Origin of the sequence: Pseudahrensia aquimaris, assembly GCF_042676045.1 — a bacterium.
GTDB classification, from domain to species: Bacteria; Pseudomonadota; Alphaproteobacteria; order Rhizobiales; family Rhizobiaceae; genus Pseudahrensia; species Pseudahrensia aquimaris.
The window spans coordinates 57,672-114,631 of the sequence record NZ_JBHTJV010000012.1 but is presented as its reverse complement, the minus strand read 5'-3'; the positions used below and the strand labels follow the sequence as shown (position 1 = coordinate 114,631).

Here is a 56,960-nt window from a genome sequence, read left to right as displayed (position 1 = left end):
CCGAATTAAAGATTGCGTCTCCGCTTTCTCTGCGCATGGCACCGCTGATCAGCGTGGTATTTGGGCCAATCGTGTTGCGGATTGCACCCAGCGCCTGCTGTTGTTCCGACAAGATGAAAGGGAAGGCGCTTTCTGGCCAGATGATATGAGTAAAAGCGTTAGCGCCGTTGGCCTGTGGCCCTGCATTAGTGTTCGACAATTCAAGATAGGAACGGAAAATCGGCCCCGCGTTTTCCGGTTTCCATTTTTCGCGCTGGTCTATATTAGGTTGCACGAGCCGCAGTTTGACGTTGGCCACCACATCATCGGTTGCCCTCGAAAGCGCCCAAGCGCCGTACCCAGCATGAGCAACCAGCAGCACGAGTGCAGAAGCAAGAACGGCTCGCACACGCCTTTTGCGCACGCCATCACCCGGCGCAAAGATTGCCGGAGATGCCGTGATGAACAGGGTGACAAGGGTCATGCCATAAGCGCCGACCAGCCCAACGCTCTGCATCATAAGGGGCGATGGCATCAGCGCATAACCCGGTAAGTTCCAGGGGAAACCCGTCCAAACATGGCCACGCGCAAGCTCTGCAAGCGTTATTGCGCAGGCAAATGCCAAAAGCCTTGACCAGCCGTCGCGCCATGCCAAACGCGAAAATGCCGCCCCAACACCCCAAAAAAGCGCTAGCAGTATTGGCAGTCCGATAACGGCAACCGGCAGCAAAAACGCAAACTCATCTGCCTCAACCAAAAACGCCTGACCAATCCACCAAAGGCCGGCGAGAAAATAGCCAAACCCGAAATTAAAGCCTGTGCGAAAAGCGGGCCAGAACCTCCGCAGCCCCCGCGACGCACTCGGTGCAACCGCACCATCCAGCAGCCAGACAAAAATCGGCATCGTGAAAAATAGGATGGGCCAGAGGTGAAAGGGCGCCAAAGCCAAAGCCGATGCAGCCCCGGCTGCGACGGCCAACAGGTTGGCCCGCCAGCCTTCCATCACGATAATTTTTTCAGCAATTGCGGTGGGTGTAAGCACGCGCGGCTTTCTAATTTGGGGAGGTTGGGCGTAAAGCGGCGAATCAATTTTGCGTTCCGCGCAGACTATTCGTCTTAAACGCCGAAAGGAATCACTTGCAGGCAACTGTCCCCATGCCGTGCATCATGCGTGGTTTGAGAAACTTGAACTAAAGAGAGGCTAAGAGCGGTCAGTCTCGCCGTGGCAAAACCCGGTCCGGCGGGCGATGACCGTCGAAGAATGTGCGGATGTTGATGATGACTTTATCACCCATCTCGTTGCGCCCTTCGACTGTCGCAGAGCCCATATGGGGCAGCATCAGCACTTTGCCTTTCTCTGCTAAGGCGCGGAAGCGCGGAGAGACGGCCGGTTCGTGTTCAAACACATCCAGTGCTGCACCTGCGATCGCGCCAGTCTCTAGCGCATCTATCAGCGCCGCTTCCTGAATGATTTCGCCACGCGCTGCGTTCACGACATAAGCGCCGCGCTGCAACAGCTTGATGCGGCGTTCGTGTAAAAGGTGGAAAGTTGCTGGCGTATAAGGGCAGTTGATGGAAATGATGTCCATGCGCGCCAACATTTGGTCGAGGCTGTCCCAATAGGTTGCTTCCAACTCTTCTTCGAGTTCGGGATGAACGGGTTTTGGGTTGTGATAATGAATGGCCAGCCCAAAGGCGCGTGCGCGGCGGGCGACTGCGGAGCCGATGCGGCCCATTCCTATAATGCCAAGGCGTTTGCCGTAGATGCGGTTGCCGAGCATCCAGCTCGGCGCCCAACCTTCCCAGCCTTCGTCGCTCATCATCACCCGCGCGCCTTCTACCAGACGGCGCGGCACTGCTAGCATCATCGCCATAATCATATCAGCGGTGTCTTCGGTCAAAACCTTGGGCGTGTTGGTGACCGTAATGCCGCGATCCATCGCGGCTTTGATATCAATGTTGTCGGTGCCATTGCCAAAATTGGCAATCAGCTTCAGCCGCTCGCCAGCCTTGGAGATGAGATCGGCGTCGATGGCGTCGGTAACGGTCGGCACCAGAACGTCTGCCTCCGCCATCGCTTGCGCCAGCTGCTCGCGGTTCATCTTGGTGTCGTCGATGTTCAACTTGGTATCGAACAACTCCATCATCCGCGTCTCTGCCGCGTCTGGGAGTTTTCTCGTCACAATGACGCGAGGTTTGGAAGTTGGCATGCCCGTTCAACTGCCTTGTCTCCGGCGCGCCCCGCCGGGTTCTGATCGCATGCCCATAAAGTCACACGCCCAAAAGGACAGTGAGATTAAGAGCCTGTTTACCATGTCTCTTGAGCGCACTTTAACCGAAAACGGCGAGGTTTGGTGAACCATGGCGCTCCGCCTGTTCAGCCGCCCGTTTTTATCATGCGCGCTGTTAAAGGCAATGGCTCCAATTGCATCGTTGATACTGACGTCGATGTGAGGGTGAAGATACTCTTTTTAAGCAGGGACGATACCGCAAGTGATCCGGGAAATCAGACAGCCATTCTTTTCTAACCGCTTTTTCAAAACCCTTGCCATGGGCATGCTCGCAATTGTGACGCTCGCGGCCGCGCCGAACGTATCGCTGGCCGACGAAAGCGATGGCATAAAAAAGGGCAGGGTGACCGGCCTGCCGATCCCTCGCTTTGTGAGCTTGAAGGCGCCGGCCGTGAACTTACGTGTCGGCCCTGGCCGCGCCTATTCAATCAACTGGCTCTATAAGCGTTCGGGTCTGCCCGTTGAGGTCATTCAGGAATTTGACCGTTGGCGGCGTGTGCGCGATGCGGAAGGCACAACCGGATGGGTTCTGCACTCGCTTCTATCTTCGCGCCGCACGGCCATCGTTGCGCCTTGGGATCGTGAGATCGCCGAAGATGGCACGGTAACAAGCGCACAATTGCTTGACGCAAAATACCGCGCCCGAGGCGATGCTGCGACAGTCGCAAAAGTGCAGGCTGGATTGTTGGTTGATTTGAAGGAGTGCCACAACGGCTGGTGCGAAATCGAAGCGAGCAACACAAGCGCCTACCTTCCCCAAGCTAAATTATGGGGAACTTATCCCGGTGAGTTGATCGACGGCTAAAGGGCGGTCGTTCAGCGCTTCTCGCGCAGCCGCACGATTACATCGACACGCTCAATCTCCATACCTTCCGGCGCAACAGGCAGATCGCTGACGGTGATCTGTGACGCAGGCACATCCACCACGCGGTTTTCTTTTTCGATAAAGAAGTGATGGTGATCGGAAGTGTTGGTGTCGAAGTATGTTTTTGATGAATCGATAGCGACAGCCCGCAACAGGCCAGCTTCGTTGAACTGATGCAGAGTGTTGTAAACCGTAGCCAGCGAAACGTGGACATTGGCGTCCACAGCCTCTTCGTGCAGCGCCTCGGCTGAAACGTGCCTATCGCCTTTTGAAAAAAGCAGTTGGGCGAGAGAGAGCCGCTGGCGTGTCGGACGCAAACCAGCTTTGCGCAACTTGCCCGTAAGGCAAATTGGCTCATGTGTTTCGGTCGTTTTTTCAGTGCCAGACATGGTTCACAGGCTTCCCTTGGTCGTCTCGCACAGAATATAGGGCAGCGCTTGTGACCCGGCAAGCGACAATGCGAAGCACTCTTAACAAGCCGCCCCCTTCGTCAACCAGCGTTTGACCCCATCACCTTGCCACTGTTAAAGCACGGTTCGGACGCACTTGGTATGGCGGCCGAAGACTTGCACGACAACTCACTTGCGCGCCCGCGCATCACTTTATATCCGCGTGGGCCGACTCATTTCAGGGGCATGAATATTCAAATGGCCGAACAGAAATCCAGCTACGACTACGAGGAAATTCTCACCTGCTCGCGCGGCGAGATGTTTGGCCCCGGCAACGCCCAATTGCCCCTGCCGCCTATGTTGATGTTCGACAAGATCACAGCCATTTCCGAAACGGGTGGTGCGAAGGACAAGGGCCATATCCGCGCCCAGTTCACAATTCATCCGGACCTATGGTTCTTCCCATGTCATTTCCAGGGCGATCCGGTTATGCCCGGTTGCTTGGGCCTCGACGCCCTTTGGCAATTGACGGGCTTCTATCTTGGTTGGCTCGGTGAACCGGGCAAAGGCCGCGCCATTTCAACCGGTGAGGTGAAATTTACCGGAATGGTGACGCCTGAAACCAAACTCGTGGAATATGAAATTGATTTCAAACGCGTCATGCGCGGCAAGTTGGTGCTCGGTATAGCTGATGGCATTGTAAGGGCTGATGGCGAACAGGTATTTCAGGCAAGCGACCTGCGCGTCGCCCTCTTCACGTCCTGATTGCGCTTTAAGCGCAAATTCAAATTACAGATTTTCTTCCAGGAAAGAGATTTCAGATGAAAAGAGTTGTGGTCACGGGCATGGGGATCGTTTCCTCCATCGGGAACAACAGCAATGAGGTGCTCGCTTCACTGCGCGAGGCGAAGTCTGGCATTAAGGCCGCCCCTCAGTTTGCCGAGCACAATTTTCGCTCGCAGGTCGGCGGCGTACCAGATCTTGATCCGTTTGAAATTCTCGACCGCCGCACGGCGCGCTTTATGTCCCAAGGAACCGCATGGAACTATATCGCCATGGAACAGGCGATCCGCGATGCCGGTCTTGAAGACACGGAAGTCGACAACCCACGCACGGGCATCATTATGGGTTCGGGCGGCCCTTCCACGCGCACAATCGTGGAAGCCGCTCAAAAGACAATCGACACCGGCTCTCCCAAACGCATTGGGCCGCTCGCCGTCCCCAAGGCGATGTCTTCGACAGCGTCCGCTGTGCTCGCGACGCAGTTCAAAATCAAAGGCGTCAACTACTCCATTTCGTCAGCGTGCGCGACGTCCAACCACTGCATCGGCAACGCCTATGAGACGATCCAAGTCGGTAAGCAGGACATTATCTTTGCTGGTGGTTCGGAAGACTTCGATTGGACAATGTCCAACCTGTTTGACGCAATGGGGGCCATGTCGTCGAAATACAACGACACGCCCGCAACAGCTTCACGCGCCTTCTCGGTAGACCGCGACGGCTTTGTCATCGCTGGCGGCGCAGGCGTTCTGGTCCTGGAAGAGCTGGAACACGCCAAGGCCCGTGGTGCGAAAATCTATGGCGAGATCGTCGGCTACGGCGCAACGTCGGACGGCTACGATCAAGTTGCACCATCAGGCGAAGGCGCGATCCGCTGCATGCAACAGGCGCTGGCGACCGTTGACGGCGAAGTGGACTATATCAACCCGCACGCGACCTCCACCGGCGTGGGCGATGCGAAGGAAATCGAGGGGCTTCGCGCCGTGTTTGGTGAGAAGTGCCCGCCATTCTCTGCCACTAAATCGCTAACAGGCCACTCGCTCGGTGCGACTGGAGTGCAGGAGGCAATCTACTCATTGCTGATGATGCAAAACAATTTCATCTGCGAAAGCGCTCACATAACCGAAATTGATCCAGACTTTGCCGACATGCCTATCGTGCGCGAACGCATCGACAACGCGAAAATCGACACCGTCCTTTCAAATTCCTTCGGGTTTGGCGGCACCAACGCATCGCTGGTTTTCCAGCGTCACGCGTAGGAACGGGAGCTGCACCAATGAGCGAATTGAAATCAAATCTGATGGCCGGAAAGCGCGGCCTCATCATGGGCGTAGCCAACGATCATTCCATCGCATGGGGTATAGCCAGAACACTGGCCGCCCACGGCGCAGAACTCGCATTCACCTATCAAGGTGACGCGTTTGGCAAACGCGTGAAGCCGCTGGCTGAAAGCGTTGGCGCCAAACACTTGCTACCCTGCGATGTGGAAGACATAGCCTCTGTTGATGCGGTGTTCGATACTCTGCGCGACGATTGGGGCAGCATCGACTTTTTCGTCCACGCCATCGGCTTTTCAGACCGTAGCGAATTGAAAGGCAAATACGCAGACACAAGCCGCGAGAATTTTTCCCGCACCATGTTGATCTCGTGCTTTTCCTTCACTGAAACGGCCAAACGCGCCGCCGAACTGATGACCAACGGCGGCTCTATGATCACGCTCACCTATGGCGGCTCAACCCGCGTCATGCCGAACTACAACGTCATGGGCGTGGCCAAAGCGGCATTGGAAGCATCCGTGCGCTATCTGGCCACCGATTACGGTCCGGACAACATTCGCGTCAATGCGATTTCCGCTGGCCCTGTCCGCACATTGGCGGGCGCTGGCGTGGCCGATGCGCGTCAGATGTACAATTACCAAAAGCGCAACGCACCGTTGCGCCGCACCGTCTCGCTGGACGAGATCGGTGGCGCGGCGCTCTACATGTTGTCTGACCTTGGGTCAGGTGTGACCGGCGATGTGCATTTCGTGGATTCCGGCTATTCGACCATTTCCATGCCGCGCTTAGAGGAATTGCGCGTGTTGGAAGCGGACCCGTCGATTAGCTAGATACCGCTCATCAGCATATATTTCAGCTCGGTGAATTCATCGATGCCGTGGCGCGAACCTTCGCGCCCGGTGCCGGATTCTTTCACACCGCCAAACGGCGCGACTTCGGTTGATAGAATACCCGAGTTGATGGACACCATGCCGTATTCCAGCGCTTCAGCGACCCGCCAGATCCGGCCGATGTCTCGGGAATAGAAATAGGATGCGAGGCCGAACTCGGTCGCATTCGCCATTTCCACGGCGTCTTCGTCTTTTTCAAACTTGTAGAGCGGTGCTACTGGGCCAAAAATTTCGTCGCGTGTGACGGCCATTGCGGTGGTTACGTCCGTCAAAACAGTCGGCTGGAAGAACCGGCCGCCGAGTTGATGGCGACCGCCACCAGTTGCCACGCTTGCACCCTTATCGAGCGCGTCTTTGACCAGCCCCTCAACCTTTTGCACTGCGGCATCGTTGATAAGCGGGCCTTGGGTTACGCCTTCTTCGGCGCCGGGACCAACCACCATTTTGTTGACTTCGGCGGTAAGCTTCTCTGCAAACTCATCGTATACACCCGCCTGCACATAGATGCGGTTTGCGCACACGCAGGTCTGCCCGGCATTGCGGAACTTGGAAGCCATAGCGCCCTGCACAGCGGCATCAATATCGGCGTCATCGAACACGATAAACGGCGCGTTGCCGCCCAATTCCAGACCCATTTGCTTTACGGTATCCGCACATTGCTTGATGAGCAGCTTGCCGATGGGAGTGGAGCCGGTGAATGTTAGCGCTCGCACATCGTCGCTCGCACACAACGCATTGCCTATGGCGACCGCATCACCAGAAATGACATTCAACACACCGGCGGGCAATCCCGCTTCCTGTGCAAGCGAAGCCAAGGCAAAAGCTGTCAGCGGAGTGTCAGGCGCTGGTTTGACCACAGCAGTACAGCCCGCAGCAAAAGCTGGAGCCACCTTGCGGGTGATCATTGCTGCCGGAAAGTTCCACGGCGTAATCGCGGCCACGACACCAATCGGCTCTCGCAGCACGATGATGCGTCCGTCTTTGAACGGGCTTGGGATCGTTTCTCCGTAAATGCGCTTGGCTTCTTCGGCGTAAAACTCAACGAACGATGCGGCATAGAGGATTTCGCCTTTTGCCTCCGTCAGCGGCTTGCCTTGTTCTTCTGTCAAAATGGCAGCCAGTTCGTCGGCATTTTCCACGATCAGATCAAACCAACGACGCAAAATTGCCGAGCGTTCTTTCGCCAGCGAGCGGCTCCAAGTCTTGAACGCCTTGCTCGCCGCCGCGATGGCACGCACGGTCTCTTCCCCACCCATGTGGGGAACGTGTGCGATCTCTTCACCAGAGGCTGGGTTCAAAACGGGGGTTTCGCCCTTGCCTATCCATTCGCCGTCAATAAGGCACTGGGTTCTGCGGATTTCCATAATGATTTGCCTTTGTGGTCTGTCGGTTTTCGGTGAGCCAGCACGCGGATGCTGCGGGTCTATAAAATTGAATGCTTAGTTTTCTTTCAGCCAATCAGCGATCACCTGAACCTGTTCGTCATTGCGCAGGGTGGGCGTGTGGCCGGTATCTTCGAACTCAACAAGCGTTGTTTGTGGCCCGCCCTCCAACATTCTCTGGGCGGTATCTTCTGATAGAAAACTGGAATCCTTGCCGCGCAAAACCAGAACCGGGCAGGTTATACGCTCCCACGTTTCCCACATATCGACGTTGAAAAACGAAATAGAATCACGGAACGCATCGCCCACGCGGTTGTCGACCTTCAAGCGCCACTTGCCGGTTTTCGTGCGTCGGCTAGCATAGCGCGCCATCTGCACCCAGTCGTCGTCGCTCATAGGCGCGAATTCTCTGTAGATCCCGCGCAGATAGGTTTCGATGTCTTTCTGGGTATCGAATTCGTCAGAACGCCCGATATATTCTGCAATCGACATCAGCGCGTCGCGAGAGACCTCTGGGCCAATGTCGTTGACGACCAACCGGCGGATGGGTGATTGCGCCACCGACGCCAGCACCATGCCAATAATGCCACCCATCGACGTGCCGATCCAGTTGACCTCTGTCACGCCAAGGCGCGCGATCAGCGCATTCATATCCGCGTTGTATTGGAGGTAATTGTAGCCCTCTGCCGAATCGAGGTGATCGCTGTCGCCGCGTCCCACTACGTCCGGGCAGACGACGCGATAGTCCTTGCACATCTCGTGGGCGAAATAGTCGAAATCGTGTGCGTTGCGCGTCAGACCGTGGACACAAAACAGCGTTTCCTGCGTGTTGAACTTCGCCGGATCGCCCCATTCAAGATAGTTGATTCGATGAAAGCCGTGAAAGCCAAGACCGAGATGGTAATGCTTTGAGTAGGCCTTGGGAGGCTGTTTTATACGATGTGGCATAAATGAATGAGGTTTCTAGCTGAGGGATTTCAGACGGTTTTGCAGGGCGTCGATCTTGTTCTGTATTTCTTCAAGTTCGGCTTCCCGCTCATCCCTCTGGGAGCCGTCGGCGGTTGATGTTTTTGTGGGCGCGGTGTCGTCTAGCTTGTCCCTGCGCTTTGATCCAGTGCCAGAAAGCGCGCCAAACATGTCCCATGACTTTTTAAACAATTCCATGTTCTGACGTGCCATGTTTTGGCTGAATTCCATCATCATGCGCGTGTTGCGGCCCACCACATCGCCCATGGCCTCCGACATACGGGCACGTTCTGAGACGAACAATTCCATGGATTGTGTCAGATAGTCCGGAACCATCGCGCCGTAGGTATCGCCATACATGGCGATCAGCTGCTTTTGCAGTTCCAGCGGAAAATGGTGGTTTCCCTGGCTGGTTTCCTGCTCGAAAATGATCTGATTGAGAATTTCGCGGGTGATATCGTCGCCCGTCTTGGTGTCGTGGATAACGAAGGGAATGTCATCGCGGATTAGCTGCACAAGATCATCAAGCACGATGTAAGCGCTGGTGGAGGTGTTATAGAGCCGTCGATTGGGGTACTTTTTAATGAGTATAGTGCCCTCAGCCACCGCAGGCTCGGATCTGGTCGATTTTTTGGTCGCTTTCGCCATTGTCAAGCCTTTCTCCCTGCTGCGTTGCACCATTGTTTCGCACTATAGTCACTCAAAGCGCCAAATTGAAACCTGTTTGTTGCATTGCACAAGCTGGAATACGCCGAAAATCCATTAAAGGTTAAGCCATGGCGAAATGCGGACACAAAAAAGCCGCCAGCCCGGGAGGAGGAGGGGCTGGCGGCTCAAATACCTGCCGGAAGAGTGGCAGGACAACTTAAGGCGTTAAGCCTTAGAAGTTGATTGCGAAACCTTTGGAGAACGCCAGACGACCAGCTTCACCAGTTTCTTTCATCACTTTGCCGGACATTTCAGCGACGGCCTTCGTTTGGTCCATAACGCGCTCTGTTGAAGAAGCAGCGTTGGTCATGGCAACCTTGTAGAAATCAGCGACATCGTTGGTTTTGTTGAGGGCTTTCATGCCGTCAAACGCAGAAGCGACGTTGGAAACGTAGTTGTCGTACATTTTCTTGCCGATAGCTTCCATGCCTTTGAACATGGCGGCATTGTATTCGATCATGCTTTCAAATGCCTTCTCGGAGCTAGCGATCTGGGAAGTTGCAAACTCTTGGCTTTTTTCGAAAACTTCTTTGGCTTCAGTGGTTTTGGTCGACATAGTCTTCGTCCTTTGGTGGTGCCCCTGCGTGAACCGATCAGGGCGGGATGCAATGGGTTTGTTGGCAATTCTCTTGCGCAACATACCAAACGAATATCATGTGATATTGTGCAATGCAACAAAAATGTTGCGCTGCAATATATTTTGGCCTAATTTCGCCATGATTGGCTCGCCATTGGCTGCCTTTATGGCAATGAAAACATTGGTTCTTTGGGCGTTTTGCTTCAGATGCATAGCTCCCTTGCAACCAAGTCGATGTTCTGGGATTGTTATGTGTGTAAGCACGGACATGCTGTTCGGGTGGAATTCCAAAATTGGGGGCGCCTCAGCTAACCGAAAATAGGATTCTCATTCACCCGCTCACGCCCGAGCGGTGCCAGAGTGCTGATTGTTCATAAGTTCATCGCGCCAAAGCGTTCGTCGCTGCAACGCTATAAAGTTCGTCCGCCTGCAAAGGCCGGAAAAGAGGGAATACAAATTTAATGTCAAATAAGATGACCGCCGCCCAGCTGTTGGTGAAGTGCCTCGAAGCTGAGGGTGTGGAATACATTTTCGGTATTCCCGGTGAAGAGAATTTGGGCGTTATGGACGCTCTGCTGGATAGCAAAATTGAATTCGTCATCACCCGCCACGAGCAGGCTGCTGCATTCATGGCAGACGTCTATGGCCGCCTGACAGGCCGCGCCGGTGTCTGTATGTCGACGCTGGGCCCAGGGGCTACAAACTTGGTGACTGGCGTTGCCGACGGCAATATGGACCGCGCCCCGCTCGTCGCTATTGCGGGGCAGGGTGCAACAACGCGGATGCACAAGGAGAGCCATCAGGTTCTTGATCTGGTCAATCTGTTCGACCCCATCACCAAATACTCAGTGCAAATCCGTGAGCCGGAAATCGTGCCAGAAATTGTCCGTAAGGCGTTCAAATTTGCCCAGGCCGAAAAGCCGGGCGCTGCGTTCATCGACTTTCCAGAAAACGTGGCTGACATGGAAGTTGAGGAAATGCCGCCCTTGCGCGTGCAGTCGCCGCTCACGCCTGTCGCGGCCATCGGCAAGTGCAAACAGGTCGCCGAACTCATCGACGCCGCTTCTAACCCGATCATCATTGCGGGCAACGGCGTCATCCGCGCCGGTGCGTCAGACGCGCTGGTCGCCTTTGCGGAAGAGTTGAACCTGCCTGTGGCAACCACCTTCATGGCCAAAGGCACGCTCCCATCTTCCCATCCGTTGAGCCTTGGGACAGTCGGGCTCAAAGCCCACGATCTGGTTGCCTTCGGCATCGACGAGGCTGACCTCATTATCTGCGTCGGCTACGATATGGTGGAATATGATCCGGCTCACTGGAACCCCAAAGGCACTAAAAAGATCATTCACGTAGATGCGTCCCCAGCAGAGGTGGACACAAACTACATCGTCGAGGCCGGTGTTATCGGTGATCTAAGCAATTCCATGCAGCGCATCGCCGCCCGCTGCGAGCGCACAGCCAACAGCCCGATGAAGAAGCTGCGCGAGCGTATTCGTGTTGAACTCAACAAGCACGCTGACGACACTGGCTATCCGGTCAAACCGCAAAAGATCATTTCAGATCTGCGCAAGGTGATGAACCCGGAGGACATCGTGATCTCCGACGTCGGCGCACACAAAATGTGGATGGCGCGGATGTTCCAGGCCGAGCGTCCCAACACTTGCATAATCTCTAACGGTTTCGCGTCGATGGGCATCGCTTTGCCCGGCGCGATTGCCGCCAAATTGATTTACCCCGAGCGCAACATTTTAGCGGTGTGCGGCGACTCGGGCTTCATGATGAACAACCAAGAGGTCGAGACGGCCGTTCGTCTTGGCCTGAACATTACTGTTATTATCTTCAACGACAACAAATACGGCCTTATCGAATGGCACCAGATGCGCGAATACGGTCGCAAGTCACACATTGATGTAACCAACCCAGACTTCGTTAAATTCGCAGAGAGTTTCGGCGCACACGGCTATAAGGTCGAAAGCGCGGAGGAATTGGAAGGCATTTTGACCACTGCCATGAACGATGGCGGCGTCTCGATTATCGATTGCCCAATCGACTATTCAGAAAACATGAAGCTAACGACGCGTCTCAAAGATATGACGTCGTACGAACAGGAAGACTAAGCCCCATGCACGCATTTCAGTTTCAGACCACTAAATCCATTCTCTGCGAAGTTGGCGCAACCGCCAAAATCGGCGAGTTGATGGCGGCTATGGGCTGCAAAAAGGTGGCGTTCGTTACCGATAAGATGATTTTGGAACTCGGCTTGGCTCAGGCTTCGCTAGACGGGCTGAAATCCGCCGGCGTCGGCGTTCACATCATCGACGATGTAGTGGCCGACCCACCGGAAGCGATGATCTTGAAAGCCGTTGAAGAAGCGAAAGCCGAAGGCATCGACGGGGTTGTTTCGGTCGGTGGCGGCTCTTCGCTGGATACCGCCAAGCTGATCGCCGTCCTGGTTGGTTCTGATCAACCAATTGAAGAAATGTATGGGGTTGGCCTCGTCAAAGGCGGCCGCTTGCCAATGGTGCTGGCGCCAACAACTGCTGGCACAGGTTCGGAAGTAACCCCGATCTCTATTGTCACGACTGGCACAAACGAGAAAAAGGGCGTTGTCTCGCCCCAGCTTCTGCCCGATTGGGCCATTCTCGATGCTGAACTGACAGTGGGCTTGCCCGCCGCTGTGACAGCGGCCACCGGCATTGACGCGATGGTGCACGCCATCGAGGCCTACACTTCCAAGCACAAGAAAAACATCGTCTCGGACACGCTCGCCCGTCAGGCGCTCGATCTACTGGGCGCGAACATTCACACCGCCTGCACCAATGGTGGTGACCGCGATGCGCGTTCCAACATGCTGCTCGGCTCCATGCTGGCGGGCATGGCGTTTGCCAATGCGCCGGTTGCTGCCGTTCACGCGCTGGCTTATCCGCTGGGCGGTCATTTCCACGTGCCGCACGGCCTGTCGAACGCGCTGGTTTTGCCCTACGTGCTGGACTTCAACATGAGCGAAGCGGCTGAACAATATGCCGAAATCGGTCCTATTATCTTCCCTGAACTGGCCGGCAAGTCTGCCGCCGCCATCGGCGAAGGCATGGTCGAAGGCTTCAAGGCGATGGGCCCGAAACTGGGTATGCAAAGCAAGCTCGCGGAAGTGGGCGTGAACCACAACCACCTGCCGATGCTGGCTGAAGACGCGATGAAACAGACGCGCCTGCTGGTCAACAACCCCCGCGAAATGACCTACGAAGCCGCGCTCGATATCTACACCCAAGCGCTGTAAGGCGAAAATCCGAGGGAGCCGATCATGGCGAAGAACGACAATGGTTTCGAGCAAATGATGGATATCTGGCAGGAAGGGCAAAGCGCCTTTTTCAAAGCCCAGAAAGAAGTCATGGACGGCTTCCAGAAGTCGCTTGGCGATATGGGCGGGGCCATGAACAGCGGGTTGGGCAGTGGTATGCCGTTCAACACGGCTGAGCCGCTGGCTGCGTGGCAGAGCTTCATCAAATCGTGGGCGCCCCAATGGGATGCTAGTGCCATGATGGGGCAAATGGGCAAGGCCGACATGTTCACCAAAGGCCGCGATCAATTCATGGCAATGCTGGACCCTGCCAATTGGACCGCTTATGCGCCAGAACAATTGCGCACGATCCTCGAAAGCATTGCTGAAGGCCCGAAATTCGCCGACCTGGCAACGCCTCACATCGACGCCGCCGAAGCGTGGCGCGAAACGCTGGATTATCAGCAGGCCGCCGCGAATATGGCCAAAGTGCTGCAGGAAGCCTGGGGTCGCACCTACGAGACCTACGCGAAGGACTACTCGCTGGAAGATCTGCAGTCTGGCAAAGTGCAGGAAGCGCTTGATGCGTGGCTGGCAGCTGCCAATGCAGAACTGTTGGAGACACAGCGGAGCAAGGAATTCATGGAAGCGCAGCGCGGCATGTTGCGTGCGTCGATGGAAATCAAAGCCCGCCAAAAAGACATGGCTGAAGCATGGAGCGAGGCTTACCAAATCCCCACCCGCACAGAAGTTGATGATCTGACCAAGATTGTCCACGAATTGCGCCGCGAAGTGCGCAAGTTGAAGCGTGAAGTGTCTGCCAAGGTGGGCAAATAACATGATGCCCATCAAGCGCAACGCTAGCGGCGAGCCCATAAATGCCGCCGAAGCAGCAGGCGAAGCGTGGATGCTGGCTTGGCAACAGATGATGGATGCCGGTGCCAAAGCGCTAAAATCCAATGCGTTCCTCACAGAGACCCGCGAGTCCGAAGTTGCTATCGCGGAGACACCTGCAGACGTCGTGTTCCAAATCGACAAGGTGCGCGTGCTGCGCTATCGCCCGTTGGCCGAGCAGCGCAAGGATGTGCCGCCGATCCTCATTTGCTACGGCCTGTTTGGCCGCCAAACGATGATTGATCTGCAAGAAGATCGTTCGCTTGTGCGTAACATGCTTATGGCTGGCTTGGATGTGTATGTCGTCGATTGGGGCAACCCGACCCGCGCCGACCAATTCCTGAATTTCGATGATTACATCGATCTCTATCTGGGCTCCGCCGTGGAGCATCTGGTAGAAGCCAACGGTGGTCAGCCGATCACTCTTTTTGGTATATGCGAAGGCGGCACATTCGCCGCCGCACTTGTTGCCATGCGGCCAGAACTGTTTTCGGGCCTTGCGCTCGCCATCACGCCGATTGATTTCAAAGGCGAGCCGGATGAATTTTGGCGTGGCGAAGGCTTTTTGAACTCATGGATATCAAACCTGCGCGAAGACGATATCGAATTGCTGATTGACACTTACGGCATGCTGCCAGGTCCGATAACGGGAGCCGTTTTTTCATCGCTCACTCCGATCAATTCAATGACGAAATACAATATCGGCCTGACCAATCTGGAAGGCGACGAAGCCGCGATGTTGAACTTTTTGCGTATGGAAAAGTGGATCGCTGACCGACCAGACCATCCTGGTGAGGCTGCCAAGCAGTGGCTCAATGAATTGTATCGCGAGAACCGTTTGGTCGAAGGAACGTTCGAAATCTCCGGCGAGCGCATTGATCTAAGCCGGATCAATTGTCCGGTTCTGAACATCTACGCCTTGCAAGACCACATAATTCCGGTTTCCTGCTCCAAAGCCTTGGGTAAATTTGTGGCGTCAGAACTCTACGAAGAAATCGGCTTTCCAGGTGGCCATGTTGGCGTGTTCGTCAGTCGCAAGGCGCAAGGCGTTGTGGCTGGTGGCCTGGTCGAATGGATCGACCGCGCTGTCGGCGGCGGTAAGGGCAAGAAAAGCAAAAAGAAGAATTAGCTGCGCGACCGGTGCAGCGGCGTCTGGGAGGACACATAATGGTCGACAAAGTTGTGCGTCTGGAGGATGCGATTGCCACCATTGACGATGGTGACACGGTTTGTGTCTCTGGATTTGTCGGCATCGGCACGCCGGAAGGTTTGGTGCGTGGCCTGCAAGACCGTTTTCTTGCTCACGCTGCCCCGAAGGACATTTCACTGCTCTTCGCCGCCGCGCCCGGAGACGGCAAGGACCGTGGCCTTAACCGCCTTGCGATTCCGGGTCTCGTGAAGCGCGCCATTGGAGGCCACTGGTCGCTTGTGCCAAAACTTGGCGCTATGGCGATGAACAACGAAATTGAGGCTTACAATCTTCCGCTCGGCTGCATCTCGCAGCTTTACCGCGACATCGGCGCGGGCAAGCCTGGCATGTTCTCCAAGGTCGGCTTGCACACTTTCGTTGACCCTCGCCAATCTGGTGGCGCGATCAACGATTGCACGACCAAGCCGCTCGTCGAGTTGATGGAGCTGGCGGGAGAGGAATGGCTGTTCTACCACGCCGTTCCCGTCGACGTAGCGCTGATCCGCGGCACAACAGCTGACCGCCACGGCAACATCACCATGGAGCGTGAGGCACTGACGCTCGACATGTTGCCGATTGCAATTGCGGCGAAGAACTCCGGCGGCCTCGTTATCGCGCAGGTGGAGCGCATCGCAGCCAATGGTTCGCTCGATCCCAAACAAGTCATCGTGCCGGGCAATCTCGTCGATTGCGTTGTGGTCGCGGAACGTGATGAACACCATCAGACCTATAAGACGCCATATGAACACGCTTTTACCGGCCGCATGAAGGCGGATGTCGGCCAGCCTGTTCCGATGGACTTGACCGAGCGCAAGATCATCGCCCGCCGCGCTGCGATGGAACTTCCAGTAAACGGCGTTGTCAATCTGGGCATCGGAATGCCCGAAGGCGTTTCTGCGGTCGCCAACGAAGAAGGCGTAATCGACAACATCACGCTCACCACGGAGGCAGGTGTGCTCGGCGGCGTTCCGCAGTCGGGGTTGGATTTCGGCGCAGCCATCAACGCCAACGCGATCATCCAGACCAACCAGCAGTTTGATTTCTACGACGGTGGCGGCCTTGATCTGGCCTGCCTCGGCATGGCGGAGACAGATGCTACTGGCAACGTCAACGTCAGTCGCTTCAAAGACCGTTTCGCAGGTGCTGGCGGTTTCATCAACATTTCGCAAAACGCTCGCAAGGTTGTCTTTGTTGGCACGTTTACCGCTGGAGGTCTGAAAGTCGCGATCAACGATGGCAAAATGTCCATCGCTCAGGAAGGCCGCAGCAGGAAGTTCATCAACCAGGTGGAACAAATCACCTTCAACGGCGCCTATGCCGCCAGCCAAGGCAAAGAGGTGCTCTACGTTACCGAGCGTTGCGTCTTCAAGCTGGGCGAAAGCGGGCAGGAATTGATCGAAGTCGCTCCTGGAATCGATATCGAAAAAGACATTCTAGGTCAGATGGACTTCAAGCCCGTTATCAATGATGTGAAAGAAATGGATCCTAGCATCTTGGGTGAAGCGCCCATGAAATTGCGCACGCGGCTATTGGCCATCCCCAATAGCGACCGCCTGTTTCATGACAAGCAACAGAACATCGTTTTCGTCAATCTGAGCGGCCTTACAATTGAGACAGAAGAAGACGTTAGAATTTTTGAGCACGATATGAACAGTTTCTTCCAGCAGATCGGACAGAAGGTAAATTTGGTGTCGAACTATGATGGCATTTCCATCTCGCCAAAAATGGCGGCCAAATTTGCCAACGTCTTGGGGCAGTTGGAATACGATTATTACCTCACCGCTACGCGCTATACGACAAGCGCGTTCCTGCGCCAGAAGCTCGGGCAAGATCTGAAAAACCGCTCAATCTCGCCCCACATCTTTGAGACGCGGCAGGAAGCAGCTGCCTACATCGCGGCCAACCGTTCAGACTGATTTCAAAGAGACTTCGTTGGAACAGTAGGTGCGGCCATTCGCCAAGGGTTTAGCTGATAGCGTTTGTGCATAATCTACTACCAAGCGTCAGCGATACCCTTCGTTAAGGCGACACATTTACCCATCAGATTCAGAAAAGAACGCCTCGAGGCAGGAGACGAATATGCAATTCACAATCAACGGCAAAGTGATGGAGGCTGATGTCGAAGACGACATGCCGATGCTTTGGGTTTTGCGAGATGAGTTGGGTGTTCTCGGCGTCAAATATGGCTGCGGCATCGCGCAATGCGGTGCCTGCACAGTTCATATGGACGGCATCCCGATGCGCTCGTGCCAGTTGCGGGCGGGCGATGTGGACGGGCCGATCACGACGATTGAAGGGCTCGGCACTCCTGAGGCCATGAGCGTCGTCCAAGCGGCATGGGCCGAACATCAAGTCGCCCAGTGCGGCTATTGCCAATCCGGCCAGATCATGACGGCGACAGCATTCGTGTTGGAGAACAACAATCCAACCGATGAAGACATTGACGACGCGATGTCTGGAAATCTGTGCCGCTGCGGCACCTATCCGCGCATCCGCGAGGCGGTGAAAACTGCTGCCAAGAACCTGCGGGTGGCGTAAGTTATGGGACGCCTCAAAACCATCGCCCGCCGCACATTCCTGATCGGCTCTGCCGCCATCGTCGGCGGTGTCGCCTTCGGTACTTATATGTACAAGCGCCCGTTCGAGAATCCACTTCTTGCCCATTTGGAAGAGGGTGAGACGGCCATCACGCCCTACGTGAAGATCGACGCTGAAGGCATAACGCTAATCACCCCGCGCACAGATTTGGGGCAGGGCGCGTATTCCATGCAGGCCATGCTCATCGCGGAAGAATTGGACGTCACGCTTGACCAGGTGAATGTCGACCCGGGCTTGCCAAGCCCCGCCTATTACAACACGGCGCTCTCGCAGGAATCCCCCATGTTCCCGCCTTCCGACGAAAGCGCGATTGCCGAGGCTTCCCGCAACGTCACGGATGCACTGATGAAGTTCCTTGGCCTGCAAGTAACCGGCGGCTCGACTTCCGTTCCGGACGCCTATGAGAAGCTGCGCACGGCGGGTGCCGTCGCCCGCGAGACACTGAAACTGGCCGCATCGCAAAAATCTGGCATTGCGGTGGCTGATCTGAAAACCGAAAACGCCAATGTGGTCCTGCCCGACGGCAAGACGCTCAGCTATGTTGAACTTGCACCGGCGGCAGCAACGCTCGACCCGGTGACAGATATCGAATTGCGCGATCCTGCACAGTGGAAGCTGATCGGCAAGCCCGTGCAGCGCATGGACATCGCAGCAAAATCCACCGGCACCCAGCGCTATGGCATTGATTTCCGCACAGAAGGCATGGTTTTCGCCACGGTAAAACTGAACCCGCGCCAGGGCGGCGCGATGAAGAGCTATGACGCGAGTGCTGCTGAAAAAATGCGCGGCGTCAAAAAGATCGTGCCCATCAAGGGTGGTCTTGGCATTGTGGCCGACAATACATGGCGCGCGTTTCAAGCAGCCGAAGCAATCGAAGTTGATTGGGACGCAGCGCCTTTTCCGGCCGAGATGGATGACCACTGGCAGGCTTTGGCCGACAGTTTCACACCAGACAGCGTGGATGCCGTGCAGCGCGATGATGGCGATGTTGAAACCGCGCTTGCCGGCGGCACAGTGATCGCAGGCGAATACCGCGCCCCCTATCTCGCCCACGCGCCGCTGGAGCCTATTTCGGCCACGGTGAAAGTGACCGATGACCGCGCAGACGTTTGGACATCAACGCAAATCCCTCGCTTCGTGCAGGGCAATGTGGCCAAGCTGACGGGCCTCGATGATGAGCAGGTGTTCGTTCACGTTCTTTACGCTGGCGGCTCTTTCGGCCACCGGCTGGAAGATGAAGTCGTGAAGCAAGCGACCGAAATCGCCATCGCTATGAAAGGCGTGCCGGTTCACCTGACCTATTCGCGCGAAGAGGATATGATCCACGACTTCCCGCGCCAGATTGCCATGTCGCGCTTCAAGGGAACGGTGAAGGACGGCAAGGTGGAGGCGCTGGATCTCGGCATCGCCATGCCGTCCGTCATGGGCTCGCAGCTGGGCCGCCAAAACCTTGCCATGCCCGGCCCTGACCCCATGATCACCGCTGGCGCATGGGAGCAACCGCTCTCCATCCCCCATTACCGCGTCACTGGTTACCGCGCCCCCGACCTGGCACCGATCTCGTCTTGGCGCGCAGTGGGCGCATCGTCGAATGGCTTTTTCCATGAGACAGCACTGGATGAACTGATCCACGCGGCCGGTGCTGACCCGATGGCGGAGCGCATTCGCCTGACATCGCACGAACCGTCGCGCAAAGTGCTTGAAGCGGTGGCGGAAATGTCCAACTGGGGCAGCGATCTCGGCCCCAAACGCGGCAGAGGCGTTGCCATCGTCACGTCGTTTGGCGTGCCTGTCGCCGAAGTGGTGGAAGTCACAGACACTGAAGACGGCATCAAGATTGATAGAGTCTTCGTCGCCGCCGAAGTGGGCAGGGTTGTCGATCCGATCAATTTCGATAATCTGGTCAAAGGCGGCGTGGTCTGGGGTCTGGGTCACGCGATGAACTGCGAAATCACCTATTCCGACGGAATGGCCGAGCAGAACAATTACGACACGTTCACGGGCATGCGTTTCAACCAATGTCCCATCATTGAAGTGCGGGGTTTGGAAAACGGCTCAAAGGTGCGCGGCATCGGCGAGCCACCCGTTCCGCCCGCAGCGCCCGCCTTGGGCAACGCGATCTTCGCCGCAACCGGCAAGCGCATCCGCGAAATGCCGTTCAACAAGCATGTGGATTTCGTCTAGGTGCGCAGACCCTTCATGGCGCAATGATCGGCTGCGCCTTCAGGCCACTTTCCTTGGTTTCCGCTCCAGCAAACAAGCTCCCGTGCTCAAACCAGCTCTTCGGCGCGGGTGCTCCCCAAAGCGTCTGGCGCTGCGGGTCTTTCAAGTCCCATTTGATCGGCTCGTGATCGGGGTCGATCGTTTGATAGTCCGAGCAATAAATCTCGATGCGGTGGCCGTCAGGATCGAGAATGTAGAGGAAGAACGCATTCGAAATGCCGTGCCGGCCCGGTCCGCGTTCGATGTTGCTCACGTAACCCGTGGTCGCCATCAGATCGAGCAGGTCGATGATGTTCAGCGGCGTTGGCACCCAAAAGGCTGTGTGGTGCAGGCGCGGGCCTGTGCCATTGGTGAAGGCTACATCGTGGACGCCGCCTTTGCGGTGCATCCAAGCGGCCCAAACACGCCCGCTTTCGGCGTCCTCGGTGTATTCCGTCGTGCGAAATCCCATTTCACCATAGAACTCCACGCTCGCATCCACATCGGCGGAGAACATGTTGAAATGGTCAATACGCAGCGGTTTGACGCCGTTGTAGAGTTTGTATTTCTGATGGATCGACTCAAGCCGGTCCATCTTCGCATAGAATTCCAGCGGAATGCCCCAGGGGTCGCGGGTGCGCAGAATGCGGCCCATAAACGGCTTTTCGATCCACTCCGTCGGCAGGCCTTTGCCGTCGAACCACGCTTTCGCCTTGTCCAATTCCTCTTCGGACCAGACCTTGAACCCCAGCACATTAACCGAGCTTTCGCCCGTCTCGTGCAGTGAAATGCAGTGATGCCCACGTTCTTCCATCGCGCGCAGATAGAGCCGCCCCTTCTCTTCATGCGTCACTTGCAGGCCAAGCGTATCGACGTAAAACGCTTTGGAAGCGGCGATGTCTTTCACGCCATATTCCACGTGGCTCAGCCGCACGATGTTGAAAGGTGGATTCAGGTTTGCTGCGGGAATGGGCATGACGATCAGGCTCCCAATTGTGGAATTTTGTGGTGGCCGGTGGCGAAGCCGACATGCTTTTGTTCCATGTAGAATTCAAAAGACCAGTCGCCGCCATCGCGGCCAATGCCACTGGCTTTGACACCGCCAAACGGTGTTGGCAGGTGGCGAACGTTTTCAGAATTCACCCAGATCATGCCCGCCTCCAACTTGTCGGTGAAGCGCAGGGCGCGGGTCAGATCGTTGGTCCAGACATAGCCGGTGAGGCCGTATTCGGTGTCATTGGCAATCGCCAAGGCTTCCTCTTCGGTGTCGAACGTGATGGCCGTCAGCACAGGTCCGAAAATTTCCTCACGGGCGATCTTCATGTCGTTGTTGGCGGCGGTGAACAGCGTCGGTTCCACAAACCAGCCTTTGCCCTCTTTCGCAGCACCACCGGCGGCGATCTTGGCGCCCTCTTCTTTGGCAATGTCGAAGTAAGAGCAAACCTTGTCGAAATGAACTTTGTGGATCAGCGGTCCAATCTCGGTTTCAGGGTCGAGTGGATGGCCCACTCGAATGTTCTTCACGCGGGTTGCCATTGCTGAGAGAAAATCGTCAGCGATGGAAGACTGGACCAGCAAACGCGATGATGACGTGCAGCGTTCGCCGTTGAGCGAATAAATCATGAAAATCGCCGCATCGAGCGCCCGGTCGAGTTCGGCATCGTCAAACACCACCACAGGGTTCTTGCCGCCCAGTTCGAAATGCGTCCGTTTCAGCGTGTCTGCGCCCTGTTTCATGATCATCGAGCCTGTGCGGCTTTCGCCGACAAAAGCGATGGCGCGGATTTTTGGGTGCTCCGTGAGCGCCTTGCCCGCATCCTCGCCAAAGCCATTCACAAGGTTCCAAACCCCCGGTGGCAGCCCGGCTTCCTCTGCAATTTCCAGCAAGATACTGGCAGTCACAGGCGAAAACTCGGCAGGCTTGTGCACCACCGTGCAACCGGCGGCGAGCGCAGGTGCAATTTTCCAGGTGGAAAGCATGAACGGCGTGTTCCAAGGTGTAATGACGCCCACAGGGCCGATCGGAACCCGTGTGGTTACATTCATCAACGTCGCAGAAGGCATCTGCTTGCCGTCTCGGGCGGATGGGGCAAGATCGGCGAAATAACGGAAGTTCTCCGCACCCCGCAAAGCCGCCTTCGACATAAACCGCAGTGCCTGACCCGTGTCATAACACTCGGCAAACGCGATCTCCTCGGCACGTGCCACGATACCGTCAGCAATCGCATGAAGAATTTTCTTGCGCTCCGTTCCAGCCATATCGCGCCATGCGGGGAAGGCGTCATGGGCTGCTTGTGCTGCCGCGTCGATATCCGCAGGTCCGCTTTTGGCGACTGTGCAGATCAACTCCTCATCGACGGGCGAATTGTTGTCGAACGTCTCGCCGGATTGGGCGGGCACGACTTCGCCGTTGATGCGGTTCATCACCCCGTTTTGCCGAAAGGGGGCCAAATAGGTGTGCAATTTAGAAATGTTGTCGTCGAGTTCCGACATGAAAATACCCCTTCGTGACCGCATTTTGTGCGACATCCTGTCAAATGGAAACCTAATTCGCGCCCGAATGACAAGGGCTGGAACGTGAATAGCCGTGGGTTTGTCTTGACTTCCGACGCAAACGGTCATTTAATTCACATATTAACGATACACATGTGAATGCTTGCCGCCAACCGGAAAATTCCCTGCATGACGAGCTTTGACCGATCTCTTCCTATGATCCTGAACCGGGCGCTGGACGATATCATGCCGGATTACCGCGAACTGTTTGCGCGTTACGATCTGACCGAACAGCAATGGCGCATCTTGCGGGTGCTGTGGAGCGAAATGCGCGTCACCTCGGCTGATCTGTCCCGCCGCACTCTTTTGCCTGCCCCCAGCCTCGTCGGCATTATCGACAGGTTAGAGAAAAAGGGTTTCGTGTCCCGTGTCCGCTCGGTGGAAGATCGCCGGGCAGTCTACATCGTGCCGACAGCCAAGGGCAGGGCGCTGGAAGATGAAGTGACGCCGCACGTGGCGCAGATAGACGCCCGTTTGCGCAACACGGTTTCGCCCGAAGATTGGCAACACATGGAAAACACGTTGAGAAAAATCGCTGCTGCCGCCGCAGCGCCAGACCTGCCCAAAGCCAGCAACGGCTGAGGCGAAAGACGTTTAGGGAAAAGACATATGATGGACGACCTTAGCCAAGCCGGTATTGCGGTCAATGAAATCGACGCCACCGAACACTCTGCACCATCCGACATCGGCACCGGCATACGCACCGGCAAGCAATATCTCGAGGGCCTGCGCGACGACCGCGAAATCTGGCATCGTGGCAAGCGCGTCAAAGACGTAACTGCCGAGCCGGGCATGGCACGCGGTGCAGAAACTCTGGGTGGCTTCCTCGACCGTCAGCACGACGCCAAATGGCGCGACACCGTCACCTATGTCGATGAAGACGGCGACCGCTGCGCGATGGCCTATAAAAAGCCCAAGAGCAAAGAAGACGTCATAGCCCGTGGCCGCGCCTATTACGAATGGGCCAAATGGTCGAACGGCATGTTTGGCCGCACGCCGGACTACAAGAATGCTTCCGTTATGGCCTTCGCCTCCGCGACAAGCTTCTTGGCACAAGGCACGAAGGGCAATGCTGATTTTGCCAAAAACATGACGAACTTCTACGACTATGCCCGAAAGAACGACAAAGTGCTGACCCACACGCTGGTCAATCCGGCAGTAAACTTCCAGCAGGCTGCCTCGGGCAAATTCAACGAGAAAGTCGCGCTGCACGTCACTAAGGAAACCGATGCTGGAATCTATGTGAACGGCGCTCGACTACTTGCAACGCTTGGTCCGCTGTCAGATGAAATCGAGGTTTTTCCATCCACGGTGCTGCGTGCCAGCGAAGACAACATCCCGTTCGCTTTTGCGTTCGCGATCCCCATCGCGACACCTGGTTTGAAAATGATGTGCCGCGATTCCTACGATCATGGTGAGAGCACATTCGATGCGCCGCTTTCCTCACGCTATGAGGAAATGGACGCAGTCGTGATTTTCGAAAACGTGTTTGTGCCGTGGGAACGAGTGTTCATGTACGGCCAGCCAGAATTGTGCAATCAGGCTTTCAACGCCACCAATGCAGTCGTCCACATGATGCATCAGGTTGCATGTGGGAAGCTTGCTAAGGCTGAATTCATGGTCGGCCTGATGTGCAAGATCGCCGCCGCGTCTGGCCGCGATAAAGACCTACACACCAAAGGCCTGATCGCCGAAGTCATGCAAATGACGGAGGCCGTCCGTGCCATGCTCTACAGCGCCGAACAGCAGGCCCACGAAGACGAGTTTGGCAACTTCATCCCCCTGCGCGGCCCCATCGATACGTCGCGCAACATGTTCCCGAAAATGTATCCCCGCATGGTCGAAATTCTGCAGCTCATCGGTTCATCTTCGCTCATGGCGACACCGTCTGAGGCCGACTTCTCCAACGAGATGGCTGGCGATGTTGAGCAGTATTTCCAGCTGGCAAACGCCGAATCCCGAGACCGGGTCGGCCTGTTCCGGCTGGCGCACGATGTGGCGATTTCCGGCTTTGGAACGCGCCAAGCGCTCTACGAACGCTTCTTCTTCGGCCCGCCCGCACTGATGGCCTCGGCCTACTACGACATCTATGACAAAGATGATAAGATGGACCGCATCGACGCGCTGCTGGCGCAAGATTGATTCAAGATTGCTAAACCCAAGCCAAACGGGCGGCCTGTGAGGCCGCCCCTTTTTTGTTTTGGTGAGATCACTAGCCCACCAATTCACCAGTCCGTATCTGTTCCGCCTCGATGCTCTCAAAAAGCGCCCGGAAATTCCCTTCGCCAAACCCTTCGTCGCCCTTGCGCTGAATGAACTCGAAGAAGATCGGGCCGATTACGGTTTTGGAGAAAATCTGGAGCAGGATTTTCGTCATCCGGTCGCCGTTGGCATCATCGAACACGCCCTCGCCGTCGATCAAAATGCCATGCCGTTTCATGCGATCCAGCGGCTCATTATGGCCGTTCACCCTTGCTTGGGACATCTCGTAATAGGTTTCCGGTGGGCCGGGCATGAACTTCAGGCCGTTTTCAGCCAGCTTGTCGGTTGCGTCATAAATTCCGTCAGTGCCAACCGCAATGTGCTGAATGCCTTCGCCTTTGTATTTATGCAGATAGGCCTCAATTTGGCTTTTATCGTCGGTGGATTCATTCAGCGGAATACGAATTTTCCCGCAGGGGGACGTGATGGCGCGGCTGATCAGACCTGTCATCTTGCCTTCAATGTCGAAGAAATGGATTTGCGTGAAGCCGAACAAGTCACGGTAGAAATGCCACCAGCGATCCATATTGCCGCGATAGACGTTGTGGGTGAGGTGATCGAGATAGTAAAAGCCGATACCTTCTGGTTTCGGGTCGCGTTCGCCAATCCAATCAAACTCCGCGTCATAGGCAGAGCCCGTCTCGCCATAGCTGTCGATGAAATACAGCAGCGACCCGCCAATCCCGACGATCGCGGGCACGTCCATCACCTTACCATCCCCAAGATAAGGCTGCGCGCCACGTGCGACTGCCAGATCAAACGCATGCTGCGCATCCGCCACCCGCCAAGCCATTGAAGCGGCACAGGGACCGTGTTCTTTGACAAACCGCGCGGCATGGGTGCCCGGTTCGGCATTGATGACGTAGTTGATGTCGCCCTGCCGCCAAACGGTGATCGCTTTCCTTTTATGCTGAGCGACGGGTTGATAGCCCATGGTCGCAAACAGGCTTTCCAGCTTTTCGGGCTCTGGATGGGCGAATTCAACAAATTCAAACCCGTCCGTGCCGGCAGGATTGTGTTCGGTAATCGTCGCGCGTGGCGCGTCGTGTGGAAACGGACCCATGGATTGTTCCTCCTGAAATGTGATGGAACAACTATAGTGCATCCTGGGCGCACAGACTTTGCAATCGACGCGCAATTTAATCATAATGTGCAAGAAATGTGTGAGATTCAGAGAAAATAAGCCATGGCCAATGCATTAGATGCGTTTGATCGCAAGATTCTCGCAAGCCTGCAAGAAGATGGGCGGTTCACAAATGCCGAACTGGCGGACCGTGTTGGTCTGTCCGCCTCACAATGCTCCCGCCGTCGCACGGCGCTGGAGGATGCTGGGATCATTAACGGATACACGGCTCGGCTTGATCCGGAAAAGGTGGGCATCGGGCTTAAAAGCCTCGTCTCCGTGACGTTGGCGACCCACAACGACGACAATGCCGCCAATCTTCGCAGCCTGCTCGCCCGACTTCCACAAGTGCTTGATGCCTACGCACTGACGGGTGAGATGGATTACATGATCAAGGTTGTGACCCCTGATCTCAAAGCCTTGTCCGAGTTCATCAACCAGACACTGCTGCCGCACAAAGCGGTTCAGAACGTCAAAACCGCAATCGTGCTCGACACGCTGAAGGAAACTTCCGCGCTGCCGGTTTAATGCCGGGTGCTGACTTCCTCGCCGGTCATGCATTCAACAAAGTTCAGCACACGATCAGCGTCCTCTTGGGCCAGTTCCAGAGGTGTTTTGTGGTCGAACAAACGGGATTTGCGGTTCAGCCAGATCTGGCTTTCCTCCGACCCAAACGCGCGCTGAGCGCCTTCGCGGATTTTGTTCAGCATTTCTTCGTGACGGCTCATCGGCGCATCTCCCAATCTCGGGTTCCACACTCGGCACGCAACACGATCATGCCGCTCGCATCAAGGAGAGATTTCGATTGTGACAGTTTCCACAGGCTGCCATGCAGCCGTTATGTTACAGAATTTTCTCGACTCTTATATTTTGTTACATAATCATTGCTATGATCTGGCATCGCTGCTAAAAATGTCCCTCAGGAGGACAGCCCCATGTATGCCCAAATGGTAAAATCGACCGGCCAAGCCGTGCGTGACAAGAGCGAGATGAACCCGCAGGAGCGCGCTTTTCAGGAGCGGATTGATGCGGGCGAAAAGATTGAGCCGAAGGATTGGATGCCGGAAGCCTACCGCAAAAACCTAATCCGCCAGATCGGTCAGCACGCTCATTCTGAAATCGTTGGTCAATTGCCGGAGGGCAACTGGATCACCCGCGCGCCCACGCTGGAGCGCAAGGCCATTCTTCTCGCCAAGGTGCAAGATGAAGCGGGCCACGGCCTCTATCTCTATTGCGCTGCCGAAACGCTGGGCATTTCGCGGGACGAGCTGTTTGAGCAACTCCACAGCGGCAAGATGAAATATTCTTCGATCTTCAATTATCCCACGCTCACATGGGCGGATATGGGCGCGGTTGGCTGGCTCGTGGATGGTGCGGCAATCATGAATCAAGTCCCGCTGCAGCGCACATCGTTTGGCCCGTATTCCCGCGCCATGATCCGCATCTGCAAGGAAGAGAGTTTCCACCAGCGCCAAGGCTTCGACATCATGATGAAGATGGCCAACGGCACGGAAGCGCAAAAGCGCATGGCGCAAGACGCGCTCAACCGTTTCTGGTTTCCCGCGCTGATGATGTTCGGCCCGTCCGACAAAGACAGCGTCCATTCCGCCCAGTCGATGGCGTGGAAAATCAAGATGAACACCAACGACGAGCTGCGCCAGAAATTCGTCGACCAGACGGTGCCACAAGCCGAATATCTCGGCCTCACCGTGCCGGACGAAAACCTCGTCTGGAACGAAGAAAAAGGCGGCTACGACTTCTCAGAGCCGGACTGGAACGAATTCTTCGACGTCATTTCCGGCAACGGCCCCTGCAACACCGAGCGTCTGGAAACCCGCAAAAATGCGTGGGAAGACGGCGCATGGGTGCGCGAAGCCATGCAGGCCCACGCTGAAAAGCGCGCGGCACGGGCCAAGGCAGCAGCCTGATGACCCAAGAATGGCCGCTTTGGGAAATCTTCATTCGTGGAGCGCACGGCATGAGCCACCGTCATGTCGGTTCGCTCCACGCGCCGGATGAGGAGATGGCAATCCTTAACGCCCGCGATGTCTACACGCGGCGCAATGAAGGCGTTTCCATCTGGGTGGCGAAGTCAGCCGACATTCACGCCTCCGCGCCGGGAGACAAAGGCCCGCTTTATGAGCCGGCCAACGACAAGGTCTACCGCCACCCGACCTTCTTCGACATTCCCGACGATGTGGGTGCGATGTGAGCGACGATCACCTGTTTCAATTCCTGCTGCGAATGGGCGATAACACGCTCATCCTTGGTCACCGCATTTCGGAATGGTGCGGCAAGGCCCCCGTGTTGGAAGAGGACATTGCGCTCGCCAACACCGCGCTTGATTTGATCGGCCAAACGCAAAACTGGCTGGGTTATGCGGCTGAAATCGAGGGCAAGGACCGCGACGCAGACGACCTCGCCTTCCTGCGCGACTTCTGGGATTTCCGCAATCTTCTGATGCTGGAACAGCCAAACCGCGATTTCGGCCACACGATGATGCGCCAATTCCTGTTCGACGCATACCAAGTGCCAATGCTGAAGGCGTTGGAAGGTTCATCCGACGAGCGCATCGCGGCTATCGCGGCTAAAAGTGGCAAAGAGGCCGCTTATCATCTTGAACGCTCCAGCGAGACGGTGATCGCATTAGGCGATGGCACGGAAACGAGCCATGAAAAGATGCAGGCAGCGTTAGATCGCCTCTGGCCGTTCACCGGTGAGATGTTTGCTGACGACGCGATTGATGAGGCCGTGGTGGCTGAGAAGATAGCTCCCCTGCCATCCAGTCTGCGTGAGGCGTGGAGCGGCACAATTGCTGGTGTGATGGGCGAAGCCACGCTCGGTGTCCCCGATACAATCTTCGCCCATTCCGGCGGCAGAACAGGCAAGCAGCACACCGAACATCTGGGCCACCTGCTTTCGTCCATGCAATGGCTCCAGCGGGCCTATCCGGGCGCAACATGGTAGTCTCCACGCGCCCATCGACGGATGAAATCTGGCATTGGCTTGACGATGTGCCGGACCCCGAAATCCCGGTCATTTCCGTTGTCGATCTGGGTATTGTGCGGGGTGTGGAATGGCGGGGCGATACGCTGCACGTTGCAGTTACGCCCACTTATTCCGGCTGTCCCGCAACGACGATCATCAACCTCGATATCGAAACCGCGCTGCTCGCCAAAGGTATCAAGAAGATCAAATTTGAAACGCAGCTTTCCCCCGCTTGGACGACCGATTGGTTGACCGAAAAGGGCAAAAAGCGGCTGGAGGAATACGGCATCGCCCCGCCAAACCCTGCTGGTGGGCCGGACAAATGCCCGCGCTGCAGTTCTGCGCTCGTGGAGAAAGTGAGCCAGTTTGGCTCCACGCCGTGCAAAGCCCATTGGCGCTGCAAGACCTGCCTTGAGCCCTTCGACTATTTCAAATGCCTGTGAGCTTGTGACCATGGCCCAATTTCACACCCTGACAGTCACAGACATTCAGCCCACAACAAGAGACGCGGTCGTTGTGACGCTCCAGCCGGAAAACGGTGCAGATTTCTCTTTCACGCAGGGGCAATATCTCACGTTCCGCAAGGAATTCGACGGAGAGGAATTGCGCCGTTCTTATTCCATCTGTTCCGGCACCCATGACGGCGCATTGCGTGTCGGCATCAAGCGCGTGGACGGCGGCGCATTTTCAACTTGGGCCAATGAAAATCTGAAAGTTGGCGAACGGCTGGAAGCCATGCCGCCGATGGGTAATTTCCACGCGCCGCTCCAGCCCGAAGCGGCGCGCCACTACCTGATGATCGCCGCCGGTTCGGGCATCACGCCTATCCTTTCACTCACCAAGACCATTCTCGCCGAAGAACCGAAAGCCGACATCACGCTGCTCTATTCCAACCGCGCGGTGAACACCGTGATGTTCCGCGAAGAGCTGGAAGACTTGAAAAATCTCAACATGACGCGCCTCAATCTGGTGCATGTTTTGAGCGGAGGCGGCCAAGATATCGACCTGCTTTCCGGCCGATTGGACACCGAAAAATGCGATGCGCTGTTTGAGAAAATGATCGACATATCGCGCATCGACCTCGCCTTCATCTGCGGCCCCGAAGAGATGATGAAAACCGCAGCCGCTGCGCTGGAGAGCCGTGGTTTGGGCAAAGACGCGATCAAATACGAACTCTTCGCGGCTTCCCAAGCAGGCCGAGCCAAGAAACGTGCGGTTTCCAAAGTGGCTCAAAACGCAAAAGCCACCAAGGCAACGATCATACTCGACGGCACCCGCCACACGCTCGACATCGCACCCGATCAGAGTGTTCTGGAAGCGGCCTTGGCGCAAAGCATTGAAGCCCCCTATGCCTGCACGGCGGGCGTATGCTCCACCTGCATGGCGCGGCTGACCGAGGGTGCGGTGGAGATGGTCGCCAACCACGCGCTGGAGGACTACGAAGTGGAGGCCGGACGCATTCTCACCTGTCAGGCCCATCCAACGAGCGAGACGATCACCGTCGATTACGACCAGCATTAAAACGATGCCTCAGGAGGGCGAAAGCATGATTGAGGTCAACAGTTTTGCATTGGGCGGCTGGCATGCACCTGGGGCGGGCGCTTCCCTTATCTATAGCGCCATTCATGGCCGCGAAATTGCTCGGGCAGGCGGTGCCGCGCTCGATTTCCAGGACATGCTGGATCATGCCAAGAGCGTCGGTGGCCCAGCTTTGCGCAAGCTCACATTCCACGACCGCGCCAAAATGCTGAAAGCGCTGGCGCAATATTTGGGCGAGCGCAAACAGGCGCTTTACGATTTGTCATTCGACACAGGTGCCACCCAAAAAGACCACCTGATCGATATCGATGGCGGCATAGGCACGCTTTTTGTCTTCGCCTCGAAAGGCCGTCGCGAATTGCCCGATGCGCATGTCTATCTCGATGGTCCGCCTGAATTGCTCTCGCGTAGCGGCACGTTCCAGGGCCAGCACATCGCAACGCCGTTGCAGGGTGTTGCGGTCCATATCAACGCCTACAATTTCCCCGTTTGGGGCATGTTGGAAAAGCTGGCCCCCACATTTCTGGCTGGCGTTCCCGCCATCGTAAAACCAGCTACCGCATCGTGCTACGTCACTGAAGCTTGCGTGCGAATGATGCTGGAATCTGGCCTCTTGCCAGATGGCGCACTCCAACTTGTGTGCGGCAGAACGGGCGACCTTCTCGACCGCCTCGATGGTCAAGACGTGGTGAGCTTCACAGGTTCCGCCGCTACGGCAACGATGCTCCGCGCCACGCCCTCTATCGCACAGAATTCAGTTCGCTTCATCGCGGAGCAAGACAGTTTGAACGGAGCCGTGCTCGGCCCCGATGCCACACCTGATGCGCTGGAATTTGATATTTTCATCAAGGAAGCGGTGCGCGAGATCACAGCCAAAGCAGGTCAGAAATGCACGGGAATGCGCAGGCTTCTCATCCCTGAAAATCTTATCGACCCAGCCCGCGAAGCGCTTGTTGCCAAACTGGCAACAATCACGATCGGTGATCCACGCCACGAGGACACCCGCATGGGCGCGCTGATTTCGGCTGATCAAAAACAAGACGTCTTGGCCAAGATCAGCAAATTGGAATCAGAGGCCGAGCGCGTATTCGGCGATTTAACGACAATGGATTTGCTAGGCAAAGATACTGCGCCAGATGCCTTCGTCCCCCCCATTCTGTTTCAGTGCAACAATCCTGATGCCGCTGTTGAAGCGCACCGCACAGAAGCCTTTGGCCCCGTGGCCACGCTCATGCCCTACCGCGATATCGAGCATGCCAGCCACCTGCTGAACAAGGGCGGCGGCTCACTGGTTGCCTCGCTTTTCACACACGATGTGGGAACAGCAAAGGCTATGGTGATGAGCTCCGGCGCGTTCCATGGGCGGCTATACATCAACAACCGCGACAGCGCGAAGGAGGCCACAGGCCACGGCTCCCCCCTGCCGCACATGGTGCATGGCGGGCCGGGCAGGGCAGGCGGCGGCGAGGAAATGGGCGGCATTCGCGGCGTCATGCACTACATGCAGCGCACCGCCATTCAGGGCAGTCCGCAGATGCTCTCCGCCATTGGCGAGACATGGATACCGGGTGCGCCGGAAATTTCGCATGATGCCCACCCGTTCACCCGCACATTCCATGAACTCGACCTTGGCGAGACGTTCAACAGCGACTCGCGCAAAGTCACTCTGGAAGACATTGAACACTTCGCCCACTTCACGGGCGATACTTTCTACGCGCACATGGACGAAGAAGCCGCTAAGGCGAACCCCTTCTTCCCCGGTCGCGTGGCCCACGGTTACCTGCTGCTTTCCTTTGCTGCGGGCCTGTTTGTGCAGCCCGATCCCGGCCCGGTCCTGGCCAATACCGGCCTCGACAATCTGCGCTTTATGAAGCCGGTTCAAGCGGGCGACGCGATCAAGGTGCGGCTGACGGTAAAACGCAAAACCCTACGCAACGACGAATACGGCGAAGTGCGCTGGCACGTCACGCTGACCAATCAAGACGACGACACGGTCGCGGAATATGAACTGCTGACTATGAATGCGGTCTGACCCTTGCTTGTGGCTAGCCAAATAGACCTTCTCCCCAGCGACGATCCGATCAAGGTCTGGTCGGTCATCGTCACCCTGTTTGGCGATCTGGCAAGCGGTGATGGGGATGAGATCAGCGGCCAGGTTTTGATGATGCTGATGGAACGGCTCGGCATCCGCCCGGACGCAACCCGCGTGGCATTGCACCGACTACGAAAAGACAGCTGGATCGTCTCCCGCAAGGTTGGCCGGAACGCACATTATCGCCTGAGCACCCACGGCCTGCGCGAAACGCAGGCGGCCAGTCCGCGCATTTATGCGGAAAACCTGCCTGCAATAACAGATGTGAAACTCGTGCTTGCCGCACCCGATGTGGAGACGCCCGAAGGAATAGAACTCGCGCCGCGTGTGCGGCTGACGCGTTCACCAATGCCGACCGACTGGGTGTTGTCCGCTGGTGTTTCCACGATGCCCGATTGGGCGATGGAGAGCTTGCTGCCTTCATCCTTGGCGAAATCTTTTCGCATGCTGCACGAAACACTGCTGGCTGAAAATCACGCCGTTCCGAAAGACCCAATTGCCCAAGCCATCGCCCGCGCCCGCATCGTTCACGCTTGGCGGAGGCTGATTTTGAAGCTGGATGAGGAGCGAGAGCGCCTTTTGCCGCCGGGAAATGCCGTTTTCGCCTGCCGAAAAGCGGTTTTGGAGCGGCTAAATGGGGTTACTCGCCCCAAAATAAGCGATCTCGCATAGCCCTTAGCGGTCAAAGACCGCTGGGAAATCGCAATTGCCGCAGCACCTTCGCAGTCGCTTGTCGCACCGGCTCGATTGTCGGCTTGAGAAGAGAAATGCGGTCAAAAGCGTTGGGATGATCCTCGATTGATCTCCGCAGCGCCGCGCCAAAAGCCATGCGCAATTCGGTGCCGATGTTGAACTTACAAACCGAAGTTTCCCGTGCCAACCGTTGACGATCCGCAACCGGCACGCCGCTGCCGCCGTGGATAACCAGCGGCACATTGCAAACCGCTTCAATGGCGGCGACGGCCGCAAAATCGATGCCAGCGGTTTTTTCGGTTTGCAGATGCACATTGCCAACCGAAACCGCCAAGGCATCAACGCCTGTCTCGACCGCAAATCGTTGCGCTTCTTCCGGCGCGGTGGCCGCCGATGTTGCCCCTTCCGCGTAGCCAACGAAACCCACTTCGCCTTCCACACTAATGCTCGCCGACCGTGCTTTCTCGATCACCGCAAGTGTGTTTTCGATATTCTCATCAAGCGGGAGGGCGGAGCCGTCATACATCAGCGATGTGAAGCCGTAGTCTATGGCCTCTATGCATTCTTCAACCGTCTTGCCGTGGTCAATATGGGCGACAACGGGCACGCTCGCCTGCTCGGCCAGATGCCGAAACATTGGCCCCAACACGGAGACCGGCGTATGAGCGCGGCAGCCCGGCCCGGCTTGCAGGATGATCGGGATGCCCGTCTCCTCCGCTGCCTGAACATAAGCCAGCGCGTCTTCCCAGCCCAGCACCACAACGCCCGCCAGCGCATAACCTTCTGCGCGGGCAGGCGCCAAAACTTCTGCAAGCGTCGCGACCGTCATTTGAACTTGGCAATCATGTCCTTGATGCCGGGGATCGTTTCGATCTGCCATGCATGATCGGGCTGGAAATATTGCACGAGCGATCGCTGCGACAGGCCGCCAAGGATGGTGAAATAATACATCTCGTAGCCCGGCGCGACGACGCAGGGGTGGTAGCCCTTTTCCAGCGTGATCGTGGACCCATCGACCAGATGATAAGCGTCGCCAACCTTGCCGTCTTCGCGCTGCACGAGCTGCATGCCGAAACCATTGTTCGGCTTGAAGCGGAAATTGTAGGTCTCATCGTGGCGTGTTTCGTCGGGCAGTCGGTCGGTGTCGTGTTTGTGCGGCGGAAAGCCGGACCAGCCGCCCTGGCCGACGGTGAAAAGTTCCGACACCAGCAAGCGCCCCACTTTGTCGTGGTATTTCGTGCCGAGGATGTGCTTGATCTTGCGGTGGGTCTTTGTCTCGTCGGAGCCGTATTGCACCTTGTCGAGATCGGCCACGCGCACGTCGAACGGCTCCAGCACCTTGTCGTACTTCGCGCCCGCGACGAAGACTTCGGCTTCGTCGGTCATGCAAACCATCGTTGCTTTGGCACCAACGGGTACATAAACGCCTTCCGGCTCGCCGTCCCAAACGTCCACCGTGCGCGTGCCGAGCGCGGCGTAGGACACGCCTTCGATTTCCACATCGACCGTGCCGGTGGCCGGTACGATGCATGTCTCGTAGCCGGGCACCTGATAGTCAAACGCCTGGCCCTTCTTCAGCTTCACGATGTTGAAATAGTTCAGCGGAACATTGGGGTCATCGGCGTCAACGATGGGCTTGTTGGCATTGTCGAACGGTGGGGTGTGCATGGTCGGTCCTTAGGGTTTGGTGATGCCGGGGTGGCTGGCAATGAAGTCTTCGAGAATGTCTGGTGTTGGCATGGCGGGAGCACAGGCGACATTGGAAACAACAATCGCCGCTGCCGCAGAGCCGCGCTCTACGCAGGTCTGCACGTCCATCCCTGCGGCCATTGAAGCGATGAACGCGCCCATGAAACTGTCGCCCGCTCCGGTAGGTTTCAGCGCATCGACGGGGAAGATGCCAGTCTTGAACGAGCCGTCCTGCGTGAACGTGATGGAGCCGAGATGGCCCATCTTATAGACCACGATCTGCGCGCTGGTCTTGGCGAGGTTTTCCGCAAAGGCCAGCCCGATGTCGTAGTCACCCGCCATCACGCCGAACTCGTCGTCGTTGCCGATGACGATATCGCAATAGCTTGCGGCCCGCGAATAAACTTCAGCCGCTTCCGCTCCGGATGTCCATGAGTAGGGGCGGTAGTCGATATCAAAGATCACGGGCAGTCCGGCTTCTTTTGCCAGATCGAAGGCAACGAAGGCGGCATCGCGCGAGGGCTGGCCTGCGAACACTGTGCCTGTGGTGATGGCTGCGGAATAAGCTGTGTAGTCCGGCTTGCGCACATCCTCAACGGTCATCTGAAAGTCCGCCGCATTGTTGCGGTAGATCACCGACTGGTGATCAATATTGGTGGTTTCCAATACGGCCAGTGAATTGCGCTCCTCGCCCGCGACCGAGCGCACGAAAGTGCGATCAACGCCGTAGTGATCCAACTGGTTCAGGCAATAGCGGCCAACGGAATCATCCGATACGGACGTAACCAGCGAAGCCTTTGAACCCAGCTTCACTAAAGCAACGCCGATATTTGCCGACGAGCCGCCCAGTGCAGAATAGAAGTATTCTGCATCTTCTGTTTTGACGCCGGGTGGATGGGCATACATGTCCATGCCGGCCCGTCCGATAATAAGGAAGTTGCGTCCTTCGATGCGCTTCAGATCGGCGGCCATCTACATGCCCCTGCGCTGGCGTTCGCGGCCCGCTTCGGTTTCTTGATGCGATTCCCGCACAGATTTGGAACTCGAAACTTCCGGCGTGCCGACCTCCCACCACGCGTGACCTTCAGTGGTCCAGCCATCAAAGGCATCAACCTGCATGGAGATCACTGTCGTGCGGTCCGCAGACTTGGCGCGTTTGAACGCTTCCTTGAATTCGTCGATGGAATGAACCGTTTCGGCCAGCGCGCCCATTGATGCGGCATGCGCTGCGAAGTCCACCGCGAACGGTTCAACCGAGATGTTGCTGTCTGCGATTAGGTTGTTAAACGAAGCGTTGCCCGTGTTGTTCTGCAGCTTGTTGATGACGGCAAAGCCGCCATTGTCGCAAACGCAGATGATGAGCTTGTTGCCCGCCAGAACGGATGAATAGATGTCCGAATTCATCATCAGGTAAGAGCCATCGCCGGTGAAGCAGATCGTATCTTGCGCCGCTTCATCTTCTTGCTGCGCGATGCGCGCGCCCCATGCGCCTGCGATTTCGTAGCCCATGCAGGAATAACCGAACTCCACGTCCACGGTGCCAACGTCCAAAGTGCGCCAATTGGCCGTTACTTCGGCGGGAAGTCCGCCAGCAGCGGCCACAACCCGGTCGCGCTTGTCGCAGAGCTGGTTCACCGCTCCGACGACTTGAGCATAGCTCATGGGCCGGTTCTGGCCATCGTCGCTGGTGGGCGAAATGTTGCCGTCAACATAGGCATCCCATTGTTTGGTGAGCTTTTCTGCGCGGTCAGACCAAGTGGGCGCAAACGAATGACCGCCAAGGGCGTTTGAAATCGCGCCAAGCCCCAGCTTTGCATCGCCCACCACGCTGAGCGCTGAATGTTTGTCGGCATCGTGCCGCGCCACGTTAAGCGTCACCAGTTTCGCGTCTTGGTCAAAAGCCGTCCAAGAGCCGGTGGTGAAATCCTGCAAGCGCGTGCCAACGGCAAAGATCAAATCCGCTTCTTCTGCCAGAGTGTTGGCGCTGTCGGACCCTGTCACGCCAATCGGCCCGCAATTCAGCCGCTCGCCGTGAACGAGGTTGGCGCGCCCCGCAATCGTCTCCACTACAGGAATGTTGTGCGCTTCCACAAAGGCGCGAAGCTCCGGCACGGCGTGTGAATATTGCACCCCGCCGCCAGCGATCAGGATCGGGCGCTCCGCAGCCTTCAGCGCGGAAACCGCTACCGCGATTTCGCGCTCATCGGGCATTTGACGGCGGATGTGGTGGGTGCGCTCTTCGAAAAAGCTGACGGGATAATCCCACGCCCAGCCCTGCACGTCCTGTGGCAAGCCCAAGAAAGCTGGTCCACAATCTGCGGGGTCCAGCATGGTCGCAATCGCTTGCGGCAGGCTTTGAACGATTTGCGCGGGGTGCGTGATGCGGTCCCAATAGCGTGTGACCGATTTGAACGCATCGTTTACACCAAGCGCCGGATTGTTGAAGTGCTCCACCTGCTGCAACACCGGGTCGGGCAGGCGGGTGAGGAATGTATCACCGCACAGCAGCAAAATTGGCAGGCGGTTCGTGTGGGCAAGCGCTGCTGCCGTCAAAAGATTCGTCGTGCCCGGTCCGGCCGATGCGGTGGCAAACATGAACCGCTGGCGCAACTTCTCTTTGGCATAGGCAATGCCCGCAAGCGCCATCGATTGCTCGTTCTGCCCACGCCGCAGTGGCAGTTCCTCGCGGTGCTCATACAGCGCCTCACCCAGACAGGTGACGTTGCCGTGACCGAAAATGCCAAACCCACCCGCACACAGTCGCACGCGCTTACCGTCGATCTCGATATATTGCGCCGCTAGATACCGCACGAGCGCTTGCGCCATCGTCAGCCGGATCGTTTGTTCCTTCGATGCCATGCTGTTGTCCTTCCCACACGCCTCTTGACGTTCATTGATAAAAGCAGTTTTGCTCCAACTCAATCGCGCATCGGCGTGGAATGACCGGAGATCACAGATTGGCCATCGAAATTGGAAACGCGCCCTGCTCGTGGGGCGTGGAGTTTGCTGACGACGAACGCAACCCCGCGTGGGAAAAAGTGCTCGATGATTGCGTCGCCGCAGGCTATCGCGGCATCGAGCTAGGGCCAGTCGGTTACATGCCGGAAGACTCATCGGTTCTCGGCGATGCCATGGCGCAACGTGGGCTGATGCTGATCGGCGGCGTGATCTTCCGTGCTTTCCACTACCCCGACGCTTGGGACGATGTGATGGACGCATCCGTGCGCACGTGCAAAGCACTGCAGGCGCATGGCGCGGAACATCTGGTGATTATCGATTCCATTTCGCCACGCCGCGCGCCCACCGCTGGCCGCGCAAAAGAGGCGGAAAAGATGGGTGGCGCTGAATGGACGGCCTATCGTGATCGAATCGCTACAATCGCTAAAATGGGCGCAGAGGAATATGGCCTCACGGTTGGCATTCACGCGCATGCCGCCGGCTTCATGGATTTTGAGCCAGAGCTTGAGCGGCTGTTGGACGAGGTGGACGATAAGATTCTCAAGATTTGCTTCGACACGGGCCACCATTCCTATGCTGGCTTCGACCCGGTTGCCTTCATGCGCAAACACATTGGCCGCATCTCTTACATGCACTTCAAAGATATTGACCCTGCCGTGAAAGCGGACGTCATCGCAAAACGCACGGGCTTCTACGATGCCTGCGCACAGGGCATTTTCTGCAATTTGGGCGATGGCGATGTGGACTTTCCCGCCGTGCGCCAAATCTTGCTGGATGCCGGATTCGAAGGCTGGTGTACCGTGGAGCAAGACTGCGATCCGGCAGGTGATACGTCGCCGCTGCATGATGCCAAAGCCAACCGCGCTTATCTTCAATCAATCGGATTCTGAACACATGGCAAGACTCAACTGGGGCATGATCGGCGGCGGTGAAGGCAGCCAGATCGGCCCAGCGCATCGCATTTCCGCTGGCCTTGATGGAAAATTCAATTTTGCTGCGAGTGCATTGGACATCGACGCCGCCAAGGGCAAAGCCTTTGCGCAAACGCTGGGCATTGAAGGCGACCGTGCCTACGGCGACTGGCGCGAAATGCTGGCTGGTGAAAAAGACCGCGCAGACCGCGTCGATCTCGTCACCATCGCAACGCCTAATTCCACACACTTTGAAATCGCCAAGGCTTTCACTGAAGAAGGCTTCCATGTCTTGTGCGAAAAGCCGATGACGATGACGGTCGCGGAAGCTGAGGAATTGGTGAAGCTGGCTGAAGCCAAAGGCACTATTTTGGCGGTCAATTACGGATATTCCGGCTATTCGCTGGTGCGCCATATGCGGGCAATGGTGGCGCGGGGGGATCTGGGCAAAGTCCGGTTGATCAAGGCCGAATTCGCCCATGGTTTCCATGCTGATGAGGCGGATGCTGACAACCCGCGCGTGCGCTGGCGCTATGATCCAGACCTCGCGGGCGTTTCCGCCCAATTTGCAGATTGCGGTATCCACGCCTTGCACATGGCAAGTTACGTTTCCGGCCAAGAGGCCGAAACCCTGTCGGCGGATTTTGCTTCCGGCATCCCCTCTCGCACGCTGGAAGATGACGCCATGCTCAACATCAAAATGAGCGGCGGCGCGCGCTGTCGTCTGTGGACCTCATCTATTGCAATTGGGCGGATGCACGGTCTCAACATTCAGGTTTTCGGTGAAAGGGGTGGCCTGCGCTGGGCGCAGGAACAGCCCAATCAGCTTTTCTGGACCCCCCTCAACGGCCGAACCGAAATCATTGAACGCGGTGCGGGCAATCTTTCGCCCGAAGCTGACCGAGCGTCACGTGTCACCATCGGGCATGCTGAGGGCATGCCTTTGGCCTTCGCTAACATCTATCTCGATCTGGCCGAAGCAATCAGTGCTCACAAGCACGGCCGCACTGCAGATTCTGCGGCCACTCAATACCCCAAGGCTATTGATGGATTACGTTCCATGGCGGCGATTGTTGCCGCCGTGGATTCTGCGAAACAGCAGGGCGTGTGGGTAGATGCTCGCCCGCCCATGCTGCGCTAGGAACTTTCGCAGGCAGCACAGAGGCCGCGCAATTCGACGGTTGATGCGCTGACTTTGAAGCCATCTTTGCCTGCCAACTTGGCCAAGTCTTGGCCAAGGCTGGCATCGTTGATTTCTCCAACCGCGCCGCATGTCTCGCAAATTGTGAACGCTGCCAGTGAGTGGCCCGAGCAATCCGGGTGATTGCAAGCGACGAATGCGTTGAGGCTTTCCAGACGGTGCGCTACGCCTTTCTGGGTAAGTTTCTCCAGCGCGCGATAAATCTGCGGCGGCGCACGCAGTCCTTGGTCGCGCAGCGTATCCAGCAAGGCATAGGCTGATTGCGGCGCTTTCGCCGCGCGTAGGGCCTCGATCACCAGGCTCTCGTTTCGGGATAGGTCGCTCATCTTTGCGAAGTCTTTCTTCCAAAAATGGCAATGCTGAGGACAAACAGTCCGAGCGCTGCCAAAATTATGCTCGCTCCCGAAGGCGTATCGTATCGCGCCGAAGCAAAGAGCCCCGACAAAACCGCTAACGCGCCAATCAGAGATGCATAGACCGCCATTTGCTCTGGCGTTCGCGCCACTTGCCGCGCTGTGGCAGCAGGAATGATAAGGAGAGCCGTGATCAGCAATGCGCCGATGATTTTCATCGAAAGTGCGATAACGGCAGCCATCAGAAACATGAAGATGATGTTTGCACGGTCAGGCTGCGCACCTTCGGCGCGGGCCAGTTCCTGGTTTACGGTTGCGGCAAACAGATCTTCCCAAAAACGGGCCAATACAGCCAGAACAATCGCGCCACCAACAGCAATAGTCGCCAGGTTGGTTTTGGAGATGCTCAAAATATCGCCAAACAACAAAGCCTGAAGATCGACCTGAGGACCACTCATCAGCGAAAGCGCAAGAAACGAAGTTGCAAGTGCCCCGTGGGCCAAGATGCCCAATAAAACGTCCGATGAAATCGACAGCCTGTTCTGCAAGGCCGCCAAGAGCAGTGCGACGGCTGCGCAAACCCCGAAGACCGCACCCATCGTGCTGACCTGAAACAAAATTGCTAATGCCACACCCAGCAGTGCTGCATGGGCCAACGTATCGCCGAAATAAGCAAGTCGCCGCCAAACAACAAAGCAACCCAATGGTCCTGCCACCAGCGCGACCATGATGCCACCCAACAGGGCGCGAACGAAGAAATCATCCAGCATGATGTTTGCCCTCACCATGGTCGTGGTGATGTCCATCATCGGGATGGCAGTGGTCGGTGATTGTGCCATCGGCGTGCTGCACTCGCCCGTCTGGTAGGTGGGTATGGTCGTGTTCGTGCTGATAGACGGCCAGCGCTCCTGCAGCGCGGGCACCGAAGAGGTCGCGATATGCTGCGCTTTCGCTCACCATTTGTGGCGTGCCGTGGCAGCACATATGTCCGTTTAGGCAAATCACCTTATCTGTCGCGCCCATGACCAAATGCAGGTCGTGAGAAATGAGCAGAACCCCGCAACCCAGATCATCGCGCAGCGCACCAATCAGCTCGTAGAGTGCAATCTCCCCTGCAAAGTCCACGCCTTGCACCGGCTCGTCCAAAACCAGCAGATCTGCCTTGCGAACGATGGCTCTTGCAAGCTGGACGCGCTGGAATTCGCCCCCTGAAAGATCTCGAATTTGTGCATCGCACAAATTTTGTGCACCTGTTTTGTGCAGCGCATCATTTATCTGCTCTTTTGACGCTTTTCCCGTCAAGGCCATGAACCTTTGGACCGTAAGCGGCATTGTCCAATCGATTGCGATCTTTTGCGGCACATAGCCAACACGCAAATCATCCACGCGATCCGCCTTGCCTTCGGAAGCATCCAAAAGCCCAATCGCCATCCGCATGGTCGTGGTTTTGCCAGAACCGTTCGGTCCTATAAGGGTCACAATCTCGCCGGGAGCGACGTTGAAAGACACGCCGCGCACCAGCCATTTGTCTCCTGCGCGATGGCCGGCATTGGTGAGCGACACCAGAGGACTAGCATTTGGAATTTTCATTGTGGCTGTCACGATTGCGCCAAATTTCCGTTGGATTGGAGTGATTGCAATGTTATATCATAACAAACTAAACTTAAAGCAGGCGTCATGTCCCGTTCATCCCTTTTTGCTCTAGTCGCCACCTTTCTTGCTGCAACGCTGGCTCAAGCCTTTGCCGCGCCGAAGGTCGTTACGACGATCCGCCCTCTCCATTCCATCGTGGCCAATGTGATGGGAGACGTCGGGAGCCCGGTTCTGCTGCTCGACGGTGCAACCTCGCCCCACACGGCAACATTCAAGCCTTCGCAAGCACAGTTTTTGCAAGACGCTGACGCCGTGTTCTGGATTGGGCCGGTCATGGAAACTTTTCTCGCCAATTCTCTTGATACAATTCCCCAAAACGCAGTCGTCAAGGAAATGATGGAAGCAAAAGGCGTGACTACACTTCCGTTGCGCGGAAAACACGATCATGACCACGATCATAGTCACAGTAAAAAGAAGCACGACCACGACCACGACCACGATGACCATACCAAAGGTAATGATGATCTCAGTGAGGAAACGCTGGACGGTCACATCTGGCTTGATCCACAAAACGCTGCTGCCATGGCATTGGCGATTGCCGAGACTTTGGCGGAAAAAGACGCAGCCAACGCTGAAACCTATCGCGCCAACGCCAAAACCTTCGCGGCTTCGTTGAAGCCGTTAAGCGAGGAAGTGGCGGCGCTTCTCAAAGAAGTTTCCGGCCAAACCTATTTCGTCCAGCACGATGCCTATCAGTATTTTGAAAAGCGCTTCGGCTTGGCACAACCGGTTCCAGTGTCGATCAATCCGCAAACCCGCCCGGGTGCAGCCTCCGTGCGCGCATTGCGTGAACGCATGGCGCAAGCTGAACAGCCGTGCCTGCTGAGCGAGCCCCAATTGGGCTCGGCGCTGGCCGATTCCCTTGTCGCCGATAGCGGCGGACGTCTTGGTGTTGTAGACCCGCTTGGTCAAAACCATGAACCTGGCCCCGCTCTGTATGCGGCCCTATTGCGCGACATGGCGGCATCGTTCAAAGCATGTGTCGATGGTAGCTGATACTTCGAGCGCATAAGACATGGCTGACGGGTTCCTCACGACGCACATACTCGACACCGCACGGGGCTGTCCTGCCGCTGGCGTGCACATAACGTTGTTTCGTATTGATGGCGATAAACGCGTGCAGATGGTGACCAAGATCACCAATGGTGACGGTCGAACTGACAGTCCTATTCTGCCGAAAGGCGAAATGCGGGTAGGGACCTATGAATTGGTGTTCGAGATCGGCGCCTATTTCAAAGGCCATGCGCCAAAGTCCGATCATCCGTTTATCGATACAGTGCCAATTCGCTTTGGTATTGATGACGAGAACGATCACTATCACGTGCCGCTTCTGGCCTCGCCCTTCAGCTTCTCCACCTATAGGGGCAGCTAGAGCTTAATCCGCATGCCGCTTTCATCAGAACGATAGATTGCCTCTTCCAGCTCCAAATTGGCCTGATATTCGCGCGCCGTATTTTCTGGTGTCTCTCCGCGCAAGACGCACTCGACCACATGGCTCTGAAGCGCGTGCACGCTATTGCCTGCAAAGCCTGTCCATATTTGCGGCTTAAGCAGCATTGTTTCTTCCATCGCTCCAAAGCTGCGCAATACAAGCGAACCATCTCCGCTGAGACGGACGCATCCTTTCGTTCCTTCAAGCAGCGCTTCGCCAAACGTCAGACGTGTGTTGTGTGATGCGTGGTCGAGATGGCGGTTCCCGTCGAACACAGCGCGCATCCCGTTTTCGAAGCCGAAGATAAAGTGTCCGGCGTCTTCACCCGCTAGCGCAGGGTTCAATTTGCGTAAATCAGCATAAATTGACGTCGGCTCGCCAAACAAAAAACGGAACACATCAATGTAGTGAATAGCCGTTTCATGGATGAGAAAGCGCTCCATGGTTTGAAAATATGGCTGCCGCTCCAGATAAGCGTCCGGCCCCTGTCCGTCACCGGTGCGTAGCCTAAATGTGAAATTCTGGACTTCGCCCAACCGCCCATCGTGCAGCACAGTCTTCATCGCGCGAAACCAAGGCTGAAATCGGAAGTTCTCGTGCACAATAAGACGCACGCCAGATTGCTGAGCGAGTTCCGCCGCCTGTCTTGCTTGCGCACCACTGACGCAAAACGGCTTTTGACAGATGATCGTCTTCACGCCTGCATGGATCAGTTTTTCGATCAGGCCAAAATGCGTATCGGGCGGTGTGATGATGTCTACGATATCGGGTGACGTTTCGCGCACCATCGCGTCCACATCATCGTAAGCAGGCACCTGTGCTTTGCGCGCTTGCTCTATGTCGTTGTCGCAGCAAGCAACAAGTTCTGCGCCATTAATTCGGGTCCAAGCGTCTCGATGAAACAAGCCAAAATAGCCCGCCCCGATGCAACACACCTTCAACGGCCCGCTCATCAGGCGGCTGCTTCGTCTGTCACGCCAGCCATCAAAAGGCCAAGTTCGCCTTCGCTGGCGCTTGCCTCGCGTTCGCCGACGATCTGTCCATCGAACATCACCAAAATTCGGTCGGACAGTGCGCGAATTTCGTCCAACTCCACCGACACCAAAAGAACGGCTTTGCCGGCATCGCGCATTTCGATGATGCGTTTATGGATGAATTCAATCGCGCCGACATCTACACCGCGAGTCGGTTGGCCAACGAGAAGAACGCCGGGGTCACGTTCCATCTCTCGCGCTAATACAATCTTTTGCTGGTTACCGCCGGAGAAATTGGCCGTTTTCAGGCGCGGGTTGGGGGGGCGGATATCGTATTTCCCGATCTTCTCAATCGCATCTTCCCGCATCGCATCAATTTGCAAAAATGGCCCGGACACAAACTCCGGATCCCCATGATAGCCAAGGATCGCGTTTTCAGATTCCTCGAACCTCAGCACCAGACCTTCATGATGGCGATCTTCCGGCACATGAGCGAGGCCGCGCTTGCGCAGCTCTGCCGGGTCTGCCCGAACGCCCGAAGTGATCGGCGTCCCATCCAGCATGATAGCGCCGGATGAGAACGGTCGCATACCGGCAATGGCTTGCAGCAATTCCGATTGCCCATTTCCCGCCACGCCCGCAATGCCAACGATTTCGCCGGCGCGTACGTTGAAGGAAACATCTTTGACCATGTCCACGCCGCGTCCGTCGCGCACTGTAAGCCCGGCCACAGCGAGCCGCACCTCACCGGGGGAAGCTTCCTCTTTATCGACCTGTAGCAGAACGCGCCGACCAACCATAAGTTCGGCCAGTTCCTCAGGGCTCGTTTCAGCCGTTGTGCGTGTGGCCACCATTTCACCGCGCCGCATGACGGAGACTTCGTCAGTGATGGCCATGATCTCGCGCAGCTTGTGGGTGATGAGAAGGATCGTTTTCCCCTGGTCTTTCAACTGCTGGAGAATGCGAAACAGATGGTCAGCCTCCGCGGGCGTCAGCACGCCCGTTGGCTCATCGAGAATGAGAACGTCTGCCCCGCGAAACAGCGCTTTGAGAATCTCAACCCGCTGCTGCAGGCCTACGGGCAAATCTTCGATCAGCGCATCGGGATCAACCTTCAACCCGTATTCTTCCTCCAGCCGCAACAGTTCTGCGCGGGCTCGGCGCATGGCGGAGTTAAGAATGCCGCCGCCTTCCGCGCCTAGAATGATATTTTCCAGCACCGAGAAGTTATCAACCAGCATGAAGTGTTGATGCACCATGCCGATGCCGGCCGCGATGGCCGCTTGGCTGTCTGCGATTATTGCGGGTTTTCCCTTTAGGCGAATTTCGCCGCTGTCGGCCTGATAAAACCCGTAGAGGATCGACATCAGCGTTGATTTACCAGCACCGTTTTCGCCGATAATACCGTGAATTGTCCCCGGACGAATTTTCAGATCAATGTCTTTGTTGGCATGCACAGGGCCAAATGACTTGTTGATACCAACAAGCTCAATAGCCAATGGTGCTGTGTCGGTCGCGCTATTCATTCAGGCACTATAACGGCCCTTGAGCCAAGCGCTACACCCATCAACCGCTTTTGCCGATCTCGTTAATGTCGAACGGAGTGGACTGGTAAATCTGATTGATCCAATTACCAAACAACAGGTGAGCATGGCTGCGCCATCGGTTCTGCGGTGGCATGGCAGGGTCGTCTGCCGGGTAATAATTGTGCGGCACGTCAATGGGCGTGCCGTTGGCGACATCTCGGTCGTATTCCTCTTTTAGCGATGTAGAATCGTACTCCACATGGTTGAAAATGTAGAGCCGCTTGCCTTCCTTTTCAGAAATCAGGCAAGGCCCGGTCACGTCGCTTTCCATCAGCAATTCCAGCCCGTCATGCTGCAAAACATCCACGCTGCGCACTTCCGTCCAGCGCGACACCGGAATGGAAAAATCATCTGAAAACCCGTGAAGGTAGGGTGAGGCAGGTTTCAAATTGCGGTGGCGATAAACGCCGAAGGCCTTCTGGTCGAGTGTGTATTTTGGAACTCCATGAAAGTGCCAAATCGCGGCCATCGCGCCCCAGCATATGTTGAACGTCGACAACACATTCGTGCGCGTCCATTCAAAAATTTCGGACAATTCGTTCCAGTAGGTAACCTCTTCAAAAGGAAGCGTTTCAATGGGTGCACCGGTGATGATGAAGCCGTCAAACTTTTGATCGCGGATTTCCTGCCACGTTTGATAGAATGAAATTAGGTGTTCTTCATTCGTGTTGCGTGATTTGTGTTCGCTCATTCTCACCAGCGTGAGCTCCACCTGTAGCGGCGTTGCGCCGATGAGGCGGGCGATCTGTGTCTCGGTGCGAATTTTGTTCGGCATCAGGTTCAGCAGGCCGATTTTCAGCGGGCGAATATCCTGCCGCGTGGCGGTCGCGTCATCCATCACCATCACACCTTCGGCTTCCAAAGTAGCGCGGGCGGGCAGTGTGTCAGGGATGCGGATGGGCATTGAAACAAACTCCATTTGGTCCCTAATGCGGACACAAAAAAACCGATAACGAATTCGCCATCGGTTCCATCTGCTGTTGAGAGCAAGCGGCCTTTTAGCGAATTGTTTAACGTGGCTGCAAGCCGACCGGCCAAATCACCACAGCGCTCAATCTAGGCACGACTTCAGGTTCGGTCAATCGGCTATGCGGCGATGGCGGACCATGCAGAATATCCCAAAAGCCGGGCCAAGTGCGGTCAGCGCGATGACCAGCGCCCAGCCCGTTTGCGCCGCTAGCCAAGGCGCGATCTGCACCGTGAAGAATGTCAGCGCGAAACCCAGTGCTGTTTGAAAGGTCATCAAGCTGCCGGCTGCCTCTTGCGGTGCCGCATCGGCCACCATTGCGGAGAACTGTGCTGAATCGGGGATGACCGAGGCGCCCCATACCAGCACCACGATCACGGTGATCCATACGGGGCCGCCAAACGTCAACGCTGTCGCCAACCCTGCCAGACCGCTTACAGCCATCGCGATGCCAGCTACCTCTGCTTTGCCGATCCTGTCGGCAAACAGTCCTGCGATGATGCTGAACACACCACCCGTCGCGATGGACACAAAGGCCAGCATTGTGGCTGCCGCAACGGCACTTTCTGCCGTCATTGTCGCGCTGAACGAAACCGCACAGGCTGCGGCGATCCAAGCCCACATGACGTAAAGCTCCCACATATGGCCCAGATAACCGCCATAGGCATAGCGGATGCGTCGATCGTGCCACGCAAGAGAGATTGCGGAGATTTGAAACCGCGCCGCTTTCGCGTAGTGCGGTCCAAGCTGCACAAGCAGCGCCAATAATCCGCCGGATATTGCGGCAATTGAAGCGATGGTAACTGTAAAGCGCCAATCCGCACCGCCAGTTGTGGAAATGAGATACGGCAGGGCGGAACCAAGCGTTAACGCCCCAATCAACAGCCCAACCAGCGTTCCACGATCTTTCTCTCCCCAACCCACAGCGATCTTCATCCCCACTGGGTAAACCCCAGCCAACAGAGCGCCCGTAGCGAAGCGTGCGAAGATCGCCGACGCCCCACCTGGTTCTGCAATCAGAAGAATTGCATTGCAAAGCCCTGCCGTGACGGCGCAGACGGCGAAAACACGTCTTGGGTCATAGCGGTCTGCAAGACCGAGAATTGAGGAGGCGAGAGCTCCAACCACGAAGCCGATCTGAACCCCACTCGATAGCATTGCCTGACGGACTGGCGACATCGCAGCCTCACGCAGCATTTCAGGTAGAATGGCAGCGGAGACGAACCACAGCGACAGCGCGGCAACCTCAGCAATCATCAACAGGGCAATCGACCGAAATTTCATTGGAAGACTTGTCAGAGAAACAGGCACCCACCCCACAACAAATGAAAACCGGCGGCAACTCGAAAGAGCTGCCACCGGTTTTAAGTCTTCAGCAAATTTGGTGAGGCTTAGCCGCCGTACCAGTCGCCCAATTTGACCACCGCCGCGTCACCGACCAGCTCGGCAAATTTCTGCGGATCCTGCGTGCCACCATCGCGGCCACGATAGTGGTATGGATAAACGAATTTGGGTTTGAACTCTTTCACCGCTGATGCCGCAGCTTCTGCTGGCATGGTGAAAGGCAGGTTCATGCACACAAACGCCAGATCAATGTTTTCCAGCGCACGCATTTCCGGAATGTCTTCCGTATCACCTGAGATGTAAACGCGGAAGTTGTCAAAGTTCAGGACGTACCCGTTGTCGCGCCCCTTTGGATGAAACTTCTGCTTGTCCTCGGCCAGATTGTAAGCGGGTATTGCCTCAATCTTGATGCCCATTGCTTCGCCGCTCTCGCCATTGGAAATCACAGTATTTTTTGCCTTCATGGCATCTGCAATGTCTTCGCCCACTTTCGGGTTCGTCATGATGACCGTTTTGTCCTTCACGACTGCATTTAGCGTGTCTTGATTGAAGTGGTCGCCGTGGTGGTGGGTAATCAGAACGAAATCTGCGTCGGGGAAATCCGCGTAGGCAGCCGCATCGCCCACCGGGTCTATGTATAGCGTTCCCTTGGGCGTTTCCATCACGATGGACGCGTGGCTGATGGGGTGAACGGTGATCGTTCCGCCATCGGTTTTGAATTCGTTAGGCAGGTGACCACCTGCATTAGCGTAAAATGGTAAGAACGTGATCGTGCCTGCCGCAGCGGCGGATGTGGCGATAAACTGGCGTCTTGTTTGTTTCATAGGACAGCTCCAAAAGCGCGCGTTTTCGCGCGACATAACGACTTCGGGCTCCCGTCCGAATTATGGTATGAACCTCTGTTCTGAATAAGGAAAATGGCGAATTGCCACATCCATGCCGTACCGCTTTAAGTTTTTGGCAAAGGCTGTGCCCGATGGACTGACCTAGCCGATGCCCAAATCAAAATTTTCACCTTCGAAATACTTCCGCAAACGTGCATCACCAGCCCGAGCATGACCTTCCATACCTTCCAGTCGTGAAATCCGTGCCGCCGCCTGACCGACCTCGCGGTTCGCCTCGCGTGTCATGCGCTGGGTGGTGACGACCTTCATGTATTTGTGCACCGAAAGCCCACCCGTGTAGTGGGCGGCGCCCTTGGTCGGCAGGATGTGGTTGGTGCCGGAGCACTTGTCGCCGTAGGTCACGGTGGTTTCCTCGCCGATGAACAGCGAGCCGTAAGACTTGAGCCGGTCGACATACCATTGGTCGTCCGCCGTCTGCACTTCCAGATGCTCGGAAGCGTATTCGTCGGATATGATGCAAACCTCTTCGCGCGTGTCGCACAGGATCACCTCGCCATAATCGCGCCAAGCGACCTCCGCAGCATGGGCAGCGCCTTCCGGCAGGGCTTTGATCAGGCCATCCATTTTGGCCATCACTGCGTCGGCTAGGCTTTGCGATGTGGTGAATAGCCAAGCGGGTGAATCGAGGCCGTGTTCGGCTTGGCTCACCAAGTCTTCGGCAACGATTTGCGGGTCAGCAGTCTCATCCGCGATGATGCCGATTTCGGTGGGCCCGGCGAACATGTCGATGCCAACACGGCCATAAAGCATACGCTTGGCCTCGGCCACGAAACGGTTGCCGGGGCCTGCGAGGAAGTTTGCTTTTTTGCCCGTGAACAGCCCGAACGTCATTGCCGCGATGCCCTGTACGCCACCGAGCGCCAGAATGTGATCGGCGCCGCACAGGTTCATCGTGTAGAGAATTGCCGGGTTTATGCCTTCGCCAGGTTTCGGTGCGGAGCAAGCAACCACATCCGGCACACCCGCAACCTTTGCAGTGCCGATGGACATAATCGCGCTCGCCACATGGGCATAACGACCGCCCGGCACGTAGCAGCCCGCCACCTGCATCGGGATCAGTTTTTGCCCCGCCCATAGGCCGGGCGACAGCTCGGTTTCAAATTCTGTGATCGAGGCTTTCTGCGCTTCGGCAAATTTGCGCACGCGGTCATAGGCAAACTGAATATCGTCTTTCAGCTTCTGCGGAACTTTCGCCCCGGCCGCCTCAATCTCTTCCGGCGTAACGACGATATTCCCGTCGAATTTGTCGAGGTCGATCCCGTATTGCCGAGCAACATCCTCACCGCCGGCTTCAATCTTCGCCAGCATATCGCTCACGATTTCGCGGGTTTGATCTTCGCCGGTATAGGCAGTTTTCTCGGCTTTTTTCAGATAGGTGATGGGCATTTTATGACACTCTTTTGGTGGTGGGTGCTTTATTCGGTCCAGCCGGAATAGCTAAAGAAACCCGGCGATCCGTTGGCCGACAGGAAGTCTGGCAGCCACAATGCGAAGCCGGGAAAGGTGAAGATCAAGGCAAGGCCGATCACTTGAATGACCATGAATTGCATCATGCCTAGGTAGATGTCTTTCAAATCCCATTCCGGCACGACGCCTTTGAGGAAATAGGCCGACAGCGCCACGGGCGGCGACAGCCATGCCGTTTGCAGGTTCACCGCCACGAGGATGGCGAACCATGTCAGGTTGACGTTGAGGCTGATGAGCAGCGGCACCAATATTGGCACGATGATGAGCACAATAGGCACCCATTCCAGCGGCCAACCGAGCAGGAACACGAGGGCCATCACAAAGATGAGCATCGCCATGATCGACAGGTCAAATGACAGCAGAAGCTCAGTGAGATATTTCGGTGTGCCAAGGTTCGAGAAGACCGCGCCAAAGAAGTTGGATGCGGCGACGAGGAACATAATCAGAACCGAGATTTCCAGCGTCTTGATGAGCGCGTCATAGAACTTTTTCACCGTCAAACGGCGATAGGCGAGCGACAGCAGGATGGAGCCAAACGCCCCGCAAGCCGCCGCTTCCGCAGGCGTTGCCCAACCGGCCAAAATGGAACCCAAGGCAAAGGCGATCAGCACCGTTGGCGGCACAAGGCCCATGAAGAATTCGTACCAAAGGTCGGAGAAGTAGAACCCGCCCGGTTTGGTGGCCCGCGCCCATTTGTAAACGACGAACATGCCCACCAGCCAAAGGATCGGAATGATCAAACCGCCCAGCGGGATAAATGCCAGCGACCCGGCAGCGCCCAGTGTGATGAGCCAGAAGAAGGCAACGATGGCGAACAGAACCAGAGAGACTTCCACTAGATAGTATGGCGACGTCTCAGGCTGTTCGTCCGGCGGGAGGATCGGGCCAAGGTTCGGGTTTATCCAGCAACGGCCGAGCGCATAGACCATGTAGAGGAAGGCTAGCAGCACGCCGGGAATGATGGCCGCGCGGAACAGGTCCGTCACCGGCACTTCCAGCACCGGCCCCATGACGATCAGCATGATCGACGGTGGAATGAGAATGCCGAGCGTGCCACCGGCCGTGATCGTGCCAGCCGCAAGGCGCACATCGTAACCGGATTTGTTCATAGTCTTAGCGGCCATGATGCCGAGGATCGTGACCGAAGCGCCGACAATACCGGTCGCTGCGGCAAAGACCGTGGAGACGAACAGCACCGCGATGAAGAGCGCCCCGCGCGTACGGCTCATCATAAGCTGCACAGCGTTGAACAACCGCTCCATTAGGCCTGCCTGTTCCATCACGATCCCCATCAAGATGAACAACGGCACGGCGACCAATTGATCGTCCAGCATCGTGGAATTAACCTGCAGCGTCATCAGGAAGAACGTCACCGCGCTGCCTGCGCCCCACGAGCCGAAGGTGAAGGCAAGGAAGATCAGCGTGAACGAGATCGGAAAGCCAACGAAGATCGAAAACAACATCGCGCCCAGCATGAACAGGCCGATAGTCGACTTCGCGAAGCCAAACCCGCCACCAAAAGCGGCTTGGAACCAATCGTCGAACGGAACCGATTTGGGGTAGAAGATCGACACGAAGATCACAGCCAGGATGACAAGATAAAAGGGCAGGATCTTCAGGAACAGTGCTTCGCGCTCTTTGCCCATTTGGTGAAAGGCGCGGAACAGTTCCGGCAGGCCTTGCAGCAGAAGCAAGAATGCACCAATCGGCATAAATATGCGCGCAGGCGCGAGGAACGGCGCCCATGTGGAATCGCCAGCCCGTTCCCAGCCGTTGATGTTGAAAATGTCGTTGCCAAAAGCGCTCAGCGCGTATTCGCCCGACGACCAGAAAAAGAACAACATCGCGGGGAAATAGAAGGCGAGATAGAGCGAAGCATCCACGGTCGCCTGCGTTTTGAGCGTCCAATTGCGGTAGAGAAAGTCCGCGCGAATGTGTACGCCGCGCATCAGCGCATAGCCAGCGGTCGCCATGAAAATGACACCGCCCAACATGCGGCTGACGTCGTAGTTCCAAAGCGTCGGCCCAAGCCCCCAGGCAATCGCCGTTTCGTTCATGCCGTAATCGGTCAGCACCGCAAACGCCTTGCGGGAGACAACCTCGAAGACGGTGCCAAAGATGAGTGGAATGAGCAGCAGGCAGAAAATCCGGCCTGCCCACAGGTTCAAAACGTCGATGAAAGCGGTGATCGGGCGCTGCCACGCGGTCATGTCCTCGGGCGTTTGACCAGGCTCTTCCGCGCGCCGCTCGGCGATCAGTTCATCGGTGATATCCAGATCACCGGGAATGACTTCCTCTGCCATTTAGGCTCTCTCCCGAGGTGTTTCCCAATTCAAAAAGCCTCACTCAGTGAAAGGCATTGCGAATGGGGAAAGGGCGGGGCTGTTTGAACAACCCCGCCGCAATCGCTTTGTCTTACTTCTTCAGGCTGTCGGCATAGGCCTTGCCCAGCGCCGCGTTAGACGCTTGCGCACCGGCCCAGAACGGCACCGCAACTTCCGCGAATGCTTTCTGGCTGTCATAGACAGTTTTGAAGAAGGCGTTTTCATCCGCGTTCTTTTCCAGCAACGCCTTGGCGGCGTTCATGTAAGCTGGGAAGTAGTCGGCTGGCGTGTCATGCAGGATGACGCCATCTTCTTCCACGAGCTTTTTCAGCGCCTTGCCGTTTTCATAGATGCGGTAAGACATAGCTTTGGAAAGCGAAGCGTTCGCCGCAACTTCCAGCGCCTTTTTCTGATGGTCCGTCATGGCGTTATAGACATCGCCGTTGATGTACATATCAGCATTCACGACCACCTGGTGCAGGCCCTGAAGGTAGTAGTGTTTCAGGACTTTCTGGAAGCCAAACACCGAGTCAGGCTTCGGGCAGCACCATTCAGCAGCATCAATTGTGCCTTTTTCGAGAGCCGGCAGAATGTCTCCGCCGCCCATAGCAACCGAGGCTACACCGATATCCTTATAAGCCTGACCGGGAATGCCGGGAGGCGTGCGGAAACGGTATTTGCGGAAATCGGCCATAGACGTGATCGGCTCTTTGAACCAACCCAACGCTTCCGGGCCAACCGGCTGCAACATGAAGCCTTTCACGTTCACGCCCATTTCTGTCCAGAGCTGGTCATAAAGCTCCTTGCCGCCAGCGAACTGGAACCATGACAGGAACGCGAGGTTGTCCATGCCGATACCGCCACCTGCAGGTGGGGAGCCGAACAGGGCCGCTGCGGGGTGTTTGCCCGACCAGTAGTGCGTCCAGGCGAAGCCGCCTTCGACCAAGCCTTTGTCGACGGCATCAAGCACGCCGCTGTTGGCAACAACCGCACCGGCTGGCAGCACTTCGATGGTCACCGGGTCGTCTTTGGTCAGCGCCAGCACATCTTCTGCGAAGTTTTGCAGCATGACGACTTCGTCAGCAGAAGCTGAAATCACCGATTGAACGCGAATATTGACCGGCGCTGCGTAAGCCGCCGTGGCAACGGTTGCTGCGACAGCGGTTGCGGCAAGAGTTTTGCCGAATTTTGCAAGAACAGACATGGTATTCCTCCCTGAGTTCGTTCTTTCCTCCGACGGATGCGATGGCACCGGACGCCCCGCCGAAGGATCGGGGCCGATGCGCGTTCACCGCATTTTCTGACGGCTGATCGAACGATCTTCCGCCGGTTTATGACCCGCAGCTTTTCTCCGCTGCGGTGCATTTTGAGCCAAATCAACGGCGCCTCCCGCGCCGGCTTCATCAGCTTGAAACCTGTATTCGCGTCAGGCAGCGTCCTCCAAAATGAAGTCACTCACCCGCTCACCGATCATCATAGCAGGCGCATTGGTGTTTCCTGAAACGATCACCGGCATGATAGAGCAATCAGCCACCCGCAGCCCGTCCACCCCGTGAACCCGCAAGCGTGGATCAACCACTGCACGGTCGTCCTTGCCCATTTTGCAGGTTCCGGTGGGATGATAGATTGTCGTCGACGTGTTGCGCGCCCAATCGAGCAGCGCGTCGTAGTCTTCATCATCGACCGCCGCCCCCGGTGCGTATTCTTCGATGATCTCTTCTTTCGCTGGCGAGAACCGCGCGATGCGCCGTGCAACGCGAATGCCCTCCACGATGGTTTGTTGGTCAAGCGGCGTGGAAAGATAATTTGGGTGAATGACCGGATGGTCATCGATGCGGTTTGAGCGCAGTTCCAAATGACCGGCGCTTTCCGGCCGCATCTGCAATACTGACGCAGTAAACGCGTTGAACGGGTGTGTGCCTGTGCCAACCTTGTCCGTCGAGAACGGCTGCAGGTGAAACTGAATGTCGGGTGTTTCGAGTTCCGCGCGGGTTTTGAGATATCCCGTTCCGAGGCTTGCGGCCATCGTCATCGGCCCTGTGCGCTTGAGCGCATATTCAATTCCGATCAGCGCCTGCTTCCACAGCGAATTGGTTTCGGTGTTGATGGTTGAAGACCGGCATTTGAACACGGGCCGCGCTTGCAAGTGGTCTTGCAGGTTTTGCCCCACGCCCTTCAATGCCTTCTTGACCGAAATGCCATTGGCCAACAGATTGTCTGCTGGCCCAATGCCGGAAAGCATGAGAATTTGCGGCGAACCAATCGCTCCGGCAGACAAGATCACCTCGCGCCGCGCCCGAACAATCTGATCACCATCGCCGCCGCGGGCGACAATGCCGACGGCGCGGTCATTCTCAATCAGCACTTCTTTGGTGATGAGACCTGTGAGAATTGTCAGATTTTCGCGGCCCCGCGCGGGTTTCAGATACGCTTGAGCGGCAGAGCATCGCCGCCCGTCCTTGGCCGTCATCTGGAAGTAGCCGACACCTTCCTGGTTCTCGCCATTATAGTCGTCGTTGTAAGGATAACCCGCTTGTTGGGCCGCTTCGATGAACGCATCAATCGGGCGGCGTGACAGGCGTGTTTTGGAGACGGAAAGCGGGCCCGAGCCCCCACGGACCGCGCTTTCGCCCCCCTCCCATGTCTCCGCCCTGCGGAAACACGGCAACACGTCATCCCAGCCCCAACCTTCGTTGCCCATCTGGCGCCAATTGTCATAATCCTGCGCTTGGCCACGCACATAGAGCAGGCCGTTGATCGAGCTTGAACCGCCCAAAACTTTGCCGCGAGGCCAGTTGAGCGAACGCCCGTTCAGGCCGGGGTCAGGTTCGGTTTTATAGGCCCAATCGACTTTGGGATTGCCCATGGTTTTGAAATAGCCGATCGGGATGTGGATCCAAGGCGAGCGGTCTTTTTCGCCGGCCTCAACCAGCGCCACCGTGTATTTGCCGTTCTCAGACAGCCGCGCTGCAACAGCGCAACCGGCAGAACCTGCTCCTACAATGACAAAATCAAACTCCACGCACACTCCCGAAAGCCGTTTTGATGACAATCTTTAGGAAGAGTTTGCACCCGTTATCGCAACCCTGCCGATCCTGCCCCTCTCAAACTCTCCCAAGGCAGGGTCGGCGCAAAGAGCGCGATAACGGGCACTTTTTCCTCCCCGGAAAAGTCGCCCAGGGTCTCATTTTCTGTAGTTAGGCAAAAAGTGATCTTGACTTGCCATTTGCAAAAAATGAGACTTTTGGTCTCAATAAGAGTGAACCACGCCAGCCTTATTTGTGCAAGACAGAATGTCGCAATTTCGGCTTTCAAGGTGGTGTTGTGGATGAACGGGCAAAAGGCAGGCAAGAATGAGTGACGCACTGAGGGTTCCCACGAATTTGCGAACGCTTTTGATCTTGGAGGCCGTGTCTCAATCGAATGAGCCGTTGTCACCGACCGAGATCAACCGAGCTATCGGACTGCCGAAACAATCCATTCATCGTTTGTGCCAGACCATGGTGGCCGAAGGCTTCCTCATCCGCGATGTCTCGGGAAACCGCCTCTCGCCTGCACCGCGCACATCCAGGCTCGCACAAGGGCTTCTCGCATCGCGGCAGACAGCAACGGCGCGGCGGCAGGTTTTGCTAACCTTGGCGGAGACGATCAAGGAAACGATCAACTTCGTCGTGCCCGAACC

At 56.5% G+C, this 56,960-nt stretch carries 53 protein-coding genes and 1 riboswitch (2 of these 54 cut by a window edge); of the genes, 26 read left to right on the top strand and 27 right to left on the bottom strand.

What is annotated here, in order from left to right:
• On the bottom strand, nt 1-1,021 hold the 5' portion of the coding sequence (gene lnt / locus ACFQ14_RS13425; protein WP_377213266.1) for an apolipoprotein N-acyltransferase. It extends 587 nt beyond the left edge of the window; only the first 1,021 of its 1,608 coding nucleotides appear in the window; the start codon lies at nt 1,019-1,021; its stop codon lies beyond the left edge, outside the window.
• Between the two features lie 169 nt (nt 1,022-1,190).
• Nucleotides 1,191-2,189 (bottom strand): 2-hydroxyacid dehydrogenase, encoded by a 999-nt coding sequence (locus ACFQ14_RS13420; protein ID WP_377213265.1) that lies wholly within the window; start codon nt 2,187-2,189, stop codon nt 1,191-1,193.
• Nucleotides 2,190-2,529: 340 nt separating this feature from the next.
• Here ACFQ14_RS13420 and ACFQ14_RS13415 point away from each other — a divergent pair, with 340 nt between their 5' ends.
• A complete protein-coding gene (locus ACFQ14_RS13415; RefSeq protein WP_377213264.1) occupies nt 2,530-3,075 on the top strand; it encodes an SH3 domain-containing protein in 546 nt (181 codons plus the stop codon).
• An 11-nt stretch (nt 3,076-3,086) separates the two neighbouring features.
• Here ACFQ14_RS13415 and irrA read toward each other — a convergent pair whose 3' ends face one another.
• Nucleotides 3,087-3,524: an iron response transcriptional regulator IrrA gene (irrA, locus tag ACFQ14_RS13410; RefSeq protein ID WP_377213263.1), complete on the bottom strand. Its 438-nt coding sequence runs from the start codon at nt 3,522-3,524 to the stop codon at nt 3,087-3,089.
• A gap of 258 nt (nt 3,525-3,782) precedes the next feature.
• Between irrA and fabA the strand changes: the two genes are divergently transcribed.
• Genes fabA through fabI form a run of 3 tightly spaced genes read left to right on the top strand, consistent with a single transcriptional unit; the run spans nt 3,783 to nt 6,411 of the window.
• A complete protein-coding gene (fabA, locus tag ACFQ14_RS13405) occupies nt 3,783-4,289 on the top strand; it encodes a 3-hydroxyacyl-[acyl-carrier-protein] dehydratase FabA (protein WP_377213262.1) in 507 nt (168 codons plus the stop codon).
• A 56-nt stretch (nt 4,290-4,345) separates the two neighbouring features.
• A complete protein-coding gene (fabB, locus tag ACFQ14_RS13400; protein ID WP_377213261.1) occupies nt 4,346-5,563 on the top strand; it encodes a beta-ketoacyl-ACP synthase I in 1,218 nt (405 codons plus the stop codon).
• A gap of 17 nt (nt 5,564-5,580) precedes the next feature.
• A complete protein-coding gene (fabI, locus tag ACFQ14_RS13395; protein WP_377213260.1) occupies nt 5,581-6,411 on the top strand; it encodes an enoyl-ACP reductase FabI in 831 nt (276 codons plus the stop codon).
• Here fabI and ACFQ14_RS13390 read toward each other — a convergent pair.
• The 4 genes from ACFQ14_RS13390 to ACFQ14_RS13375 form a co-directional block, all read right to left on the bottom strand.
• Nucleotides 6,408-7,835 (bottom strand): NAD-dependent succinate-semialdehyde dehydrogenase, encoded by a 1,428-nt coding sequence (locus tag ACFQ14_RS13390; RefSeq protein WP_377213259.1) that lies wholly within the window; start codon nt 7,833-7,835, stop codon nt 6,408-6,410. The two genes, fabI and ACFQ14_RS13390, sit on opposite strands and share 4 nt — an antisense overlap.
• Nucleotides 7,836-7,910: 75 nt before the next feature.
• Nucleotides 7,911-8,801, bottom strand: a complete 891-nt coding sequence (locus ACFQ14_RS13385) for an alpha/beta fold hydrolase (protein ID WP_377213258.1) — start codon at nt 8,799-8,801, stop codon at nt 7,911-7,913.
• Nucleotides 8,802-8,816: 15 nt separating this feature from the next.
• On the bottom strand, nt 8,817-9,467 hold the full coding sequence (gene phaR, locus ACFQ14_RS13380) for a polyhydroxyalkanoate synthesis repressor PhaR (protein ID WP_377213292.1): 651 nt from the start codon (nt 9,465-9,467) through the stop codon (nt 8,817-8,819).
• A 232-nt stretch (nt 9,468-9,699) separates the two neighbouring features.
• A complete protein-coding gene (locus ACFQ14_RS13375) occupies nt 9,700-10,083 on the bottom strand; it encodes a phasin family protein (protein WP_377213257.1) in 384 nt (127 codons plus the stop codon).
• Nucleotides 10,084-10,565: 482 nt separating this feature from the next.
• Between ACFQ14_RS13375 and ACFQ14_RS13370 the strand changes: the two genes are divergently transcribed.
• The 7 genes from ACFQ14_RS13370 to ACFQ14_RS13340 all read left to right on the top strand — a co-directional run bounded on the left by ACFQ14_RS13370 (nt 10,566) and on the right by ACFQ14_RS13340 (nt 20,246).
• Nucleotides 10,566-12,221, top strand: a complete 1,656-nt coding sequence (locus ACFQ14_RS13370; RefSeq protein ID WP_377213256.1) for an acetolactate synthase large subunit — start codon at nt 10,566-10,568, stop codon at nt 12,219-12,221.
• Between the two features lie 5 nt (nt 12,222-12,226).
• Nucleotides 12,227-13,381, top strand: a complete 1,155-nt coding sequence (locus tag ACFQ14_RS13365; RefSeq protein WP_377213255.1) for an iron-containing alcohol dehydrogenase — start codon at nt 12,227-12,229, stop codon at nt 13,379-13,381.
• A 24-nt stretch (nt 13,382-13,405) separates the two neighbouring features.
• Nucleotides 13,406-14,218 carry a poly(R)-hydroxyalkanoic acid synthase subunit PhaE gene (locus ACFQ14_RS13360; protein ID WP_377213254.1) on the top strand — a complete coding sequence of 271 codons (813 nt, stop codon included), beginning with the start codon at nt 13,406-13,408 and terminating at the stop codon, nt 14,216-14,218.
• Between the two features lies 1 nt (nt 14,219).
• A complete protein-coding gene (locus ACFQ14_RS13355; RefSeq protein ID WP_377213253.1) occupies nt 14,220-15,404 on the top strand; it encodes an alpha/beta fold hydrolase in 1,185 nt (394 codons plus the stop codon).
• Nucleotides 15,405-15,442: 38 nt separating this feature from the next.
• Complete coding sequence (locus ACFQ14_RS13350) at nt 15,443-17,380, top strand: acyl CoA:acetate/3-ketoacid CoA transferase (RefSeq protein WP_377213252.1); 1,938 nt, start codon at nt 15,443-15,445, stop codon at nt 17,378-17,380.
• 163 nt (nt 17,381-17,543) lie between these two features.
• Complete coding sequence (locus tag ACFQ14_RS13345) at nt 17,544-18,002, top strand: (2Fe-2S)-binding protein (RefSeq protein ID WP_377213251.1); 459 nt, start codon at nt 17,544-17,546, stop codon at nt 18,000-18,002.
• Between the two features lie 3 nt (nt 18,003-18,005).
• A complete protein-coding gene (locus tag ACFQ14_RS13340) occupies nt 18,006-20,246 on the top strand; it encodes a xanthine dehydrogenase family protein molybdopterin-binding subunit (protein ID WP_377213250.1) in 2,241 nt (746 codons plus the stop codon).
• A 13-nt stretch (nt 20,247-20,259) separates the two neighbouring features.
• Here ACFQ14_RS13340 and hpaD read toward each other — a convergent pair whose 3' ends face one another.
• Both hpaD and hpaE read right to left on the bottom strand, forming a co-directional pair.
• Nucleotides 20,260-21,240 (bottom strand): 3,4-dihydroxyphenylacetate 2,3-dioxygenase, encoded by a 981-nt coding sequence (gene hpaD, locus ACFQ14_RS13335; RefSeq protein WP_377213249.1) that lies wholly within the window; start codon nt 21,238-21,240, stop codon nt 20,260-20,262.
• A 5-nt stretch (nt 21,241-21,245) separates the two neighbouring features.
• The gene (hpaE, locus tag ACFQ14_RS13330; RefSeq protein WP_377213248.1) at nt 21,246-22,757 is read right to left on the bottom strand and encodes a 5-carboxymethyl-2-hydroxymuconate semialdehyde dehydrogenase; all 1,512 of its coding nucleotides are present in this window, start codon (nt 22,755-22,757) and stop codon (nt 21,246-21,248) included.
• A gap of 189 nt (nt 22,758-22,946) precedes the next feature.
• On the opposite strand from hpaE, the gene ACFQ14_RS13325 reads away from it, so the two are divergent.
• Together ACFQ14_RS13325 and hpaB are read left to right on the top strand one after the other, a co-directional pair.
• Complete coding sequence (locus ACFQ14_RS13325) at nt 22,947-23,399, top strand: MarR family winged helix-turn-helix transcriptional regulator (protein ID WP_377213247.1); 453 nt, start codon at nt 22,947-22,949, stop codon at nt 23,397-23,399.
• A 27-nt stretch (nt 23,400-23,426) separates the two neighbouring features.
• Nucleotides 23,427-24,959 (top strand): 4-hydroxyphenylacetate 3-monooxygenase, oxygenase component, encoded by a 1,533-nt coding sequence (gene hpaB / locus ACFQ14_RS13320; protein ID WP_377213246.1) that lies wholly within the window; start codon nt 23,427-23,429, stop codon nt 24,957-24,959.
• A gap of 70 nt (nt 24,960-25,029) precedes the next feature.
• Here the strand turns inward: hpaB and hppD are convergent, their stop codons facing one another.
• Nucleotides 25,030-26,142: a 4-hydroxyphenylpyruvate dioxygenase gene (hppD, locus tag ACFQ14_RS13315; protein ID WP_377213245.1), complete on the bottom strand. Its 1,113-nt coding sequence runs from the start codon at nt 26,140-26,142 to the stop codon at nt 25,030-25,032.
• Between the two features lie 123 nt (nt 26,143-26,265).
• On the opposite strand from hppD, the gene ACFQ14_RS13310 reads away from it, so the two are divergent.
• Nucleotides 26,266-26,730, top strand: a complete 465-nt coding sequence (locus tag ACFQ14_RS13310; protein ID WP_377213244.1) for an Lrp/AsnC family transcriptional regulator — start codon at nt 26,266-26,268, stop codon at nt 26,728-26,730.
• On the opposite strand, the gene ACFQ14_RS13305 is transcribed toward ACFQ14_RS13310, so the two are convergent.
• Nucleotides 26,727-26,930 carry an antitoxin Xre/MbcA/ParS toxin-binding domain-containing protein gene (locus tag ACFQ14_RS13305; RefSeq protein WP_377213243.1) on the bottom strand — a complete coding sequence of 68 codons (204 nt, stop codon included), beginning with the start codon at nt 26,928-26,930 and terminating at the stop codon, nt 26,727-26,729. The two genes, ACFQ14_RS13310 and ACFQ14_RS13305, sit on opposite strands and share 4 nt — an antisense overlap.
• Nucleotides 26,931-27,137: 207 nt before the next feature.
• On the opposite strand from ACFQ14_RS13305, the gene paaA reads away from it, so the two are divergent.
• From paaA to ACFQ14_RS13270, 7 genes are read left to right on the top strand one after another with little or no spacing between them, the layout of a single operon-like run.
• Nucleotides 27,138-28,130 (top strand): 1,2-phenylacetyl-CoA epoxidase subunit PaaA, encoded by a 993-nt coding sequence (gene paaA / locus ACFQ14_RS13300; RefSeq protein ID WP_377213242.1) that lies wholly within the window; start codon nt 27,138-27,140, stop codon nt 28,128-28,130.
• On the top strand, nt 28,130-28,414 hold the full coding sequence (paaB, locus tag ACFQ14_RS13295) for a 1,2-phenylacetyl-CoA epoxidase subunit PaaB (protein ID WP_377213241.1): 285 nt from the start codon (nt 28,130-28,132) through the stop codon (nt 28,412-28,414). Before paaA ends, paaB begins: the two co-directional genes overlap by 1 nt.
• A gap of 32 nt (nt 28,415-28,446) precedes the next feature.
• A complete protein-coding gene (paaC, locus tag ACFQ14_RS13290) occupies nt 28,447-29,169 on the top strand; it encodes a 1,2-phenylacetyl-CoA epoxidase subunit PaaC (RefSeq protein ID WP_377213291.1) in 723 nt (240 codons plus the stop codon).
• Nucleotides 29,163-29,633: a 1,2-phenylacetyl-CoA epoxidase subunit PaaD gene (gene paaD, locus ACFQ14_RS13285; protein WP_377213240.1), complete on the top strand. Its 471-nt coding sequence runs from the start codon at nt 29,163-29,165 to the stop codon at nt 29,631-29,633. Before paaC ends, paaD begins: the two co-directional genes overlap by 7 nt.
• Before the next feature lie 10 nt (nt 29,634-29,643).
• Nucleotides 29,644-30,711, top strand: a complete 1,068-nt coding sequence (locus tag ACFQ14_RS13280; RefSeq protein WP_377213239.1) for a 2Fe-2S iron-sulfur cluster-binding protein — start codon at nt 29,644-29,646, stop codon at nt 30,709-30,711.
• 25 nt (nt 30,712-30,736) lie between these two features.
• Entirely contained in the window at nt 30,737-32,761 is a 2,025-nt protein-coding gene (paaZ, locus tag ACFQ14_RS13275) for a phenylacetic acid degradation bifunctional protein PaaZ (RefSeq protein WP_377213238.1), read from the top strand.
• 9 nt (nt 32,762-32,770) lie between these two features.
• Nucleotides 32,771-33,493 (top strand): hypothetical protein, encoded by a 723-nt coding sequence (locus ACFQ14_RS13270; RefSeq protein WP_377213237.1) that lies wholly within the window; start codon nt 32,771-32,773, stop codon nt 33,491-33,493.
• A gap of 10 nt (nt 33,494-33,503) precedes the next feature.
• Here the strand turns inward: ACFQ14_RS13270 and ACFQ14_RS13265 are convergent, their stop codons facing one another.
• The 4 genes from ACFQ14_RS13265 to iolD are packed head-to-tail and all read right to left on the bottom strand — an operon-like array spanning nt 33,504 to nt 38,062.
• On the bottom strand, nt 33,504-34,343 hold the full coding sequence (locus ACFQ14_RS13265; protein ID WP_377213236.1) for a class II fructose-bisphosphate aldolase: 840 nt from the start codon (nt 34,341-34,343) through the stop codon (nt 33,504-33,506).
• A complete protein-coding gene (locus ACFQ14_RS13260; RefSeq protein WP_377213235.1) occupies nt 34,340-35,182 on the bottom strand; it encodes a 5-deoxy-glucuronate isomerase in 843 nt (280 codons plus the stop codon). The genes ACFQ14_RS13265 and ACFQ14_RS13260 overlap by 4 nt, the downstream gene beginning before the upstream one ends.
• Before the next feature lie 9 nt (nt 35,183-35,191).
• On the bottom strand, nt 35,192-36,175 hold the full coding sequence (gene iolC, locus ACFQ14_RS13255; protein ID WP_377213234.1) for a 5-dehydro-2-deoxygluconokinase: 984 nt from the start codon (nt 36,173-36,175) through the stop codon (nt 35,192-35,194).
• On the bottom strand, nt 36,176-38,062 hold the full coding sequence (iolD, locus tag ACFQ14_RS13250; RefSeq protein WP_377213233.1) for a 3D-(3,5/4)-trihydroxycyclohexane-1,2-dione acylhydrolase (decyclizing): 1,887 nt from the start codon (nt 38,060-38,062) through the stop codon (nt 36,176-36,178).
• Nucleotides 38,063-38,160: 98 nt separating this feature from the next.
• On the opposite strand from iolD, the gene ACFQ14_RS13245 reads away from it, so the two are divergent.
• The gene (locus ACFQ14_RS13245; RefSeq protein WP_377213232.1) at nt 38,161-39,051 is read left to right on the top strand and encodes a TIM barrel protein; all 891 of its coding nucleotides are present in this window, start codon (nt 38,161-38,163) and stop codon (nt 39,049-39,051) included.
• Nucleotides 39,052-39,055: 4 nt separating this feature from the next.
• Nucleotides 39,056-40,213, top strand: a complete 1,158-nt coding sequence (locus ACFQ14_RS13240) for a Gfo/Idh/MocA family protein (protein WP_377213231.1) — start codon at nt 39,056-39,058, stop codon at nt 40,211-40,213.
• On the opposite strand, the gene ACFQ14_RS13235 is transcribed toward ACFQ14_RS13240, so the two are convergent.
• From ACFQ14_RS13235 to ACFQ14_RS13225, 3 genes are read right to left on the bottom strand one after another with little or no spacing between them, the layout of a single operon-like run.
• On the bottom strand, nt 40,210-40,599 hold the full coding sequence (locus tag ACFQ14_RS13235; protein ID WP_377213230.1) for a transcriptional repressor: 390 nt from the start codon (nt 40,597-40,599) through the stop codon (nt 40,210-40,212). The two genes, ACFQ14_RS13240 and ACFQ14_RS13235, sit on opposite strands and share 4 nt — an antisense overlap.
• Entirely contained in the window at nt 40,596-41,396 is an 801-nt protein-coding gene (locus ACFQ14_RS13230) for an iron chelate uptake ABC transporter family permease subunit (RefSeq protein WP_377213290.1), read from the bottom strand. The genes ACFQ14_RS13235 and ACFQ14_RS13230 overlap by 4 nt, the downstream gene beginning before the upstream one ends.
• Nucleotides 41,386-42,216, bottom strand: coding sequence for an ATP-binding cassette domain-containing protein (locus ACFQ14_RS13225; protein ID WP_377213229.1), 831 nt, complete (start codon nt 42,214-42,216; stop codon nt 41,386-41,388). The genes ACFQ14_RS13230 and ACFQ14_RS13225 overlap by 11 nt, the downstream gene beginning before the upstream one ends.
• Before the next feature lie 87 nt (nt 42,217-42,303).
• Between ACFQ14_RS13225 and ACFQ14_RS13220 the strand changes: the two genes are divergently transcribed.
• Entirely contained in the window at nt 42,304-43,275 is a 972-nt protein-coding gene (locus tag ACFQ14_RS13220) for a zinc ABC transporter substrate-binding protein (protein WP_377213228.1), read from the top strand.
• Between the two features lie 19 nt (nt 43,276-43,294).
• Nucleotides 43,295-43,651 (top strand): hydroxyisourate hydrolase, encoded by a 357-nt coding sequence (uraH, locus tag ACFQ14_RS13215; protein WP_377213227.1) that lies wholly within the window; start codon nt 43,295-43,297, stop codon nt 43,649-43,651.
• Here the strand turns inward: uraH and ACFQ14_RS13210 are convergent.
• From ACFQ14_RS13210 to ACFQ14_RS13170, 9 genes are all read right to left on the bottom strand, one after another.
• A complete protein-coding gene (locus tag ACFQ14_RS13210; protein ID WP_377213226.1) occupies nt 43,648-44,664 on the bottom strand; it encodes a Gfo/Idh/MocA family protein in 1,017 nt (338 codons plus the stop codon). The two genes, uraH and ACFQ14_RS13210, sit on opposite strands and share 4 nt — an antisense overlap.
• On the bottom strand, nt 44,664-46,211 hold the full coding sequence (locus ACFQ14_RS13205) for an ABC transporter ATP-binding protein (RefSeq protein WP_377213225.1): 1,548 nt from the start codon (nt 46,209-46,211) through the stop codon (nt 44,664-44,666). Before ACFQ14_RS13205 ends, ACFQ14_RS13210 begins: the two co-directional genes overlap by 1 nt.
• Nucleotides 46,212-46,251: 40 nt before the next feature.
• Nucleotides 46,252-47,175, bottom strand: coding sequence for a homoserine O-acetyltransferase MetA (gene metA, locus ACFQ14_RS13200; RefSeq protein ID WP_377213224.1), 924 nt, complete (start codon nt 47,173-47,175; stop codon nt 46,252-46,254).
• 74 nt (nt 47,176-47,249) lie between these two features.
• Nucleotides 47,250-47,327: riboswitch (SAM riboswitch) on the bottom strand.
• Nucleotides 47,328-47,349: 22 nt separating this feature from the next.
• A complete protein-coding gene (locus ACFQ14_RS13195) occupies nt 47,350-48,522 on the bottom strand; it encodes an MFS transporter (protein ID WP_377213223.1) in 1,173 nt (390 codons plus the stop codon).
• 107 nt (nt 48,523-48,629) lie between these two features.
• Complete coding sequence (locus tag ACFQ14_RS13190; RefSeq protein WP_377213222.1) at nt 48,630-49,406, bottom strand: MBL fold metallo-hydrolase; 777 nt, start codon at nt 49,404-49,406, stop codon at nt 48,630-48,632.
• 162 nt (nt 49,407-49,568) lie between these two features.
• A complete protein-coding gene (gene hisD / locus ACFQ14_RS13185; RefSeq protein WP_377213221.1) occupies nt 49,569-50,873 on the bottom strand; it encodes a histidinol dehydrogenase in 1,305 nt (434 codons plus the stop codon).
• Between the two features lie 29 nt (nt 50,874-50,902).
• Complete coding sequence (locus ACFQ14_RS13180) at nt 50,903-53,257, bottom strand: TRAP transporter large permease subunit (protein ID WP_377213220.1); 2,355 nt, start codon at nt 53,255-53,257, stop codon at nt 50,903-50,905.
• 112 nt (nt 53,258-53,369) lie between these two features.
• A complete protein-coding gene (locus ACFQ14_RS13175) occupies nt 53,370-54,482 on the bottom strand; it encodes a TRAP transporter substrate-binding protein (protein ID WP_377213219.1) in 1,113 nt (370 codons plus the stop codon).
• A gap of 222 nt (nt 54,483-54,704) precedes the next feature.
• A complete protein-coding gene (locus tag ACFQ14_RS13170) occupies nt 54,705-56,300 on the bottom strand; it encodes a GMC family oxidoreductase (protein WP_377213218.1) in 1,596 nt (531 codons plus the stop codon).
• Nucleotides 56,301-56,631: 331 nt separating this feature from the next.
• Between ACFQ14_RS13170 and ACFQ14_RS13165 the strand changes: the two genes are divergently transcribed.
• Nucleotides 56,632-56,960 carry the 5' portion of an IclR family transcriptional regulator gene (locus ACFQ14_RS13165; RefSeq protein ID WP_377213217.1) on the top strand. 424 nt of this gene lie beyond the right edge of the window, so 329 of the gene's 753 nt are visible here — the first part of the coding sequence; the start codon lies at nt 56,632-56,634; the stop codon falls past the right edge of the window.

Coding starts and splice junctions, on each gene's coding strand:
- ACFQ14_RS13420 (WP_377213265.1), bottom strand. CDS start 2,189: ATGCCAACTTCCAAACCTCGCGTCATTGTGACGAGAAAACTCCCAGAC.
- ACFQ14_RS13415 (WP_377213264.1), top strand. CDS start 2,530: ATGGGCATGCTCGCAATTGTGACGCTCGCGGCCGCGCCGAACGTATCG.
- irrA (WP_377213263.1), bottom strand. CDS start 3,524: ATGTCTGGCACTGAAAAAACGACCGAAACACATGAGCCAATTTGCCTT.
- fabA (WP_377213262.1), top strand. CDS start 3,783: ATGGCCGAACAGAAATCCAGCTACGACTACGAGGAAATTCTCACCTGC.
- fabB (WP_377213261.1), top strand. CDS start 4,346: ATGAAAAGAGTTGTGGTCACGGGCATGGGGATCGTTTCCTCCATCGGG.
- fabI (WP_377213260.1), top strand. CDS start 5,581: ATGAGCGAATTGAAATCAAATCTGATGGCCGGAAAGCGCGGCCTCATC.
- ACFQ14_RS13390 (WP_377213259.1), bottom strand. CDS start 7,835: ATGGAAATCCGCAGAACCCAGTGCCTTATTGACGGCGAATGGATAGGC.
- ACFQ14_RS13385 (WP_377213258.1), bottom strand. CDS start 8,801: ATGCCACATCGTATAAAACAGCCTCCCAAGGCCTACTCAAAGCATTAC.
- phaR (WP_377213292.1), bottom strand. CDS start 9,467: ATGGCGAAAGCGACCAAAAAATCGACCAGATCCGAGCCTGCGGTGGCT.
- ACFQ14_RS13375 (WP_377213257.1), bottom strand. CDS start 10,083: ATGTCGACCAAAACCACTGAAGCCAAAGAAGTTTTCGAAAAAAGCCAA.
- ACFQ14_RS13370 (WP_377213256.1), top strand. CDS start 10,566: ATGTCAAATAAGATGACCGCCGCCCAGCTGTTGGTGAAGTGCCTCGAA.
- ACFQ14_RS13365 (WP_377213255.1), top strand. CDS start 12,227: ATGCACGCATTTCAGTTTCAGACCACTAAATCCATTCTCTGCGAAGTT.
- ACFQ14_RS13360 (WP_377213254.1), top strand. CDS start 13,406: ATGGCGAAGAACGACAATGGTTTCGAGCAAATGATGGATATCTGGCAG.
- ACFQ14_RS13355 (WP_377213253.1), top strand. CDS start 14,220: ATGATGCCCATCAAGCGCAACGCTAGCGGCGAGCCCATAAATGCCGCC.
- ACFQ14_RS13350 (WP_377213252.1), top strand. CDS start 15,443: ATGGTCGACAAAGTTGTGCGTCTGGAGGATGCGATTGCCACCATTGAC.
- ACFQ14_RS13345 (WP_377213251.1), top strand. CDS start 17,544: ATGCAATTCACAATCAACGGCAAAGTGATGGAGGCTGATGTCGAAGAC.
- ACFQ14_RS13340 (WP_377213250.1), top strand. CDS start 18,006: ATGGGACGCCTCAAAACCATCGCCCGCCGCACATTCCTGATCGGCTCT.
- hpaD (WP_377213249.1), bottom strand. CDS start 21,240: ATGCCCATTCCCGCAGCAAACCTGAATCCACCTTTCAACATCGTGCGG.
- hpaE (WP_377213248.1), bottom strand. CDS start 22,757: ATGTCGGAACTCGACGACAACATTTCTAAATTGCACACCTATTTGGCC.
- ACFQ14_RS13325 (WP_377213247.1), top strand. CDS start 22,947: ATGACGAGCTTTGACCGATCTCTTCCTATGATCCTGAACCGGGCGCTG.
- hpaB (WP_377213246.1), top strand. CDS start 23,427: ATGATGGACGACCTTAGCCAAGCCGGTATTGCGGTCAATGAAATCGAC.
- hppD (WP_377213245.1), bottom strand. CDS start 26,142: ATGGGTCCGTTTCCACACGACGCGCCACGCGCGACGATTACCGAACAC.
- ACFQ14_RS13310 (WP_377213244.1), top strand. CDS start 26,266: ATGGCCAATGCATTAGATGCGTTTGATCGCAAGATTCTCGCAAGCCTG.
- ACFQ14_RS13305 (WP_377213243.1), bottom strand. CDS start 26,930: ATGAGCCGTCACGAAGAAATGCTGAACAAAATCCGCGAAGGCGCTCAG.
- paaA (WP_377213242.1), top strand. CDS start 27,138: ATGTATGCCCAAATGGTAAAATCGACCGGCCAAGCCGTGCGTGACAAG.
- paaB (WP_377213241.1), top strand. CDS start 28,130: ATGACCCAAGAATGGCCGCTTTGGGAAATCTTCATTCGTGGAGCGCAC.
- paaC (WP_377213291.1), top strand. CDS start 28,447: ATGGGCGATAACACGCTCATCCTTGGTCACCGCATTTCGGAATGGTGC.
- paaD (WP_377213240.1), top strand. CDS start 29,163: ATGGTAGTCTCCACGCGCCCATCGACGGATGAAATCTGGCATTGGCTT.
- ACFQ14_RS13280 (WP_377213239.1), top strand. CDS start 29,644: ATGGCCCAATTTCACACCCTGACAGTCACAGACATTCAGCCCACAACA.
- paaZ (WP_377213238.1), top strand. CDS start 30,737: ATGATTGAGGTCAACAGTTTTGCATTGGGCGGCTGGCATGCACCTGGG.
- ACFQ14_RS13265 (WP_377213236.1), bottom strand. CDS start 34,343: ATGACGGTCGCGACGCTTGCAGAAGTTTTGGCGCCTGCCCGCGCAGAA.
- ACFQ14_RS13260 (WP_377213235.1), bottom strand. CDS start 35,182: ATGCACACCCCACCGTTCGACAATGCCAACAAGCCCATCGTTGACGCC.
- iolC (WP_377213234.1), bottom strand. CDS start 36,175: ATGGCCGCCGATCTGAAGCGCATCGAAGGACGCAACTTCCTTATTATC.
- iolD (WP_377213233.1), bottom strand. CDS start 38,062: ATGGCATCGAAGGAACAAACGATCCGGCTGACGATGGCGCAAGCGCTC.
- ACFQ14_RS13240 (WP_377213231.1), top strand. CDS start 39,056: ATGGCAAGACTCAACTGGGGCATGATCGGCGGCGGTGAAGGCAGCCAG.
- ACFQ14_RS13235 (WP_377213230.1), bottom strand. CDS start 40,599: ATGAGCGACCTATCCCGAAACGAGAGCCTGGTGATCGAGGCCCTACGC.
- ACFQ14_RS13230 (WP_377213290.1), bottom strand. CDS start 41,396: ATGCTGGATGATTTCTTCGTTCGCGCCCTGTTGGGTGGCATCATGGTC.
- ACFQ14_RS13225 (WP_377213229.1), bottom strand. CDS start 42,216: ATGAAAATTCCAAATGCTAGTCCTCTGGTGTCGCTCACCAATGCCGGC.
- ACFQ14_RS13220 (WP_377213228.1), top strand. CDS start 42,304: ATGTCCCGTTCATCCCTTTTTGCTCTAGTCGCCACCTTTCTTGCTGCA.
- uraH (WP_377213227.1), top strand. CDS start 43,295: ATGGCTGACGGGTTCCTCACGACGCACATACTCGACACCGCACGGGGC.
- ACFQ14_RS13210 (WP_377213226.1), bottom strand. CDS start 44,664: ATGAGCGGGCCGTTGAAGGTGTGTTGCATCGGGGCGGGCTATTTTGGC.
- ACFQ14_RS13205 (WP_377213225.1), bottom strand. CDS start 46,211: ATGAATAGCGCGACCGACACAGCACCATTGGCTATTGAGCTTGTTGGT.
- metA (WP_377213224.1), bottom strand. CDS start 47,175: ATGCCCATCCGCATCCCTGACACACTGCCCGCCCGCGCTACTTTGGAA.
- ACFQ14_RS13195 (WP_377213223.1), bottom strand. CDS start 48,522: ATGAAATTTCGGTCGATTGCCCTGTTGATGATTGCTGAGGTTGCCGCG.
- ACFQ14_RS13190 (WP_377213222.1), bottom strand. CDS start 49,406: ATGAAACAAACAAGACGCCAGTTTATCGCCACATCCGCCGCTGCGGCA.
- hisD (WP_377213221.1), bottom strand. CDS start 50,873: ATGCCCATCACCTATCTGAAAAAAGCCGAGAAAACTGCCTATACCGGC.
- ACFQ14_RS13180 (WP_377213220.1), bottom strand. CDS start 53,257: ATGGCAGAGGAAGTCATTCCCGGTGATCTGGATATCACCGATGAACTG.
- ACFQ14_RS13175 (WP_377213219.1), bottom strand. CDS start 54,482: ATGTCTGTTCTTGCAAAATTCGGCAAAACTCTTGCCGCAACCGCTGTC.